Source organism: Desulfovibrio sp. (assembly GCF_009712225.1).
Classification (GTDB): Bacteria; Desulfobacterota; Desulfovibrionia; order Desulfovibrionales; family Desulfovibrionaceae; genus Desulfovibrio.
Genome location: NZ_WASP01000006.1, coordinates 350448 through 408118, shown reverse-complemented (window position 1 = coordinate 408118; position 57671 = coordinate 350448). Strand labels below are relative to the sequence as shown.

Here is a 57671-nt window from a genome sequence, read left to right as displayed (position 1 = left end):
AAAAGCGGCAACAAAAGTAATTGCCAACAACGATTACGACTACGCTTACGCTGCCTAAAAACAGCGAGGCAACGACCGCCTAGGCGGTCACGTCATTCAGGGCCATGTCTGATAACCCTAAATGGCGACACTTATCAGGCTGGCGGAAATCGGTTCTTACCGGGGTTTTCCGCGAGGAGTTTACCGGAAAGATTGCCGTGATGCGCCCGGTCAGGGGCTACCACCACGGTGAAATTAATTCCTGACATAAACCTGTAGATGCTTCGTGTGGACAGTTCTCGGACGGGGGTTCAACTCCCCCCGCCTCCACCACCCCCATAAATTAAAGTGGCTTATACGCTCTGGATAAGACGTATAAGCCACTTTTTTATTTAATACAGCAAACTTCTCTCTATATTTTTGATGTCACCAGAGATTATTGTGGATGTAGGACTACGTCTGTACGCTCTCGACGTTCGTGACAATGAGTGCTTCAATATAATACTTACAGACATGTGCCACACTGATAATTCAGAAAATATAATCAATATATCACAAAAACGAGTTTTATATACACTAAACAATTGCATCATAAATAGTACTTATAACAATTTCAGCACGTAATCTATTTGCATACTTTGTGATATAATAATGCGATGACTCCGGAATCTTTATTTCCATTAATGACGCGGCCAAGTTAATCCTCAGCACCATATTTCGTTGCTTAAAATCTCTGCTAAATATCTATCCTCTGCATTTGTGCTACCGTGAATGCGCATCTCTGCCCGCATTCTCATCAGTAATGCGCTGTCGAGTAAAATATGCGCAGCGGGTCTTCTTTTCGGGTAAAAATGATGCATCATCTTGCCCGCCTCGATGCTATTAAATACAACAATATGATTTAATTATAAAAAATATCTGGCATAATCCTTGCCTTACTACCAGTAATCCTAGTGAGGATACTGGGTTTGCAAATTTCTTTTCTAAAACACTACTGCAATCGAGAACACCATGAAAATGAACAAAGGAATTATCGCTGCGGCGCTGACCATAACTCTTTGTGGCGCAGCAAGCGCTGCCTACGCCTGGGGTGGAGAATACGGACACGACTCGCCAGCGGCGCATCAGAGTGGAGAGCACCGTCCTGGTTCAGCCGCAGCCGCACAAAAAGTGGTAGCCTACAGCGAGCATGGCGGTGGGCATGAGCAGGCAAATAACAATGCGACTGTCCACGCTGCCGAGCGCAGCACAGCCCCGCAGCAGGGCACAACGCAGGCGGTCTCTTTTGAAGCACACGGCGGGGGACATGAACAGGCCGCCAACAACGCCGCCATTCACAGCAGCGAAGCGAAAAACCCCAACCATGTAGATTAATACGCACAGACAACAGGAGCACAGCGAAGGGCTTTTAAAACGAACTTGCTGTGCTCCACTACATTTATTCATAAGGCGGCAACAATGCTCTCCCAGCTATTTCACAACCCCTTGCTCAAAAAGAATCGCAAGCAAGAGCTCCCCAGTGTACATGAATCGTGGACATTTATCAGTGAATTTATCCAATCGCCATCTTCGGTGGGGTCAATCTGCCCTAGCAGCAGATTTCTTGCCGGAGCTCTTATAGGTATGATCCCCGCTGGCGAAGGCCTGATTGTGGATCTGGGCGCGGGCTCGGGCATTGTAAGTGAGGCGCTTGTCAGTTCAGGCATAGCGCCCCATCGCATTATGCCGCTTGAGATATCAAACGGTTTTGGCGAGGCATTCACCAGGCGATGCCCCGATGTGCCACTGGTTGTGGGAGATGCCTGCGCACTTGAATCCATTATTTCCGCGCGCTATGGAAGCAGGCGTGTATGCGCCATTATATCTTCCCTACCCATGCGCGTGCTGCATGCCAGAGTGCAAAAAAAGGTTATGGCGCAAATACGTCAGGTGCTTGCGACTCGCGGCGGCATATACGTGCAGTATACATACGCATGGTGGCGCAAATATCCGCTCAGCACGTATGGTTTGCGCCCGCACGCGGCTTGTATTGTTATGAGAAACATTCCGCCAGCAAGAGTAGAAGCCTATACATTTCCGGTTAGCAATCACGCCCAGTCATGAACGCTGCATTTTTGAAGCAAGCGTTTTTCTGGTGATGCCCAGGCGGCGCGCCGCTTCACTCTTGTTACCCCCCACATTTTCAACAACTTCTGTAAGAATTACACGTTCAATTTCTTCCAGTGTCATGTCAGAAAAATCCCTTGATGGGGCAATTTCTTCTTCAGCCTGATCAAAAAGGGCTGGCGGCAGCTCGCGCTCGCTCGCATATTCTCCCATTAGCAGCACAACAGCGCGCTCAACAGTATTTTCCAGCTCGCGCACATTTCCTGGCCACGCATATTTTACAAGGACATCCATTGCGCCAGGGGTGAATCCTTTGACGTTCTTTTCATTTTTCTTGGCAAATTTTTTAAGAAAATGCATGGCAAGAGGCGGAATATCTTCCCTTCTCTCGCGCAATGCCGGCAAGCGGAGCGAAACAACATTGAGCCTGTAGTACAAATCCTGCCGAAAACGCCCAGCCGTCACTTCTTCTTTTAGAACCTTGTTGGTTGCAGCCAGAATGCGCACATCGACCTTAAGAACATGGTCCCCACCCACACGCTGAATTTCCCTCTCCTGAATGACACGCAGCAGCTTGGCCTGCATGGCCAGTGGGATTTCGCCAATTTCATCCAGAAAGATGGTTCCTTTATTGGCGGCCCAAAAACGCCCCTCCCTCTTTTTTTCCGCCCCGGTAAACGCACCACGCTCATGACCGAACAGCTCTGACTCCAGCAGGGTTTCCGTAAGCGCTGCGCAGTTTACAGCGATATATGGCCCGTTTTTTCGGTTACTGTTGGCGTGGATCATTTTAGCCACAACCTCCTTGCCCGTGCCGGATTCGCCTGTAATCAAAACCGTTGCCTCAGACGAGGCAATAGTGGAAACCATTTCAAAAAGCGCGTGCATCTGAGGGCTTTTGCCAATTACTTCGCCAGGGTTGAAGGTTTGGGCGAGCGCCATTTTTAGCGCGCTGTTTTCATCAATAAGTTTGAGATGCTCAGCCGCACGCTCCAGCGTAAGTTTAAGCTCCTCAAAATCCAGGGGTTTGGTCAAATAGTCATAAGCTCCGGCTTTAAGCGCCTCCACGGCATTGCTCACATCCGAATACGCCGTCATAATGATGATGGGTATTGCCGGGTTATGCACCCTGATTGCTTTCAGGGCGTCAATGCCGCTGATGCCGGTCATGCGAACATCCATGAGCACCAGATCAAAGGGAGAATTTTTGCACGCATCGATTGCTGACTCTCCGTCCACCACGGCAGTTACACGATGGCTCCAGTCTGAAAGCAGTGTGGCAAGGGTTGAGCGGTGTCCCTGATCATCGTCAACCACCAGTATCTGTGTTTTGTTTCTTGCCATGACTACTTCTCCTGCTCTTTGTGCAATGGCAGCAGCATGGTAAATACGCTACCCACCCCTGGCGTGCTTGCAACTGAAATTTTACCGGCATGGCCTTCAACGATTTGATGGACTATGGGCAAGCCAAGGCCCGTGCCCGCTCCCTTGGTGGTAAAATATGGCGTAAAAATTGCGGCGAGTGTTTTTTTATCCATGCCCTTGCCGGTATCTGTAACAATTATTGCAAACATGCCATCGTCTTTCTTTTCCACACGCACACCAAGAATGCCACCCTGCTCCATGGCCTGCACTGCGTTTAAAAACAGGTTGAGCAAGGCCTGCGTCATCCGCTCGGCATTGATGTTAACCGGCGTAAACTCAGTATCAGGCTTGAACCGCACGGTTATGCCCCTGGAACTGATATCTGACTCGGCCAGGCGCAAGGCCCGTGTGATAACTTCATTTATATCAGTGCTGGTCAGAGCTATGGCGTTGGGGCGGGCAAACTGAAGCAGTTCTGAAACTACCCTGTTCAGACGATTTACCTCAAAAGCCATAGTTTTTGCGGCATCTTCTTCCGCCCCGCCGGGCGCCATTTTGCTTGCCAGAAATGACGCAAGCCCTTTGATTGAGCTGAGGGGATTGCGTATTTCATGGGCAACACCAGCCGCCAGGTTGCCCAGAGCGGTCAGGCGTTCATTGCGCTGCACCTCGGCCTGCAAGCGTTTTACTTCTGCGATGTCCCTGAGGATATAAAGATGGCCCAAAAAAAGTCCGTCTTCGTCGCGGATTTCCGATGCGCTGACACTGATGGGCACAGCCTCTGAATCAGGCGAGACAAAATCCATTTCGCGTTCAAAAACCTTTCGCTTACCCGTCAGCGTTGACGCGATGGCCTGCCAATCCAGGCCTTGAATATCTGCCACCGCCATGTCGTCAATGCCTTGGTCCGCAATGCGAAGCATGTTGCGTGCCGTCTCGTTGATCATGCTGATTTTGCCGTCGGGGTCACTGGTAATAAGTCCGACCGGCAGGCTGGTTACTACGGCTTCGGCAAAGGCCTTGCTCCCTTTCAATTTGCGCCGCGAACGCTTGTAACTGTGCGCCCAGAATAGCGAAATAACCCCGGCAAGACCAAAGGCGGCCACAATGGACGCCGCCAGGATGTTGTTCCAGTAATCAACCGACAAGGCTTCGGCAAACGGTTTTCTGTCTATGCCAACAAATGCATAGCTTGTGGCCGTTGCTGGCGCCATCTGTGAGGCATCCTCAGGCTGCATGTCCCAGTGCATGGAGGCATGCCCCTCATGCTCATGGCTGCGGCCAGAGATATCCTGCAAGGGAGAAAACCCGCGGTAAACTTCAAACAGGTTTGCTTCAATGCTGCCTGTCAGCACGGGCTTAACGGCATCTTCGGGCGAAACGCCTGGCAACTCGCCTTGTGCAAGGCTGCTTCCTACCTTGTTGGGGTCGCTGTGGGCCAAAATTTTTGCGCTACGGTCAATGACTGCAATATAGATGACACCAGGTTGCTTTGCTGTTTCTACAATCAGCGATTGCAAAACCGACTGCCGCGTTTTGTCATTAATGCCGGTTCGCGCTCCGGCCTCCAGTGCCCAGATCAGAGAGTCGGCCCGGTCGAGCAAATTTTGCGTGATATGCATTTTTTCCCGACCGGAATTTCTGATGGCCAGCACCACAATAGCCAACCCCAAAATCAAAGAAACCCCGATCAACAACCATGGCGACAAACCAAAAAAGAGCCTCCCGGAAGATGGCTCTGAGCGCTCTGCTTTAGTAACATCCATAAAGATACCATTCCCGAATGGGTCGAGTATTTTTTACTCGCCGCCATATTGTTTCGTGAGCATTTTTTATGCATCACGCGAACACTGCCTTGTTCAATAAAATTTTATATTCAAATTTTTTATACAGTTATACAAACATAGCAAGATTGGCACACCCTTTGCCAATACCAGAATACCTTCATATGCCTGCATACTGCAAATACCAAACCAGCCAAGAGCGGTAATGAAGAGTCTTTATGGAGCGTGAAGATATGGGCTGCGAAATCGGAAATTTTGCGCATTGGAATTGGTGGGTCATGGGTGGCATGTTTATGCTAGCAGGCGCTGCCGTAACCTGGTTGGTAATGGTCTTTTGCAAAAAGAAAAACCGCATTAATGCCGACCGCCTTGACTCCATGGAGATAATAAAATCGCGGCTGGCAAAGGGAGAAATATCTATAGAAGAATTTAATGTCCTGAAAAAAATCCTTTAACCACACCAAGGAGCAATTCATGTCTACCACATCAACAAATATCTTTGGCTTTATGGCGGCATCTCTTTCGCTTTTAATACTATTTGCGCTCTTCTTGCCCACTAGTAGCCGTGCACAAACGCCCAACGAAACGAATATTGTTGCCCAACCCTGGCATGGTGGGCATGGCAGCCACGGTGGTTGCGGCTGGTAGGCTCATCGTGTGGCAAATAACAACCATCATGTCAAAATCAACAACTGTAACTACAACGCTACTGTGGGGCTTGATTGCCCTGGTGATACTCCAAAACACAGCACAGGCGTTGCCTCAAGAATTCGCCGACAATGCTATCACTCAGGAACAAGCGGTCATTGCGCAACATTTATATGCAGCACATAATCAAAATATTTATTCCATTGAGCAGAAGCTTGCCGAACTGCGAAGTGAATTGAATAACCAGGATGCAACTTCTGGAGCCAATCTTTCCACAGTGCGAAATATTTACAAGGAGATGGCAGAAGCAAAAACACAATTATTTACCATAAATGACGAGTTTAACTCTGCATTGGTAAAAAATGGCATTAACCCCGCAACATTTGCTCACCATGACGGATCTGTGCTGGAGAATAATTGCTGGTGACTATGTTCGTCAGCCGGTTATGCAGAAAATATATCGGCTGACGAACTTTGTATAAATGGTATTATAGTTAAATATTCATCTTTATTGTATTTTACTACCCTAAATATATTCATTCGCGGAGCATCACCCCATGACTGTAACTAACGAATATACCTCAATGACGCTGCACACAGGCTCGTCATCCACCGACGCGTCACGAAAACCGCGCTGCCCCCTTCCTTCTGGGTTGGTTCTTAATGGAAAATGGGAAATTATTGAGCACATTGCTTCAGGTGGAAAAGGAGATGTATACAGAGCGCATCAAAAAAACCTTGAACGCAATGTCGCATTAAAAGTTATCTCGCCTGACTTTTTGGATGACCAAGAGGGCGACCAGGCTCTGGAGGAAGAACGGTTCCGGCGCGAAGTTCAGGCGATGGCCCAGATCCGTCATCCCAATGTTTTGCAGGTTTTTGATTATGATATTGCGGACGTAGAAGGCAAAAAAATTGAATACATTGTTATGGAATACCTGCCGAACTCTACGTTGCGTTCAGTAATGCCCATTGAAGGAATTGGCTACAGCCGTCAGGCAGTTGCCAGATGGATTACAGACTATTTTTTGCCAGTCCTTGAAGGAATTGAGTCAGTACATAAATCAGGCATCGTGCATAGGGATATCAAACCTGAAAACATTCTTATGGACGGTGCTATCCCCAAGGTTGCAGATTTTGGATTGGCACAAATGCCGCAAAAACAGGGATTAACGCAGTCGTATGACGTCCTTGGAACAATTTTCTATATGCCCAAGGAGCAATTTGAAGATGGCGCTTCTGTTGACGCGCGGGCAGATGTGTATTCTTTGGGCAGGATACTGTATGAGGCCATTACTGGTAAAATAACCAACACCAAAAAGAATATCTTCAAGCAGGTTGGACTTGTCCCACCCCAAAGCACAGATGCAGCCGCCGTATTTTTTTCGCAACTTGATGTCATTATCCGGCAGGCCACAGCAGAAGAACCGCAAAAGCGTACCCCCAATGTGCACGAATTGCGTACCAGCCTGCACTCACTGGCAATCGCCGCGCTGGACGAAAAAGCTCAACAACGGTCAGAACGCTTTATTCGCATCAGAAAGCGTTTTTACATTACAGTCATCGCAATCCTTATCCCTGTTACACTGCTTACAATTTACCACTTTTATGGGCCGCCATCATCATTGAGCGGCAGACATCCGCACCCGAATGCTACCCCCGCACAGTCCTCTATTATCAGCGATGCTGAAAGCAAGGGCAGCATGCCCTATGTGGGTACAGCCAAAGACCAGAAGACGCATCTAGTGGCCAGCACCCTGACCGAAATTGACGGAGCCCGGTTGCAGATGGTTGCTGGCGGCGAGACGGAATGGCAGCCAGATCACACACGCCAGGAGCTTCGAAAAGAGACAATTCCTGCTTATTATATAGAGACAAATCCCGTTTCCAATATCCGTTATATTTCTTTTTTGAACGACATTGTCAGCCAGATTTCGGTCAGAGACAGCGCCGTATATTTTCAGGACACCGTGCTGGTACTCCTTGGGGAAGCCAGGGAAGGCTACACGCCCATACTCTACCAGCAGGGTAAATTTATAGTATCTGACCCGCAATATGGTGAGCGGCCAGTTGTCAGGGTTACCGCAGAGGGGGCACTGGCTTATGCTCACTATTACAATCGAGATTTACCAACTCCGGCACAATGGAGTTTGGCAATGAAAGCTGGGCAGATGGCTGGCCTTACGAATGGTTTTGCCGAATGGGGGTATGAACAGGGGCAACCCATGATGAAGTTTTTTTCCTTGGCTTCTCCGCAAGCCGGTGCGCCGATGTGCCCCATAGTCAGGCAAAAATGGGAATCATTGCCAGATCTGGGGTTTAGAACCGTGCGCCCCCTCGCCCAACTGGAAGTACGGCCATGAGCATGCAGATTGCAAGCGCTAGCCACACTGGAAATTTGCGCAAGCGAAATGAAGACAGGCTCTTTGTTTCCAGCCTGACGGATGGTGAACTTTTGCTGGCTGTTGCCGATGGCATGGGTGGAGCCCCGCAGGGAGAAAAAGCAGCAAGTATTGCCGTGGAATGTCTGCATGAAATGCAGAACCTGGCAGCCCCCCCTCAGCAAAAACTCAAAGCACTCATGCTTAAAGCGCATAATGCTATTCTTCGCTATGGACGATCACATTCGGGCAATGACGGCATGGGCACAACCATGACGCTTTGTCTTGTTCATAAGGGTGTCGTCAACTGGGCCCACGTGGGTGATAGCCGACTGTACCGCTATCATAAAAACAAACTCTATCTGCTGACAACAGATCACCGTTTTGTGGAAAGCATGGTGCGCGATGGCGATATGACAATTGCCGAAGCCAAACGCCATCCTTTCCGCAATATACTTGACCAGTCTTTGGGTTGTCCCGAAATTGACCCAGATTATGGAGCCGCAGCACTAGATCAGGGCGATATACTGCTGTTATGTACTGATGGCCTGTACGATGAGGTACCTTTTTCTACTATAGAAAAGATACTCCTTGAAGAATCTGACCTTCAGGAAAAAATCAATAAACTGCTCTACTCGGCCTTAAACTGTGGAGGAAAGGACAATATTACAATTATTGTTGCATCCTACACATAGTTGTTTTCACCTGATATATATAGAGATTTGTAGGATATCACACAAAAACACCGCGCAGGCAGCGCGGTGTTTTTGTTAGTAGCTGGTGCATAAAGCAGCGACAGAACAATCCTGCATTCGATTTATATACGCTTTTTTTAGAGGGCATCTCACCCTTGCCCTGAGTAAATAATATCCGCCGCTAGCATGCATGTGGATAAATTTTACTCATACAGCACCCCTCAGAGTTTAAAATACCCACACAATCAAATATTTATTTTTTAATTTTAGCAAGTTAGGCATTAAATTCAATTTGGCATGACGGTTGCTCTTACCGCAAACAGTATAAGTGTTAAGGGCACCGTTGCTCTAGCCCGCGCTGTTACAATTGGACCTACTGTAGATTGAGTATCATACGACCATAAAAACCGGATGCACCATGGAAACCGTAAATGGCTGGAGAATTAGCACCAAGATAATGTCTGTATTTTGTATTATGGCGGTTATCTTTATGCTTAACAGTCTTTTTGGAGTTATATTTCTTGCAAAAATAGACAAATCAGTCATGCATTTTGTTGACGAGTTGCTCCCAAATGCAATTAATGCAGACAAAATGGGAGACAATGTGCTTCGCGCTCAGTATTTGCTGTCAAATTCCCAATCGAGCACACAGGGCAATTCCACAAAAAGTGATGAGTTGCGCAAAGTTACTGAGAGCTTTTTTTCAAGCTCAGCCCAAATTGCCGAAATGTTCAGGCAAGAAAACAAGACATCTGCCCTTGGAGAACTGAAACGTATCGAAGATGACTACAGGGCGTTTGTAGCCGCAGCAAGCCAGGACATAGCAGTTAGCGAGCCGTCAAAGGAATCGCTCGAAAAGAGTATTGAAGCCCTCAAAACAACCCAGATGGGGCTTGCGCAGGCAACCGCCGAAACAGCAGACAACCTTGTGGACGTTATGCGCTGGACCATGGTGGCAACGTGCGCGCTCACACTGCTGTTGTGTGTTGCCATAGCCTATTTCATCCGGCGCTGTGTGACGCGCCCGATAACAGAGATATCTGCAATGGCCAGCAACATTGCCAACGGCGCTCTGCATCTGCGCATGAACAGAAAAGAAACCGACGAAATCGGCGATCTCTCGCGGGCCATTGACCACCTGCTTGATCGTATTGCCGGCAGCCTGGCTTTGAACGAAGCCGTGCTGAGCGCTGTTCCAGATCCCATATTTATGACTGACAAGGAAGACATAATCATTCTTTCAAACACAGCGGCGGAACAACTTGCTGGCATGCCAAAAGAGCAAATGATCGGCCAACGCTGCACCACAGTGATAAAACCAGCACTGTGCGGCACAGAACTGCGCCCCGCACAGCAATGGGGCAGGCAGATGGAGCTTATTGAATACCCAACGAAAACTGACTCGCTGTTTTTACAGCCAAATGCCATTGCCGTTGCCAACCCTGAAGGCAACCTCCTTGGATATCTTGAAGTGGCACGCGATATTACTGTGGTTGCCTGTAAAGAGCGCGAGACTGCGGCGCACCTTGCGCAAATCGAACGCGTAAATGCGTCCCTTGATAGCGCGGCCAGCAAAATTTCTGAAGCCACAGAGAGTATCGCCAGCCAGATGGAACAGGCCGCAAGCGGCTCGGCCATTCAAAGTCAGCGTGTAACAGAGGCTGCCAACTCCATTAGCTGCATTTCATCCAGCGTGGAAGAAGTGGCCGCCAATGCAACAAATGCTTCGCGTCTGGCTGGCGATGCCAAAGAAAAAGCCCGGCATGGCGCAACCATTGTACTCGATTCAGTGGCGGCAATCGGCGTTGTGCAACAGCAATCTGAAAATCTCAAGCAAAGCCTCTCTGGCCTTGGGGGGCAGGCCGAAGCCATCGGCCAGATAATGGGCGTGATAACCGATATTGCAGATCAGACGAATCTTCTTGCCCTCAATGCGGCCATAGAGGCCGCAAGGGCTGGCGATGCCGGACGAGGATTTGCCGTTGTTGCCGATGAAGTACGCAAACTCGCCGAAAAAACCATGCTGGCAACAAAGGAAGTGGGCGAGGCTGTTGACCGGATACAATCAGGCGTTTCAAGCAATATTGCAGACATGGAACAGGCTGCACAGGCGGTTTCCCATGCGGCAGACCTGGCCGCTCTCTCTGGCCAGGCATTGAACAGCATTGTCCCCCTTGTTGAAGAAACATCCCGCCAGATCGAACGCATTGCGGATGCCGCCAAGGAACAATTTGCCGCCAATGCCGCCATAGAAGTCAGCATAAATGAGGTAGATGCCATTTCTCGCGAAACAGCTGCTGGCGTTGAAGCATCCAAGGAATCATCAGCCGCGCTAGCCGCAATGGCCAGAGAACTCAAGGCGCTCGCAAAAACAGGAAACAGCGGCACACCCTAGCAGGCATTTCACCTTGCAGCTTAGGGCAAGGCGCATGCTCAAAAAGCATACTAAACGAATATGTTTATCACCACACCGCAGTGGAAAACTTGATCACACCAGAGCGCTGAGGCAGTGCAAATTACCAGCTGCCTGCAAACAATATACAGAGGTTACACATATGCAGTGGATGCAAAAGATACAATCGGTACTTGACGAGGTTAACAACAAAACAGGCATCAATGCTGGCGCCATAGCCCCCGCAGCCTTTGGCGGCATTGTTGGAGCGCTGCTGACAGGCAAGAGCGGCCAAAAGATGGTGGGCAATGTACTACTTGTTGGCGGTGGTGCTGCCTTGGCTAGCGTTTTATGGAACAAGTACAGCGCCCGCACCGTTCAGCCCCAGGATGCAACGGCGCAGCAAATTCCTGCTTTTCCCGACCCAAGAATGGCACGTCTTATAACGGCAATGGTTTTTGCCGCAAAAAGCGATGGAATTATTGATAAAAAAGAAGAAGCAGTGATCCGCGCACATGTTGAGCAACTGCAACTTGGCCCTGCCGCAGAGGAAATAATCAATACCGCTCTGGCGCAACCGCTCGATCCCAAGGTTATTGCTGCCGGTGTCACCTCGCAGGACGAAGCCGCAGAAATCTTTTTGCTCAGCTGCTCTGTAATTGAAATCGATCACTTCATGGAAAGCAGCTATCTCGACGCGCTTGCCACGCAGCTTGGCATCCCGGCTGATGTGGCCGCCGCAATCAAAGAGAAAACTGAAACAAATATTCCGCCTGCCGTAGCCCCCAGTGGATGGGGATTTTAAAAAAACTTTGACAGGCTAGAAGACAGAATAGGGTCAAGTAACTTCAGGAGGTGGCATGATTTTTACAGCGCATGGAGCACTGCTGCTGACATTGACAGCTTGTTTGGCAGGAGCCGCAATAGCCTGCTATGGGGCATGGAGTGGACGCAGTGATCGAATTGATATCTTGGAAAAATTACAATTTTGCTCATTTGGATTTATTGCAATAGCATTTGTAATTTTGCTTTATGCATTGCTAGCCCGCGATTATTCACTTTTATATGTAGCCAGATACACAGATAATTCTCTTCCTCTCTTCTACACAATTGCGGCAGTTTGGGCAGGACAGGAAGGTTCTTTGCTGTTTTGGGCAACCTTGGTGGTGTGTTTTGGGTGCATTGCCATAAAGTCACCCACCTACAAAAAAATATCTAGTCGGCATAAGCTCTATTTCTGGCTTTTCTACATGTTTATCCAGGCATTTTTTCTGCTTTTGCTGGCAAAAATGAGCAACCCTTTTGTCGGGCAGGGCATGATATTGTCTGACGGGCAAGGGCTCAACCCCCTGCTTCGCAATATAGGCATGGTGCTGCATCCCCCGCTGCTATTTCTGGGCTACGCAGGGTTTACAGTTCCGGTATGCCTGGCACTTGGAGCAGTAGCCGCTGGCGAATGCACTGCGTGGCATGCCCCCGCGCATAACTGGATTATTGCCTCGTGGGCAACATTGACAGCGGGCATACTGCTCGGTGGTTGGTGGGCGTACATGGAGCTTGGCTGGGGCGGCTATTGGGCATGGGACCCAGTTGAAAATGCCTCACTTATTCCTTGGTTCACAGCAACAGGCCTGCTCCATGCCCGCATAGTAGAACGGCGCTTTGGCTATTTGTCGCGCACGACAGTCTTTCTTGCGTGTATTACATTTGTTTTGTGCATTTTTGCCACATACCTTGTGCGTAGCGGCGTTGTGCAATCGCTGCATGCATTTGGCCAGGGTGCGGTTGGAGCACCGCTGCTGCTTGGCATAATAATTTTCTCGCTGCTAAGTGTTGTAGCTATTGTGGTCATGGCCCGCTCTGGCTCCGAGGAACTCCCCTCGCTGGCAAGTCGCACAGGCATGACAATAATGCTCATATGGCTACTGCTCGTTCTTGGACTGGTTGTTGTGCTTGGAACCATCTGGCCAGTCTTCAGCCAGTTTTGGGAAACAAAGCCCATGGTTGTTTCGCAGGGATTCTACAACGTGGTCTGCCTGCCTCTGTTCGTCATTATGGCTGTGTTGCTGGCCGTAGCTCCGTGGCTTGGATGGAAAGGCGGTGTGTGGAATCCCTACTTTGCCGCAGCAACAGTTCTGGCATGGGTTGGTGGCATCGCCATTGGCGTGGCAACAATAAAGGGACCAATGCTCAGCATTGTTGGCATAGCTTCCGCAGCTTCAATAGTAGTTACAACCACAAGCCTGATAGTTGTAAAAGGGCGGGCTGCGTGGAGCCCCTCATTTTTTGCGGCTCAGGGCGCACACTTGGCTTTTGCCCTTATGGTTCTGGGTGTGGCGGTATCCGGTCCATTTCAGCAAAGCTGGGAACGCCAGCTGGCCCTGAATGAAAGTTTCTCCGCCAGTGGATACACGTTTACTTACACGGGCTTGCGTAGTTTTAGCAATGAAATGATGACTGTTGCCGAAGCTGCCATTGATGTCAAAAAAGACGGTGCGCCTGTGGGTACACTGTATCCGCAACAGCGGATGTATAAGAACTTTAATCACCCGAACAGTGAGGTCTCCACACTGTTTAGCCTTGGTACAGAGGTGTACGCGACTATTCATGACATCGACAGCGGGCTGCTGCAACCGCTGCGAGTAAGTGTTCACCCACTTATCAACTGGGTTTGGATTGGCAGCATCCTCATCTGCATATTCCCCCTCTTGGCCTTGCGCAGAAGAAAAACAGCAGAGGAGGCAAACCATGTCCGCTAAAAAACGCATCCAGCCCTCGGAAGTGACTTCTCTGCAAAAGATGATTGTGACCATTGTGGCTTTTGGCCTCATGGCAATCTTCATGACCCTGCTTGTAAATGGTGCTGGCATTCCTGATGGCCGTCAGGAGGCAACGCGCACTACCGCTGGCGATTCACAATCTAACATCGCGGCACTTATGGCACGCCTGAAGGATAACCCCACAGACGTGGAAGCATTGCAGGAAATTGCAGAATCCTTCAGTCGTAACGAAGAATGGGATAAGGCTGTGCAATTCTGGTCAAAGGTTGTGGCGATTACCCCCACCGATGCCAATGCGCTTAACCATCGTGGTATGGCGCTGTTGCAGGCCGAACGATACCAGGATGCCATCACCGATTTTGAACAGATTGTGGCCCTAGATGCAGGAGCCTATCATGCCCTGTACTACCTTGGCATGATTTATAAGTATGAAATCAAGGATGCTGGCAAGGCCAAAACCTATTTTCAAAAAGCCCTCGACGCCAAACCCGAAGAAAAAGATGCAGTGAAGGCCATAAAAAAAGAAATAGATTCTATATAAATTTGTTTACAACACGCTGCATGGGATAATTACTCATGCAGCGTGTTGTATTACATTCACAATCATTCATAACTATTTGCCTGAAATCACATCATCACCATGCATAAAACATATCAGGAGTAAAATGCGATATTCACGTTTATTTTCCATTGCCATAATTGCATTGATTACTTCAGCTTGTGTTGGCAATACAAATCCCCACACTCCACGGCTTGACAATAATGCCGACATTCGCGCCGACAACTACACAGAAAAGCTTCGCAAACCTGTCGAAAACGGCAAGATCACAGATTCCAGCACCTCAGACCTGCATGTAATGCCAACAAAGGGCACACTTTCTTCTAATTATGGCAATCGCAAGCTGAGCAAAAAAAAGAAGGCACGAGAGCACAAAGGTGTCGATTTAAGCGCCAAACGTGGCGCGGCGGTTGTTTCTGCAGCCACGGGGCATGTAACATTTGCTGGCCGCAAGGGCGCATACGGCTACATGATAGAGATTGACCATGGCAACGGCCTAGTAACCCGCTATGCACATCTTGATAAGATAACAGTAAAGGGAGGTGTAAAAGTAAAGGCTGGCCAGACAATTGGAACTGTCGGCAGAACTGGCAGAACTACAGGTGTAAACCTGCATTTTGAAGTTCTTAAGTTCAATCAGCAGGTAGACCCTTTATCTGTTGTTTGCTGGGGATAAACAATGAAGACAGCCCAACCCTCTGCTTGTCTCAGCTACACCCCACTCCAACTCAAAACGGATCCGCAACAAGCCCATGCCCATTGACGTAAACCAGGCAGGCGATAAAGAAGAAGGCGGGCCGCTGGCCAGCCAGCGTTGATGTGGTCGATTATCTACCAATGTGGCCCATTGGTTATTGGCAGTAACCATGGAAGCCTGAACCACAGAACCATCCCAAACAAGGTTGGCAAAAAATTTTACAGTGATCTGTCATCACAATTATATTTTTTTAATCTTCTGTCCCTGCTTGCCTGAACCACCTTACCAGTCCATGGGCTTACCAAGCGGCCCTCGGGGAATATCCGGGCCAAAGGTATAGGCTCCGGGGCGCTGCACGTCGCTCAGCTCACGGCGTGCGTACTGAACCAGGGCCTTGTGCAGTGCCGGAACATCACAATTCGGCGCTGGCACAACAAAGGCTTTGAGCCTGTACCCCTCGTCCTGCCGCATTAGCCGCACCAGGCACTGTTTGACCCCTTCATGCCGCTCAATTACCGAAGCCACATACTGGGGAAACACATTGATGCCCCCCACCTGCACGGCCTTGTCGATGCGTGCGCCCGGGCGCAAATGCCGTTGGCCTGTCCAGGTTACGTTATCCATCAGGGGGTAGTGCTGCACCAGGCCGTCCGGCAGGCAGCGCACCAGTGCGTTGATATGCTCCCCTTCCCCACGCTCTACATGGGGCAGCAGCTCATAATCGGCCTCAGGCTCAAAGCGGCCACAAACCACGCCCATTTCGGACGACCCAAAAAACTCCATGACGCGAAATGCCTGCCGCTCCAGCGCATACATCACCTCTGGCGGCGTGGGCGAAGTTCCGGTTAGCAGGGTTATACCCTGTCCCGCTTCAGAGGAGGTGGTCTGCCACCCTCGCATATCCACAAAGCGCGACAGCAACAAGGGTATGCTGATAACAAGATCACCGGGGCACATCTGCGCTTCAACCGTTGTGGGCAATGGCGGCACGCTGCGAATGGGCACGCCCAGGCTCAGGGGTAACAGCAGCCCAAAGGTAAAGCCATACATGTGATGCATGGGAACCGTAACCAGAGCCGAGGTTCTGTCGGCCACAATGGGGGCCAGACTGGTCACTTCCTGCCGAATATGGCTTTCTTTATGCGTGCAGGGTTTGGGTTTTCCGGTTGAACCGGAAGTAAAAAACGTGAGCGAACGATCGCTGTTTTCCCACTGCTGCAAAACCTGTTGCGCCAAATCGCCGCACAGCGCCCCAACCCCGGGTGCTGTCGCAGTTGTGTGAAACATGGCGTTGCACCTCTGTGCCACATTTTCCAACACTGCCCCATCAAGGCCCAGCGCTTCCCATCGCATGGACGCGAACTCGTGTGGAGTCCGAGCCGCAAAGCTTAGTGGGCTGTACTGGCTCAATTCTGTTTGTGCTACAGATTGCACAATGGCCGTTATGGCCCTTAAATCAAGTTGTGGAATCCGATCAAGTGGCCAGGACTCCATTATGCACCCCGCACTTCAATTATGGCCTGCCTGCCGCTCACAGCAGCAGCGCAGACACAGTTAACAACTTTGGCCCTGGCGGTTTGCGCCATGTTCAAGGCCAGCATCACATCCAGAGCCTGCGCCAATGGACCATGCCCATACAGGTACTCATTATTTATCCAGTCTGGTCCAGATGCTGTCCCAGAAGCGGGCCCGGCGGCAGTTCCAGAGGCGAAAACAGGGGCACATACTTCAGGTTGCTGCTCCCAGCATACCCGCAATAATGAGGTACCCGCCATTTCTCTGGTCAGACACAGGGCAACAGCCCCTTCGGTCAGCGGGTGCTTGCCTTGCAGGTACTGAGGGCAGCAGTGAAGAAAACGGCTGTCGCATTCGTCTACGGCACACAGCAAAACCCTCTCTACACGTCCCGCGTTCAGCAAAGCTGTTGCAGTGCTTGCAGCCCCGGCAAAAGAAAGCTCAAACTGCGAAATGGTAAAACACGGCCCCTCAATACCAAGCAACAGGCTGAGCAGGCCAGCGCCCATATTATTAACAGCGTGTGAAAAGGCAGTTGGCGAGGACAGATGTGGCCCATTGTCCAGAATGGAATCCATGAAATCCATGCTCATTTGCGAGCTGCTGTAGGCAGTGCCAAAAACAAGCGCGGTATTGTGCAACACTTCTTTTTGCCGCCAGCCAGCCTCATCCAGAGCCTGCACTGCGGCCAAAAGCGCCATGCGCGCATAACGCGGAATGCGGCGCAGCGAAACACCCGGCAACAATGCCGCGAGCGATGAAACATCAGGAGTGGAAAAGACAGGGGTTTGCCCAAGCTGTACGGCTGCAAGGGCATCCTTGCCGCCCAGACTGTGCACTAGCCCGGCACCTGCCACAGAAAGCGCAGTACTCATGGTCTGGCCCTCCCCATCACCAGGGCGGCATTGCCGCCGCCAAAGCCCAGTGAGGTTGAAAGCGCACAAGGTAAGACAGCCGGAAGTGGGCTCTGCGTGGGCGCAAAACCGATTTCGGGATCAACAGAGCTGAATCCCGGTGAGGCCGGAACTGTGCCACAGCGCAGGGCTTCAAGAGTCAGCACCGCTTCCAGCGCGCCAGCAGCTCCAAGGGTATGTCCGGTGCCGCCCTTGCTGGCCCATACGGGTACACCCGGCAGCATGGTGCGTAAAAGCCGTCCTTCAACCCTGTCATTTTCAAGGGTAGACGTGCCATGGGCATTCACAAAGGCAATGTCTGCCGCCGCAAGGCCTGCCTGGCGCAAGGCCGAGCGTATGGCAGAAGCCAAACCCCGCCCTTCAGGATGCGGCGCGGTAAAGTGGTGCGCGTCAGATGCGTTGCCATAGCCCAGCACCAGCCCCAGCACATTGGCGTTACGCCTGCGCGCATGCTCGGCACTTTCCAGAACCAGCGCGGCAGCACCCTCACCAAGATTCAGGCCTTTGCGGTCGCGGTCAAAGGGACGGCAGGGCTGGTCGGAATATATCATCAGCCGCGCAAAGCCGGTATGCGGCACAAGGCTCAGAGCGTCAGCACCGCCGCACAGCACACACTGGCACTGCCCGGAGGTGATGAGATCCATTGCCAGCCCTATGGCGTCTGCGCCAGAAGTACAGGCATCGGTAACCGTAAGGCGCGGGCCACGGGCGTCCACGTCCATCTCCAGCGCCAGATTGGCGCTAAAGTAGTCGTCGCGGTCGGCACAGGGTGCGAGGCATGGGCAGCTGGCAGAATCTGCTGTGGATTGCCCTGCCGCATCTTCGCGGCTGGCGGCATAAGCCTCCAAAAAATGCGATGCACTCCCTGCTGTTGTGCCCAGCACAACGCCCGCCTCGCGCAACAGATGCTGCGGCAGCGCTGCCTCGGCAAGCGCGCTGCGGCATACGGCCCTGGCAAGCGTAAGGGTATCCTGCGCGGAATGCTTGCGCCCGCCGGGAAAATACTTTTCATCCAGCCCAAAAAACGGATACGGTAATGCGCGACTGTCCAGCACAGATGCCGCAACCAGCCCACGCCGCCCGTTTTGCAGGCCATCCAGCACCGCAGCTGGGGTATCGCCCGCCGCGCACAGGCAGGCCATGCCTGTTACAACAACACCAGAGCCGTGCTGCATTGTTATTCTCACGCCTGCGCTTTGCGGGTGATGATAAAGTCTGCAAGCCCGCTTACAGAGGTAAAGGCCTTGCGCGCTTCTTCGGCATCTGCAATGGCAACGCCAAAATGCTTTTCAACGACCACCACAAGCTCCACAGCGTCCAACGAATCCAGCATCAGGCCGGAATCGCCAAACAGCGGAGCCGAAGAATCAATATCTTCAACAGTAACATCTTCAAGGCGCAGACCGTCAATAATTGCCACTTTCAGGGCAGATTCCAATTCATTTTTTGTCATCATTGCGACCACATATCGTAAAAATTAAAGAACTGGTAAGGATGCCGTTCCACAACTGTCTCCATGGCTGCGGCAAACTGCTGTGCATACGGCTGAAAAACAAGAACATCGCGGCGCGGCAAACCAGCAGGAACGGCCAGCCGCTCTGCCTTGAAAACTCTGGTTACGCCATTTTCGCGCACGGTAAAAAGCATGAGCAGTTCTGCCCCGGTGATGGACGCAAGGGCGTATGCGCTGACCGGAACGCGAATACTGCCGCCCATAAAAGCCACATCCACCCCCTGCCCCGTTTGCCGTGTGCCATGCAGGCGGTCACCCATAAGGCAAACCACCTCGCCACGCTGCAACGCTGCAGCAGCCTCTACCATCGAACCCACAGGATCAGCAGAATCGATGATTCTGAAAGGCCGGCCCTTGCCGTGCTGAAAATAGTGTTTGCCCTGATCTGTCGGGTTATACAACTGTACCACATTCACCGGTCGGTCGAACTGGTCAAGCCCGGCAATGCCCACCTGCCAAGCGCCAATGTGCGCAGTCAGCACAATGCAGCCATGCGGGTTGTCCCCGGCCTCAACAAAACACTGCCGCACATGCTGGTCTGTTTCGCAAAAAGGAAAACGACCCGTTACTCCGGCAATCATCCGGTCCAACAGCACCTGCCCAAAGTTCAGGTACAGGAGGTAGGCGTGCGCAAACCTGCGCCACCCCCCTGCGTCGGGAAAACGACGTTCAATATAGGCCGCGCACCGCTGGCGCACATGGGGCAGCATGGCATAATACAATACAACAAAAGCCAACACCATACGCGCCACAAAGAGCATTCTGCAATGTACCAGAACTTCAAAAAAACCGTACTGAAGTCGGGAACCAAGCGTATCAACGGTTGGACGTTTGTTATGCATCGTCGCACCGTTGCGCCATTCCGTGCGCAGCTAGGCAGGCCAGTATCCATACTACGGCCCCAGCCAGCAGGCCAAGTACAGGAGCAAGCGCCAGCGCGCCCACCAGCCAGTCCAGTATGCGCTGAGGAGCTTCGTAGCCAAGGGTTTGCAAAGAAAATTCTGTCAGCCAGTTGCCATTGCGCAGCCTGTAACCCAGCAAAACCCCAAGTCCCGGCACAAAAGGCGGCCACGTGAGCGGAATCATGGCTAGTGCACAAAGCCTGCTCAAGCGCAGCCAGCCTATGCACAACAAAAGCAGAATGCTCTGCAAGCCCGGCAAAGGCAGTGTGGAAACCGCTATGGCCACCGCAGCCGAACGTCCGAGCTGCCACGGTGTTGCCCTGTCTGCAAGCAGACGACGCAGTGAATCCATGGGCCGCAACAAGGAGATACGGCCCTGCTCATCCACATTGTGCTGACGAAAGGGCACCGGCACCAGCGCACGTATGGTGAGCCGCGTATTCAACAGAGAAATGCGAACATTGTCCTTGAATGCCTTGAAGTGTGAAACACGTTCTTCCCGCGGTGGATAATACACCCGAATGTCTATTTCATGTACTTCAAATCCGGCCCAGACGGCGCGTACCAGCACCTCTACCTCAAAGGCGTAGCCAGGCTCGGTAAATTTCAGACAGTCCAGCAAGCGCAAAGGATAGGCGCGAAAACCGCTCTGCATGTCGCGCACCCGGGCACCGGTCTGCACACGCATCCAGAATGCAGAAAATGCCCTGCCAAAACGGGACGAACCCGGCACATGCGGCACACTAAAATCGCGGCATCCCACAATAATCGCGCCGGGGTTCTGCGCAATAGCCTGAAAAAACAGCGGGATGTCTTCCGGGTAGTGTTGCCCGTCTGCATCAAGCGTAATCATGTGGGCAGCACCCAGCCTTGTGGCCTCGGCTGCGCCAGCCAGCAAGGCGACCCCCTTGCCGCCATTACGCGGCAGGCGCACAAGGGTAACGGGCAAGCCTTCCAGGCTGTCAGCACTGCCGTCTGTGGAGCCATCGTCAACCACAATAACTGTGCTGCAATGGCCCAGGGCGCGCTGCACCACATTGCGCACGCCTTCCCGGTGGTTGTACACCGGAATGACCACGGCTGTTACAGGCGGCATATGGCCTTGCCCTGCCGCCACTGCGCGCAGAATTCACGGTAAAAGGCTGGTGGCTCCATGAGCAGGTTGCCGTTCAGATCCAGCATAAGCTGGGTTGTGCTGGCGGTGGTGGTCACAAGGCCTTGCGCGTCTTCAATGCGGTATTCAAAATCCAGCACGGCAGCTTCATTCCAGAACAATTCTGCATGGATGGTGTATGTCTGACCGTACAGCAGCGGATGATGGAAATCCAGATGAAAGAGCTTGAGAGGCACCACCACGCCACTTTCGCGAAAATCGAGATAACTGATGCCATAGGCTTGCCCCATTGCTTCGCGGCCATCTTCAAGCCAGCTGGCATAACGGCCGTGCCACATGAAGCGCACGGCGTCCACCTCTTCAAACCGCACGGTGCGCGGAACACTTACGCAAAGCGAGGGTACTTCCGGCGCGCCACGGCGGCGGGTGCGTGAGGCACGGTGCATGCTCATGGGGCTGGTACCTCAACCTGCATGCGGGCAGCAAGGATTTCACCACAGTGCAGGGTACACGCCCATCGATTGTTGCGCCGCCCCTTGCTCAGGGTCAGCAGAATATCCATAGCCGGCCCGACAGGTGCGAGAAATTTTGCCTGTGGTATGCACGCCAGATCGGCAGGTTGCCCGATTGCTTCAAGTATCACCTGAACCATGAGCACCTGTACAACAGCGGGCAACACGGGATGCCCCGGGAAATGTCCGGCAAAAACAGCACTGTCTGCCGCAAAGCAAAATCTCTGACGCCACACACCCTGATCGGGCAGGTGTTCCAGCTGGCTGGCCGCCTGCAGCACGGCACGACGCATCACGCTCATAAGTGAGAAATCTCCACAAAATACATGTCCATGGTCATTCCGTCCTGCTCTGTATAAATGCCGTTCAGGCTGTCAGCTACTGGGCTGAAATGCGCGTTCCACCCCTTGCCCTCAAGCTGAAACTGCGCAGGGTTCTGACCTAGGGCAGGCAATATTCTGTAAACGGCCACACCAGTACGGAACAGCAGGCCAGTGGCCTCCCCGCCCATGCCTTCCGCCGGGGTGCATTCCATTTTCACAGGTTGCACGCCTGCTGCACCCTTTGGCCCGCTTGCTGGTTTGGCATCTGCACTGTACGTGCAGACCCCCAGAGTTCTGCCATGCGGAAGAATAAGTGCCAGGCTGCCGCCAGATTCGCTCATCTGCACTTCACCCTGCACGGGTATGCTCTGCCCGCCAATGCCCAGACGCGCGCCAAACTGGGCCACAAACGAAATATGTTGCTGCCCTGCCTCATGCTGCGGCAACAGCACCACGCGTTTATGCGTGCCGCAACCGGCAAGCACGGCCAAAATCAGCAACAGGCCTGTGCAACGAATGGCGTTCATGCCTGTTTTCCTTCTACCCGGCAAAGCATCGGCAAAAGCCACAAAGCCACTGGAACTTCCACAATCAAGCCCCAGAAAATCACTTCGCCCATAGCTTTGAGAGCAGGATGCTGGGCGAGGGCCAGCAATCCCATACCTGTAAATGTAGTAAGTGAAGACACAACAACAGCCCGCTCTACCCCCATTTTTACCCCACTAACAAGGTCGTGGGTAACCACTATACCGTGGTCTGCCGCAAGACCCAGCACAAGCGGCATTGCCGCCATGCCCGCCAGCGTCAGCGGATGGCTGGTAATGGACATCCACGCAAGGATACAGGCAACGGAACATAACGGTGGCAAAGATGCAAGCAGGGTTCGTGGCACATCGCGAAAATACAGAAACAGAAGCGTCAGGCAGGCAAGCCAGGCCAGCGGCACAAGCCTTTTTTCCATATCAAGCTGCTGCAACAGAGTTGCTTCAAGTTCGCCTGGGGCCAGCGCCGTTGTTAGCTCGGCAAGGGCTGGTTCCAGGCGGCTCACATCCGCCTTGCTGGTGGTAAAGAGCAAAAGCCTCGCCACCGAATCATCGGCATTCGGCCCATGCAGAAACACGTCCATCATTTCGCCAAGGCCTGCGGCGCGCAACACAGACGGGTCAAATTCTGCCACAGGGCGTTCAATCAGCTGTATAAAGGGAACAAATGCTTCTACCGTAAATCCATGGCGTTGCGCGGCCGATATCAATTGAGCCCGCACACGCGGCCCCTCAGCTGCGGCAAAGGCTTCCCACCGCATTACGTTGGCCTGCGCCTGCTCTTTCGATGGCCACACATCAGTAAGCGTACCGAGCTTGTTCTCTGGTTCAAGGGCTCGTAGCGATGACACCACGGCGCGCCCGTGGGCCAGGGCTGCATCCGTATTTTTTCCTTCAACCACAAGAATATTGCTATCGCGCGATCCCCATACGGCCTTGAGTTTTTCGCCGTCCTGTTGCAACTGCGCCATGTCCGCCCCCATTGTGCGAGGCGAAACATCAACCTGCACAATGGAAAAAAGCGCATAACACAGCAGCAACAAGGCAGAAATACTCAAAAAAACGCGCAGCCCTGCAGGCCTGCGTGGATCAGTGTTCTGCTTGTGCACAGGAAGGGCTGGGGTGTTGAACCAAGGGCAAACAGGAAGCACAATTACAGCCAGCGCAAAGCCGGCACTCAATGTCAGCAGGGCAAACAAGGCCAGCTGGCGCACGGCCGGAATACCCGAAAGCAGCAATACGGCAAAGCCAGAGGCGTTGACCAGATACCCCTGAAACAGGGGCGGCGTGATATGCCCCAGCACACTTTCTGCCGAATCACCACTGCGCAGGGCAAAGTGCATATGCACGGCGTAGTCTTCTGCCACGCCAAGAACAGATGCGCCAAAGCCCAGCGCCAGACCGGACAGCGCGGGTGAAAGCAGGGTCATCCCCCCAAGGGCAAAACTGGCTGCAAATGCTGGCACCAGCATAAGCCAAAGCACGCCGCGTGAGCGCACCAGCAGTGCGTATACCAGTACGAACCCCAACATGGAAAAAAAGACAATATTGGTAATATCGCGCTGGATAACCTGCGCATTGACTGCACTGTGTCTGTGCCCACCCACCACAAGCCCCTGCATGTCTGATGCAAGGTTTTTCTGCATGGATGCATGAACAGCGTCCATCAATAGAGCCGCCGCGCTGACATCGTGCAGGGAATGGGCAGGTCGCAGTACCAGCAGCAGGTGCTTGCCATCCGCGCTCACTGGATAGCCCAGCACAGGGTCTGGCATGGCACCGGCATGTTCGGCTGGCAAACGCGAGAGTATACGCTGGCGCAACCCAAGAGGATCGGCTCGCAACCATTCCTGCGCCGGGCCGGCTGCAAGAAGGCTGTTCAGATTGTCGTGGGCCGCGCGTACAGACGTATCAATCTGTGAGGCGCTGGTTGCTGTTTGCAGCTGGGCAAGCGTGGCCTCGTCCGTAAAGTACGGCAGCAAAGCCATGAGCGCCTGTGCATCGGGCATGCCCATGACCCCAACCCTCTCAGCCAACTCCGGGGGCAAATCGCCCACCATGGCATCGGCAGTGCTGGCAAGCGCATACTTGCCACCGGGGCGCTCTGTAAAAAGATCAATAAAAAGCAGGCCTGAAGCCGGGGAAACATCCAGGGCCCTGGCCATGCGTCGCACCTGGGGCGCGTCGTCAGGGAAAAAGGCCAGGCTGCTGGAATCGGGCTGCATGCGGGCCGCAAGCAGGGCAAACACAGCCCAACAGACAAGAACCAGGCTGAAAGCCAAAATCTTGTGTGCACGCATCCAGCAGTGAAGCCTGACAATAAAAGGCTTGCCCATAGGCCTACTTACCATTGTTACCCGTTGTGCCCAGCGACGCGCAGGGCGCTGGCAAGGCCTCGTTGATCTGGGTGCGGTTAAAAACAATGCGCACCGAATCACCGTTGCGTTCTGTAAAGGTCAGCTGCCGCACACTCTTGAGGTCATCGGCAAACGTCACTTCAAGCCGGGCAAAAAAAGACTGGCGCAGAGGATAAAGCGTCAGTACGGGCTTGTCTGCCTGCGGGCGCTCAAGCCTGTAGGTGGCGCGCAGGGCCGCAGGATCAATGCTGATCCAGTCCAGAATATTCCGTATTATGGCTGTAATAACTGTGGATTCACGCTCGTTGGCAGGGCGCGTTGCTTCCGGCGTGCCCTCCCACAGTGCGCCCCGTCCATCCTTGTAGATAAATCCAGAAGCAAGAGGACGGGTATAAGCCCAAAGCAGGCTGTCGGTGGGTTGAAAACCGCTGGCGTCAGCAGGTCTACTCGCTTGTGTATTAGCTGCATGATCTCCACGGCGCAGGCAAAAATAGCCTTGCGAGGTCATGGGGCGGGCCAACACAGTCATGGATTTTTCCTGCATAAAATCGGCGCTCAAGCTGCCAATGCCAGCGCTTTGCCGTGCAGCTGCGTCAAGCAGAGCGTCAGCGCTGCCAACCGCCTGACTCTGCGCAGAAAAAGCTGATGCAGAAGCAAAAACCATCAAGAGGCTGGCCAGAAGCAACAGGGCCTTGGATGAGCGCATCAGGCCGATTCCTCCGGCATAAATATCTTGAACTGCCCTGTGGCCAGCAACTGCCCGTCTGCATGAACTTTGCCGTCAACCACGGCTATTTCGCCAAGCCGGGCAGAAACGCGCACCTGCACATCCAGATGCTGCCCCACCTGCGCGTCGGTGTGCACGGTCACATCGCGCAGGGCTGCAAGGTAGCCCCAGCCCGCACATGATCCGCCAGTGGCCAACAGACTGGCACCAGCACCGGCGGCAAAACACTGGGCCATTATTTCCGCATAGGCCACACGTTCAAGTTTGCCATCTGGCCGCAAAAAAGGATTGTCTTCCAGCACGGTCGCCGTTGCCCGCGCTTCTTCCGAGGTAAAGCTTTCAAGCCTGCTCAGAAGAAGCATGGGGGCACGGTGCGGCATCAGAGCCGTAAGAGACTGCTGAGAATCAGTATTCACTACTCGCCACATTCCGGCGGATGTTCTGGTCAAGAATGCCAACCCATTTGTTGTAGTTGGGGTGGATAACAGCACTGCCGTCACTCTTGGCCTTGTATTCCATATTGGTACTGGCCTTGTAGTTGATGCTGTAGTGGGAGGCCGTATAGGGAATGGACACCACCACAGTGTGCTTGTTGCGCACCATGATTGTGGCTTCAATGGTATTGACGGCAGGTTCAGAAACACGCCAGCCGCTGTCAGCGCAAGCTTTTACTATTGCATCATGCATCTTTTTTTCGGAAATATTCTTGCTGGCTTCGGCAGAGGGGAAGTCATAGGCAAAAGTACCTACAGGCTGACCAAACCGGCAGCCAATGGCCGCAAGAGTCAGAACCAGCACCGTAAGCAGAAGATATTTTTTCATTATCGTTATTCTCCTGTCGCATTCGTTAAATGTTTTACATAAAGGTTTCTGACATGCCGCATCATGGCCCGATGCGGTAAAAGTTCTTCAGAAAAGGTCTGTGGCCACACAGGATCAAGAAATTCCATATGGATGGTTGCAGGATAAAAACCTTTGCCACCAGGAGGAAACACCTGAAAGCTGTTGTGGATAAGTAATGGAAGCACTGGTCGCCCGGCCTTTACGGCAACATGAAAAGCGCCAGACCGAAACTTGCCCAACGCCCCGGTGCGGGTTCGGCTGCCCTCCGGAAACACAACCAGAGTAGCTCCATCACGCAGGCGCTCAAGGCACTGAGCTTCAACCTGCTCTGTGGGCAAACTCTCTGCATCAATATACTCTGCGCTGCGCATGGTGGGCGCAAAGAAAAAAAGCAGCCGGAAGGGCCAGCTTTTTGTTATCAGGCACACATTGGCCTGATCCTGCGCTGCAAGCAGATAAATATCTAAAAAAGATTGATGGTTGCATACTACAACCGAACCAGGATGCTCCACGGCCATTTGGGAGTTGCGCATACGAACCGGCAACCACGGCCGCAGCAAAAACAGCGTCGAGCGGCCATACAGCCAGATATACCGCCTGTTGGCCGAGCACATGGTTCTGGGAAAAACCGCATGTAACACTGCAATACACAGCGTCATGGGCAAAATAACGATTGTCCAGCAAATAAAAATTGCGCTTATGGCAATATTAGACACTATGTTACTGATCCGACTTAACGGTACCTTCATCGCGCAGGGCCTCGATGAATGCATAAATATCCCCTAGTGTCTGTATTTTCACCAAGGATTCTTTATTCTGCAATTTAAAGTTGAAGGCCTTTTCCAGCACAATGACCATATCCACGATATCCAGGCTATCCAGTCCAAGGTCTTCCTTGATATGCGCCGACGGAACAAGCTGTTCTGGGGACAATTCAAACTCTTCACTCAAGGCCGCGTCAATCGTCTCTCTAATTTTATTATCGTTCATTCTTTTCCACATTCATTGAATTTTCATGCAACCTATCAAAAATGATAGTGCAATTGCAACCACCAAGTGCAAAACTATTTTTTAATACCAATCCACTTGGTTTATACATCTGTTTATTCATGTGATTCAGATTTCCACATCTAACATCGGGTTTTTGTAATCCGCGTGTCGGAAAAAAGGTGGACGTCTGCAGCATTTCTATGCACAAAATACTTTCCAGCGCGCCGCTGGCCGCCATGGTATGCCCCAAGTGCCCCTTGAAACTGCTGACGGGCATTGAAGAGCCAAAAACGGCCTCGATGGCCTGCCCTTCCGCGATATCGCCGAATTCAGTAGCTGTAGCGTGGGCGTTTACATAGGCCACATCCTGCGGCTGGGCATCGGCATCTTCAAGAGTTCTGCGCATACAGTCGGCTATGGCGGCCGAGTCTGGCTGGGCAATGCTGCCGGGCGAGGAGGACATGGCCGCGCCGCGTATTTCGGCCAGTATGGGTGCATTGCGGGCTTGCGCGTTCTCCAGGCTTTCCAGCAGCAGAATGCCCGCACCCTCTCCACAAACAATGCCTGTGCGATCCATATCAAACGGACGCGAGGCACAGTCAGGGTCTTCCACATGCGAGGCAGCGCCCAGGCGGTCAAACGTGGCAGATGTCAAAAGATGGAATTCGTCCGCACCGCCGCAGAGCATCATTTCCTCACGTCCTGCCGCGATGGCCTCAAAACCGAGACACAGACTCATAAGGCCTGAAGCGCAGGCTGCTGCAGGTGCAAGGGTGCGCCCGGCGCATCCACAAGCCAGGGCCACATTGGCGGCAACCGTGTGGCTCATGACCTTGAAAAAAACGGTACTGCGCATGCTTTCAACGCTGTGCTCACGCAAAAACATTTCAAAAAATTCGTGCAGCATGGTGGGGCTGCCCACGGTTGAGCCAACCGCCACGCCCATACGCGGCTCGGGGCGCGTGCTCAGTCCGGCACTGGTCAAAGCCTCCCAGGCGGCCAGGCAGGCAAAAATGGACATGGGCGACATGGACCGCCGCAATTCACGGGGAATACGTTTTTCCTGCAACGGAGGCACCAGGCCGGCAACCCGGCACGACAAACCCTCAAGTTTGTACTCTGGCAGAGGGGAAAGCGCGCAACGGTTTTGGCTCACACCATCGTACATGGCAGGCACACCCTCGCCAAATGGCGAAACCGCCCCCATGCCAGTAACGACTACTCGTCTTCCGCGCATTCCCTGAACTCCTTGAGAACGTTATCGTGACCAAAGGAAAACCCCACGGCCAGCGCGGCGCTGACCATGCCGCCAAGCACACCGGGCAGCAGAATATTCTGCCCGGCCAGAAACAGCCCCGGTAAACGGGTGACAGGCAGCATGGGCATGGCGCCCATATGGTGCTGCACACCGTAGAGGCTGCCCGTTGCACCATGAACCCAGTGTCGCATGGTCAGCGGGCTTGCAGCATCCAAAACCCGCCAGTGCCCTGCCAGTTCCGGCAGGCGCTGTTCAATGTATGCCTGTAATCGGGCAGAGGCCTCACGCTTCCACCCCACATAGCAGACCGGTCGCGGATGGGGGTTGCCAACGGGCAGGTCGTTGTTTTCCATTAGAGCAACGGCCATCACGGCTTTCCTGCCATCTGCCTGCGGCCTGTCGCAAAAAAGATACACGCTGGGTTGCGCGCTCTCCACCCCGGGGAACAATTCTTGCGCCGAAGGATGAGGCAGAAGGTAGATGCTTTCGTTTTCATCCAGACAATCACGGGTTTCGGCAAACAGCAGCATTGCAGAACGTGTTTCGGGCAGTTCGCTTATGCGGTGCAGATAGGCCGGGCGCACAAGCCCCCGGGGAATCAGCTTTTCAAGCTGCGACGGGTGCCCGGTAAAAAAACAGCGCTCGCAGGCAAGGCTAGAGCCATCGCCCAGATGCACGCCGCGTACACCCTGCGCCTTGTCAGCATCAATACCTGTAACGGTGGCATTGCAACGAATGGTTACGCCCTGCTCATTGAGGCAGGCTAGAAGCGCCTCAACCAGCGCCAGCCCACCACCTTGCCACGAACCGCTGGACTGAAAATACGGCCCGGCCACAAGGGAATATTCTTCAAGTGAAGATTCTTCAGGACGCACACCATATAAAAGGCACCGTGTGCCAATCATGGCCTGCAAATGGGCAGGAAAGCCCGCGGATGCAGTATACTGGGCAATGCTGCCCGCGCTGTTGAGCGCAAACGCAGGCTCGGCCCGCACGGCAGGGTTGAGGTAGGGAGAATGGCCCAGCTCTGCATCCATAAGACGCAGGAATGTAGCCATGGCCGCGCCTGATCCCGGAAACTGCCACTCAACAGTCTCTTCTACGACACCGTGCCCAGCGGGAAGGCAATAAACCTGCCCATCAGCAAAGTGAAAAACCTCGGTGCGATGAGTCGTGACCTGCTGCAAATGCCTTTCTACACCCAGCGCCCGCAGCCAGCGGCGCAACACGCCCCCGGCATGCAACCCGCCGCCACAGTGAAAGCCCGTGTCAAAATACAGGCCCTCACGCCAGAAACCGCGTAACAGAGGGGCAACCCGCGCTCCCGCCTCCACAACCGTAACATCGTGCCCTTGGCGCGCCAGCAGCAGAGCGGCGGTCAACCCGGTAATGCCGCTGCCTGCAACCACGCAGCGCATCAGCCGAGCCTCAGGGCAATACTGGCGTTGCTGCCGCCAAAGCCTGCCGCATTGCTCAGCACCACACGCGGAGGTTGTTCCCGCCTGCGAACAAGTACGGGAATACCGGCGGTATCCTCGTCCGGCCCTTCATAATTTATGGTGGCAGCCGTAAAACCCGCCTGTGCCATAATAACGGCATAGGCCACCTGAGCCGCGCCAGACATCCACAGCTCATGCCCGGTGAGGCTTTTCAGCGCCATGACATCGGGGCAGCCAGAGCCGAACACAGCGCGCAGGTTGGCTGCCTCTGCGGCGTCACCTTGCGGGGTGGATGTGGCGTGCGCGTTGACAACATCCACATCAGCTGTGTTCAGCCCGCCCTCTGCCAGAGCCATGCGCATGGCCCGCGCAAGGCCTGTACGGCTGGGTACGGAAAGGGTTTCGCCATCCGCGCTGCAACCAAATCCCAGCACTTCCGCCAGAATGGGGGCATTACGCTTGCGGGCCGTGTCATAATCTTCGAGCAACAGGGCCGCAGCACCGCCACTGGGAACCAGTCCATCCCTGCTTTTGTCAAAGGGGCGTGAGGCCTCAACCGCCGGGGTGCGTACAGAAAAAGCCCCCAAACCGTCAAAGGAGCAGACTGACGGCCAGTTTAGTTCCTGTGCCGCCCCGCAGACCACGCTGTCGAGTCTCCCAAGGCGAATCTGGTCTGCCGCCTGGCCGATGGCATACGCACCGCTGGCGCAGGCAGCGCTTACCGTCCAGCTTGGGCCGGTGTTACCGAACAGCACATTAAGATTCATGGTGATGGTGGAATTCATGCAGCGAAAGACATGTCCGCTGCCCATACCAGAGGTACAGCCTGCTTCCAGCAGTGCGGCCTGCTGATCAACAACAGACTGCACGGTGGAGTCATTGCCAAAAACAAGACCGTATCGGTCTGATCGCAGATCCTCTGGCGCAAGCCCGGCCTGATTCAGGGCATCAAGAGTTGCCGCATGCGCCTGAATGGCAAAATCAGGCATGCTCTTGCGCTGCTTGCGGGTAAGATGGCGCGCGCCGTCAAACCCATCAATACGCCCGGTAAGCGGGCTGCGAAATCCCTGCTCCAGCCGCTGTGGCTCGGCCACAATGCCAGAAACTCCATTATACAGCGCATTGGCTACCTGATCGCGGCTCACGCCCAGAACAGATACCAACCCCACGCCAGTTATGACAACTCGCCGCATCGGGCCTCACATGTACAATCCGCCGTTGACGGACAGTACCTGCCCGGTCACGTACGATGACAGATTTGAACACAAAAAACGCACGCACCCTGCCACTTCTTCCGGCAAACCCGGCCTGCCGAGGGGCACGCTTTTCATATATTCGTCTACGGGCAGCCCGGCAGTCATCTCTGTGCTGATAAAACCAGGGGCCACGGCGTTAACAAGTACGTTGCGCCGCCCAAGCTCGCGGGCAAGGGCGCGGGTTGCGCCAATAAGACCGGCCTTGGCGGCAGAATAGTTAACCTGACCGGCCATGCCAGCCTGCCCCGAGGTGGAAACAATGTTTACCACACGCCCTGTGCGTGCCCGCTGCATACGAGGCACAACCTTGCGTGATACATGAAAAAACCCGTTAAGATGCACCCCAATAACAGAATCCCACTGTTCTTCGGACATAAGGCCAAAAACAGTATCGCGCGCAAAGCCCGCGTTGTTGATCAGGGCATAGGGTGTTTCTGCCGCCAGCAGAGGATCAAGGGCGGCTTCCACCGCATTTTTATCCGCCACGTCAAATGGCAACAAAACGCATCTGCGGCCCAGAGCCTCAATATCGTCGCGCACGGCCTCGGCCGCGTCGTGGTCGTTACGGTAATTAAGCCAGATATCAAAACCATCGGCTGCCAGACCAAGAGCAATGGTCTTGCCAATTCCTTTGCTTGCACCAGTTATCAGGGCAATGGGCGAATTTTGCATTTGCTCCCCTGCTTGCATGTTTGCATGCCTTTATTTATTAAAAAGGGCATCAGATAGGATATCAACAGCATATACAAGACAATCGGTTAAAACAACTCTCAATTTAGGATGGAATCCATCATGAGAATTCTTGCAGTAGCGCTAATCGCCACATTTTTCTTTTCTTTTGGCTGTAGCTGGGTTGGCAGAACAGCTGGCAAGGCTTCTGCTAAAATAGAAAGAAAGGTTGATTCTGTTCAGCAGGGCTATAAAGATGGCTATAAGGATGAGCAGACCAAGTAAACTGGCTTGAGCTGGCTTTGCAATGCGTAGCAACATACAACCAACATCCGCATATTGCTGCAACCTCAGGCGTCAAAGCTGTCTCAGTCAAGGCTCCATCCTTATTTATGGCAGCCACACATATGTTTACTTCCCCCATTGACCGAATATCTAGCATATGCCAGTTTTTATGAAAGCATAAACAGGCCCGCCGCCTCTGCCAGCGGCTGTGGCCGTGCGCACCACGCTGATGCATGAGCCCGCGCAGGCTCCCACAAATCAAGGAGTTCGTATGAGCACCGGTATTTTGATTGGCATTGGGGCTGCCGTGGTTGTATTTGCGGTCGTTGTGGGGCTTTACAATGCGCTGGTGCGCGGCAAAAACATGGTGGAAGAAGCCTGGAGCAGCATAGATGTGCAGCTCAAACGCCGGCACGATCTGGTGCCCAACCTTGTCAGTGCCGTCAGACAGTACGCCAGCCACGAAAAAGGCCTGTTTGAAGAAATAAGCGCCGCGCGCGCCCGCAGCCTTTCTGTACAGGGTGATGTTGCGGCGCAGGCCAAGGCGGAGAGCATGCTCTCCGGGGCTTTGAGCAGGCTGTTTGCCATTGCGGAATCCTACCCCGAGTTGAGAGCCAGCGAAAACTATCAGCAGTTGCAGCAAAGCCTCGCTACTCTTGAAGACGAAATCCAGATGGCCCGGCGCTATTACAACGGCGCTGCAAGGGAACAGAACGACCGCGTTCGGCAGTTTCCCGGCAATCTGGTGGCCGGATTTTTCCACTTTGCCCCGGTGACATATTTTGAGCTTGATTCACCAGCAGAGCGGGCAGTTCCCGATGTTGGTGCGCAATAGCCCCAAAGAAAGTTTGGTCCGCAGCCTGTGGCGGCAGATTCTGTATCTGGTTGCTGTCTTTCTGGTGGCTGGGTTACAGCTCTGGTTTTCTGGCGTGCTGCTTATGGTACGACGCACAGATGCCCTGATTGGCGGCAATGCTGCTGCGGGTTTGATCTGGCTGTGGTACGCCTGGCTGTGTTACAGGCGCGACAACTTTGCGCGGATGGCCCTGTCGTTCATGGGCCTGCTTGGCTCTATGGCGCTGGCGGCTCTGGGCCTGGCAGACATACTTTTCTAAACACCCGCCTGTTTGCCACGGCGCAACCCCACTGCAAAACCAATGGCTTGCCGCAAGGATGAATCCATGCACATGCCCCACACCAGCCGTAGATTCCCACGCCCAATGATACGCATCGCCTGTGCACTGTTGCTCTGCATCACGGTCCTATGCCTTGATGCTTACGCCCAGGAGCACATTGAAAGCTTCGCATCCACCGTTACAATCAACAAAGACGGCAGCATGCACGTGCGCGAAGTGATTACCGTGCAGGCAGAAGGCAACCAGATCAAAAAAGGTATCTACAGAGAGCTGCCCCTGCTCTATTCCGGCCCTGCAAGCTACCGCGGCACAGTCCCGTTCACCGTCATCTCTGCAAGCATCGACGGTACGTCCCTGAACCCGATCGAAACAGAAACCCGTGGTGATTACATACGGGTGCTCATGCGTGGCAAGCAGCCCCTTTCCACAGGCGTGCACCGCTTTGTGCTTGAATACGACACATCACTGCATCTGCGCTTTTACGAAGCCAACGGCGAGCTCAACTGGAACGCCACGGGCGTCTGGGGTTTTCCCATCAAGCAAGCAGCCTGCCGCATCATCCTGCCCAAGGGTGTGGCCGTGCAGCAAACCGCCGCATGGGCGGGACTGGCTGGCTCCAGGGAGAGCGGCAATATTAGCGTTACAAGGCCGCAAGCCAACGAGGCCGCATTTACCCTTACCAGCCCGCTTGAGCCAGATTCGCAGCTGACGGTGGCTGTGGCCTTTGACAAGGCGAGCATAACAGACCCAGTGATTGCTCTTGCCCAGCAACAACAACGCGAGGACGAAGCCTTTGAAAAAGCCCGGCAGGAAGAAGAACGAGCCATCAGGTCGCGGGGCCTGCTCTTTGAGGTGCTGTACGAGAGCCCCAGTCTGCCAGCGATGGGTCTGTCATTCTGCGCAGTATTTCTTTATTACTTTCTGCTTTGGCACCGGCTTGGCATAGACCCGGCCAAGGGGGCCATCTTTCCCCGCTATTACCCGCCCAAAACGGCCCTGTGGGGGGAAAAAATGGATTCCGGGGCCACGCCACAATCCCTCTCACCACTGGCTGTGGAGTATCTGTACAAATCTGCCCGCATCACAGGACGGGGGCTTGCCGCCACATTTCTGGGGCTGGCTTTCAAGGGTTTGTGCCGCATCAGCAAGGCAGATGCAAAGACCTACACGCTGGAACTGGCCGAAGGAACAGCCGGACGCAAAGGTGAGCTGAGCGCGGAAGAACAGACCGTGTACCGGGAGCTCGCGCGCACCACGGGCAAGGCCAAAAAATTTTTGCTGCGACCCAAGGATGAAGATATCCGCACCATTTTCAACGCCGCCACGTCAAGTTTGAAGCAAAACTTCAAGGGCGCATGGCAGCTGAACACCTGGGTTGCTGTGCTCGGCTGCTTTCTGGTGCTTCCGCTGGCCTTTGTTGCCAGCTCATGGGAGGTTGATCCGGCACTGCTCACCCCAGATAGCTCGCAACTGCCATTAACCCTGTTGTTGCTGGCCGTGTGCGTGGCTTTTTTCTCAGCTCTGGTACTCCCCCTGCTGCTCATGCGACAGCAGTCAAGACCCCTGCTGGCAACTCTGGGAGTTGAAGCTTTTCCTCTGGCCGGAATAACTGCGCTTGTGCTTCAGTTTTACTTTTATGATCTGGAGTGGCTACTGTTTCTGCTCATGATAATCACGTCCCTGGTGTTCACAGCCATCATCAAGGCGCCAAGCCCCGCAGCTCGCGCCGTGCTTGATGAAATTGAAGGCCTTGCCATGTACATGCGTACGGCGGAACTGCCGCGCATGGAACAAGTTGGCGCGCAAGACGAAAGGCCGGAAGACACACCTGAGGTGTTTCGCCGTTTGCTGCCCTATGCGCTTGTGCTGGGGCTGGAAAAAACATGGTGCAACAGGTTTGCCGACCAGCTACAGGCAGCAGCGCTGGAAGACAGCGGCGTTGATGTGGCACTGGTGCACGGGCATGACGGCTGGAGCGATTTTTCCAATGGTTTTGGTAGCGCCGTTAGTGCTTCATCTGCGGCCGCCAGCACCTCATCCGCCAGTGGTTTCAGCTCTGGCGGGGGCGGCGCGGGTAGCGGCTCTGGTGGCGGCGGGGGCGGCGGTCTGTAAAACCTGCACGCAACAGCTACAGTGGCTTATACCGTCTCCATGACGTATAAGCCACTTTTTTGCATTTACTGGGTGACGCACAAATAACGCATTCAAATCTCCTGTCGCGCAGATGATCGCCCAGAGTCACCGTAACAGGGGTGCATCTTCAATGATCAGTATTTTGGCAAACACTCTATTACCCATCTTGACCACCGTGCAATTCGGTTTTGTGTATACGTGCCCTGCTGTCGTACATATCTGGGCCCGCTGCTTGGTACCGCTTGTTACTACGAACAATTATTCAAAAAAAATATGAAAGATAAAGTGTTTCAGAATTTTTTATTAAAGAGTAGCTTCAATTATTATTCACACAAAAACACTACAATATTCTCATGCAACTACCTGAAATAAAAAGCAGATGCACATAAATGAAATGTGCATCTGCAATCATCACAAGCAAATAAATTACCCCAAAAATGGCTGTTTCACCTATTGCTTTGCCGTCACGACTGGTGCTTGCGCAAGGGTTATTTCAGCCAGCGCCGTATCGAGGTTCAGATTTATTGCAAGGGTCAGCCCCTCGCGGGCCAGCACGAGCCGCACGGGTTTGTCTGTACTTTCGGTGCTGCTCACAAACTGTGTTTCAAAAGCCTGCCACAGTGCGTCGCTGGTTTGTGGGCAATCAGCGCCTGTTTCCTGGGGAGCCATGGCAGCGCCCTCGGGGTTGAATACGCTGGTCTGGCCGTTGGCTTCAAGCGTCAGGGGCAGCCAGCCGTTCTTTTTCAGGTCATCAAATGCGGCTCCCAAGGTTGTATTGGCAAATGGCGCCGACATGGAAACTGTTTCCAGGGTTCCACCCTTGCCGCTAAACTTAAGGCCGCCTTGCCCAATATTCCACGACTGGTCCGCAAAACACACTGCATACGTGCCGGGTTCCTTTAGTGACTCATAGCCGGGAAGGGCAAATTCCTTCCAGCGTGTCTGATCCATGCCCTTGCTCATCAGTTGCGTAAAAATAAACATGGGCACGCCCGCAGGGGCTACGTATGCATCGTTGCCAGGTAAGGTAATCAACATAGAGGGATATTTGCGGGTATCGTGCTGACCTGCGGAATCCAGTGAAAATTCGATCTCTCTGGCCGAACCCGGCTCAGGTTCGTGATAATACTGCCACCCTGCCCCGTTTTGCATGGTCACACCAATGCGTGTGCACGAATGTTCGGGGAATTTTGCTGCGGCAACGGTTTTGGACGACTTTTTGGGTAGCCCCTCGACAACAGAAAGCCTCTCGCCATTATTGCCCACACAAAAAACCGACTTTATGTCAGCGTTCATGCTGTTCTTTAGAACAATGCCTGCGGCTTGCCCCATAGATGGCGCAAAGGCCAACAGGGCCGTCAGGCATACCGCACACGGTTTGAGCATTCGCATTTATGGCTCCTCAAAATATATGCTGAAAAATCAGGAAGTACGTGCTCAGCATGCGCACGCATCAATGCAGCGCATCTCGCAATTCGGAAAGGCCGTCATTCTCTTCAGGAAAGTACAATTCAACAATCACATTGGCATCGGTGGTTTGCATTGAACCCAAGGCCCCTTCGCGCGTCATAAAATCAACCATACCCTCACCGGGAGAGATATTGATGCCGCCAAGCTTGCGCGCAAGCTCTATGAGGGATGCTACCCACTTGCCCTCGGGGTCTTTTTTAAGAGGGTACGTGCCTACGGCAACCCAAACATTTTCTTCGGGCTTGTCATAGATTGCCCACACGCCGGTGTGCGTTGTGCGCCAGCCAGTGGGAATGGTTTTTTCCTGCGCTTCGGCTGCGGGCTGGCCGTCGCTCAGGGCGGCAAAGTTGGGCTTTTCACCCGTGGGGTCTGACGGTTCAACAGCCTTGGCATCGTCGGCACGATCACCTGTTGCGAGCCACTTGGCGTTTTCAGCGCTGTGGACCAGAGCCAGCAGCTTATCGAGTGCGGCGGCATCCTTGGCCTTGGGCGCAAGTTTAAGACTTTTGATGATCGGCCCCGCCCCACGACATTTGTGTTCAACCGATACTTCCATATATTTGTCGTCCAGCAGCCCCACCCAGTAGCGGGCGTGCCTGTCAGCAAATACCACGCCCTTGCCTTCACCCAGGGTGCGCAGGTCATTACCACTGGTAATACTGGCAGAGGCCTTGGCCAGCAGATCCAGCTCACCATTGTAGCAGTCTTTCTGCATCACTGAGATACTGCAGTCATCCTTGGGCGAGGTGAATAACAGGCCGGCCCCTTCTTCGATCGTTTTCCAGCCTGCAGGCAAATCTACGGTAAATTCTCCCACAGTGCGGGATGCGGCAAAGACCGAAGTGCCCGGGCACAGCATCAGGCAGCACAGGCCAAGCACGGCAACCGCACTAGACCGACGCCCGCAAGCGGCCTCAGATGTAGAAAGATGGCGCTTGTTGCCGTTCAAAAAGCGAAACATGCTCATAATGCTCCCCTGTTTAAGGATTGTTGCCTGTTTTGAAATGGGGACAATGTTGTGCAAGACCAGTGCGCTTGGCACTGATTTGACAGACAAGAGCGGGCGCAACCGCTCAGGGCTGATACCGTTCATCTGTGCTGTCAGTTCATTGGATTTATAGCATATCTGACAAAAAATGTCTTTGGGAGTTTAATTCGGAGAATGAATATTCTTATAAGAGGTGTACTCTTGTATAAGCTCATGCCAAAAAAAATACACGCAACACATAATATATAAAAAATAAGCAAATATTTATTATGAATATTTGTTTTAGAAAATTTGAATATGCAGCTGCATCATTTTCATTGCTGGTAATAATTCAAGAGCTGTTACACATTTTTACACCTATTATATAATCATGTTCATTTCACTATTAGCCAGCATAATACACATAATACGTATGTATTCTTTTTTTTGTTTTAAAAAATTGTCTCTGACTGACTTAAAAATATTTCTCACACAAGCGCGGAAAAATCAGATACTCACGGCTCCGCCTTCCAAGGCAAAAGAGACATAGATCTTTGGCGCATTGACCCAGCAGAAAATGACGACGCGGCATGAGTCAATACAGGAATAGAATCATCGCGATGCCTCACATCACCATTGGTCATATCCGGAGAATTTGAAACTGCTCAAACGCGCTCATTGCGCCTTTAAGCAAAACTGCCAAGGTAATACAAAAAAAAATTAAATCACACGATATAATCATTGCACCATGCCAGCGTAACAAATGAATTTTTTAACAAATATTTTTACAATTTAACAACTGTAAATCCATAATGTTAGGTGAATATAGCAATATTCTAAACAGTTCATGACAAACCACAAAAACAGTTTGTACATATTATCTAGATGTACAGCACCCCTCCATCCCAATAAAAATCTTTTTATTTCAGATTATTACAATTATTTACAATGCAAACATTATGTTAGCCATAATCATATTTATAAGGTGGTTGTTATTTGTTTTTTTTATGATACCTATAACAATAATCCATCTCACTAGGATGGAAAGTTTAAAAAGCAATCATCCACAGAAGCTTGCCAGCATAGTTTGAACTTGAGTCAGAAATATTCCTCAGGAGGGTCGCCATGCTTGCAGACCTGAACATTGCCCGCAAACTCAGCCTATTGCTCATTTTGCCGATGGCAACATTTCTGTTTCTTGTCACTGTTGAAAGCATTCAACGCTGGAAGGACATAGACGAGCTCAAGTTTGTCGAGCGCGCCCTGGTTGTGAGCCTTTCTGCGGGTGAACTGATACACGAACTTCAAAAGGAACGAGGGTACACAGCAGGTTATCTGGGCAGTCATGGCAAAAAATTTGCCGTTGAACTTCCTGAGCAGATCAAAAAATCCGATGCGGCTTACAAGCTGTTTACCGCCAAACTTGCCGAAGCAGATACAAAAGAAAACGGCACACTTGCGCCTGTTTTTTCTTCTGCAACCAGCACGTTTGCAGCGCTTGCAAATACCCGTTCTGCTGCCAGAGATATTAAAATAGACGCACTCCAGGCCATCTCCGCTTATGGCAACAGCATAAACGAATTCATAAACGCTTTTTCAGGGCTTAACGAACTCAGCCACAAGGCTCTCACATCCATACTGCAACTTGTGCATGGCAAGGAAATCGCCGGACAGGAACGTGCCACGCTCAACGCGGCTTTTTCTGCGGGCACGTTCAGCAAACAGCTGTACCGCGACTGGCTGTATAGGGTCAGCGCGCAAAATACCTATCTGCATTCCTTTGCAGAACTAGGCGGGGCTCAGGCCCAAAACATGCTGCAAGGCAAGCTGAAGGCCATGGACGACGAGGTAAACCGTTTTCGTGATACGGCTTACGCCAACCTTGAGAAATCAAGCCTTGATGTGGAACCGCAAGAATGGTTTGCGGCCTCTACCCGTCGCATTGACAGTCTTATGGATGTAGAAAACTCGTGGGGCGCTCACCAGCTTGAAATTGCCAGAGCCGATGTGCGGTCTGCCAGACAGGAGCTTGTGGTTTCATGCGCTGGCGCACTACTTGTTGCCTGTTTTACCATTTTGCTGGGGTGGAGAATCTGCGTCACCATTGGCAGACCTGTGCGCAGAACCCTGCGCTATGCTCAGGGCGTTACACAGGGCGATTTTGACGCGGCGCTGGCCGTAGACCAGCGCGATGAAATTGGCGGTCTTGCCAACGTGCTGCGAGAAATGGTCAGGAGGCTCAAGGAACAAATTCAGGCAGCCCAACATCTGCAGAATATGGCCGAAGAAAAAGGCAAAGTAGCTGACCAGTGCCGCGAGGCAGCAGAAAAGGCCGAGCAGGCCACCAGCGCCAGGGCAAAGACCCTTATGACCGCTGTAGACAAGATCCAGGGGGTTGTTGAATCGCTCAATATTGCCCTCAATGCTCTTTCGGAGCAGGTGCAAACGTCTACCGAAGGTGCAACAACCCAGTCGCACCGGCTGGAAAACACCACTGCCGCAATGCAGGAAATGAGCATTACGGTTGTGGAAGTAGCCAAAAACGCCGCCGATGCCGCCCAGACGGCAGACAATTCTCACCAGCAGGCAACAAAGGGTTCGTCTGTGGTTGAAAACGTCATTACCGCCATAGCGCAGGTGCAAAAACAGTCTGACGACATGAAGGTTGACATGGGTGTTCTTGGTCAGCAGGCCGAGGGCATAGGCCAGATATTGAATGTCATCAGTGATATTGCAGATCAAACCAACCTACTTGCCCTTAACGCCGCCATTGAAGCGGCACGGGCAGGCGACGCCGGTCGTGGTTTTGCCGTGGTGGCCGACGAGGTTCGCAAACTGGCCGAAAAAACCATGACAGCCACAAAGGAGGTAGGTGAGGCAATTCATGCAATCCAGAGCGGCACACGCAAGCACATTGGTCATGTAGGGCAGACAGCAGAAACCATAGGGTCTGTCACGCTGCTTGCCCGGCAGTCGGGCGATGCCCTGTTGGAACTGGTAAAGCTTGCCAGAGAATCCACTTCCCAGGCCCAATCGATTGCAACGGCCTCTGAGGAGCAATCGGCCTCAAGTGAAACCATCCACAGAAGTCTTGAAGACATCAACCGTCTTGCCCTTATGACCGCAACCGCCATGGATCAGGCAACGGCTGTTCTGGGCGAATTGCGCAACCAGACCGACATTCTTGTTGACGTTATGAATGATTTGAACAATACCAACGTAAAGAAGAGTATCTTGTAACCATTTATAGGCTATAGTGCAGCAAACAGCCTGCACATGCTATACGCTGAACTAAAAGGAGCGCTTTAAGTATTTGGATATTGTGCATCCAAACCCTGCAACCATGTTCTTCTCGAGGTACTTATGGCTCATCTCGAAACTACCGAACAAGCCTTGCGTAATCGTGGTGTCAGCCGCCGAGATTTCATGAAATTCTGTGCACTTACCGCAGTAGCTCTGGGCCTTGGCCCCGGCGCAGATCTGGCAATAGCACAGGCACTGTCAACAAAACCCCGGCTTCCGGTGCTCTGGATAAACGGGCTTTCCTGCTCATGCTGCACTGAATCATTTTTGCGCACAGCCCACCCGCTGGCGACCGACATTGTGCTCTCAATGATCACGATGGATTATCAGGATACCATCATGGCGGCCGCTGGCGATCAGGCCAACGCTGCGTATGAAGAGGCCATTCATAAATACAAGGGCCAGTATATTCTGGCGGTGGAAGGCAACGTGCCCCTCAACGGCCAGGGCATGTACTGCATTGACGCGGGCAAGCCCTTTTACGAAAAGCTCAAGGACGGCGTGGAGAATGCCAAGGCCCTGGTGGCTTGGGGAACATGCGCCTCGTGGGGCTGTGTACAGGCTGCCCACCCCAACCCAACGGGTGCCACGCCACTGCACAAGCTCTTTCCCAACAAGCCTCAAATCAAGGTTCCCGGCTGTCCGGCCATTCCTGAGGTCATGAGCTCTATCCTGACCTACATCATCACCTACGACAGGCTGCCCACTCTCGATTCACAGGGCAGGCCCGAAATGTTCTACGGCAAACGCGTGCACGACCACTGCTACCGCAGGGCGCACTTTGACGCTGGCGAGTACGTGGAATCATGGGACGATGCTGGCGCGCGCGCTGGCCTGTGCCTGTACAAGATGGGCTGCAAAGGCCCCACCACATACAATGCCTGCCCCTCCACACGCTGGAACAACGGCGTTTCCTTCCCCATTCAGTCTGGTCACGGCTGCATCGGCTGTTCGGAACAGAATTTCTGGGATCAGGGATCGTTTTATGACCGCATAACCACCATCCCGCACATGGGCACCAATGCAACGGCTGAAACCGTTGGCGTTGCCGCTGTGGCGGGCGTGGCTGCGGGCGTGGCAGCGCACGGCGTCGCCAGCATGGTGCGCCATGCCGCCTGCAAAAACAGCAAGGGAACCTCTGACACCGACTCCAACAGCTGAGGAAATACCCCATGGCCTACGAATATACGACTTCACAGGGTTATGCCGTTAAGGATTCTGGCCGCCGCGTTGTTGTTGATCCGGTTACCCGCATCGAGGGGCACCTACGTTGCGAGGTTAACCTCGACGACAGCAACGTCATCACCAACGCTGTTTCGTGCGGCACCATTTTCAGAGGTATTGAAATCATCCTCAAAGGCCGCGACCCACGCGACGCATGGGCTTTTGTGGAACGTATCTGCGGCGTTTGCACGGGCACGCACGCCCTTGCCTCGGTGCATGCGGTAGAAGACGCGCTTGGCATCGAAATTCCCGACAATGCCAATATTATCCGCAATATCATGCACCTATGCCTCATGTACCATGACCATCTGGTGCATCTGTACCATCTGGCCGGTCTTGACTGGGTGGATGTGGTTTCTGCCGCCAAGGCCGACCCCAAGGCAACCTCAGAGCTTTCGCAGAAACTCACTCCCTGGCCCAATTCATCGCCGGGTTACTTCAAGTCCATCAAAGACCGCCTTACCCGCGTTATCGAATCGGGACAGCTGGGCATTTTTACCAATGGTTACTGGGGCCACCCGGCCTACAAGCTGCCGCCCGAAGCAAACCTACTGGTGGTTGCCCACTATCTGGAAGCGCTCGATTTCCAGAAAGACATGGTGCAGATACACACCATCTTTGGCGGCAAAAATCCCCACCCCAACTGGCTGGTAGGCGGTGTGCCCTGCTCGCTCAATCTTGACGCACACGGCGCAGCTGACGTGATCAATCAGGAAAGGCTGGAGCTTGTGTTGCAGCTCATCGAACGCTGCCGCACCTTTGCCCAGCAGGTGGTCATACCCGACACGCTGGCGCTTGCCGCGTTTTACGGCGACTGGCTGAAAATCGGCGGCGGGCTTTCCAAGCTTTCCGTACTTTCTTACGGTGCTATCCCCAACATCGCCAACGACTACTCGGACAAAAGCCTGCTGCTGCCGCGTGGCGCCATCATCAACGGCAACTTCAATGAAGTACTGCCCGTTGACCTACGCAATCCAGAAGAAATTCAGGAGTCCGTGGCCCACTCGTGGTACAAGCCCTACCCAGGCGGCAAAACCGGCCTGCATCCCTTTGACGGTGTGACAGAGCCCAACTATGCCCCAGGCCCCAACATCAAGGGAACGCCTACGGATCTCAAGCAGGTGGACGAACGTGACAGGTATTCGTGGATCAAAACACCGCTCTGGCGCGGCCATCAGATGGAAGTGGGCCCCCTGGCCCGCCTGCTGGTGGGCTACGCCAAAAAAGATCCCGAAATCAAGGGTCTCATTGATGACTTTCTCGGCCAGGCCAAGGCCCCGGTTGCAGCCCTTCAATCAACCCTTGGCCGCATAGCCGCCCGCTCGCTCGAACTGGCATGGTCGGCAGACAAGATGCGGTATTTTTACGACAAGCTTGTGGCCAACCTTAAAAATGGCAACCGCACCACGGCCAATACCAAGATGTGGAAACCCGAAAGCTGGCCTACCACTGCCCTTCGCGGCGTGGGCTTTACCGAGGCCCCTCGTGGTGCCCTGGGGCACTGGGTTACCATCAAGGACAGAAAAATACAGAATTACCAGTGTGTTGTTCCCACCACATGGAATGGTGCGCCCCGCAGCCCCGACGGACAGCTCAGCGCCTACGAAGCATCGCTCATGGGTACGAAGATGGCGGTTCCCAACCAGCCTCTTGAAATCCTGCGTACCCTGCACAGCTTTGACCCCTGCCTGGCCTGCTCCACGCACATTATCGGGCCGGATGGATCAGAGCTGTTATCAGTGAGAACAGACAACTGCTTCTAGCGTTCGGGCAATCCGAGCCGCGGAATACAAGCCTTCCGCCGGGAGAACGTCATGAGCGAACAACATTTGCTGCCGCAAATGCCCATGGGCAAAAGCATTTACGTATACCAGCTGCCCATCCGCATATGGCATTGGGTTATGGTGGCCTGCGTATGCGTGCTTATTGTTACGGGCTACATCATTGGCAAACCCTGGCTTTCTGTCACGGGCGAGCCTTACAACACTTTTTACATGGGCTACACCCGCATGGCGCACTTTATTGCGGGTTTTGTGCTGATCATTTCAACCGTACTGCGCTATATTTACGGTCTGGTGTGGGGCAACCGCTATTCGCGTGAGCTCATCATCATGCCTGTGTGGAGCAAGGACTGGTGGAACGACCTGTGGCAGGACGTACGCTGGTATCTCTTCCTGAACAAGGAATGTGGCGCGCATGTCGGCCACAATCCGCTGGCGCAGATCGGCATGGGCACGGGCATGATTTTTATGCTCGTTATCATGCTGACGGGCCTTGGCATGTACGCTCAGGATAGCCACGTACCGTTTATCCACTTTTTTACCTTTGTGCAGGACTGGATAAACAACTGGTTTGGCGGCAACGGCCAGATGACCCGCAGCCTGCACCGCCTGGGCATGCTGCTGCTTATCACCTTTGTGACAGTGCACCTGTACATGGTCATACGCGAAGAAATCATGGGCAAAACCACCCTTGTTTCGTCCATGTTCAGCGGCTATCGCGAACGTCGCAAGCCGTAGCGCAACGGCATAATTCCAGGGCGGCCCACCGCGGTCGCCCCCCTTTAACAAGGGAACCTGCATGGAACAGATCATCATTCTTGGTCTTGGCAACATATTGTACGGCGACGAGGGTTTTGGCGTGCTTTTGGCGCAAAGGCTCTACGCCCACTGGGATTTTCCAGAAAATGTGGAAGTGGTGGACGGCGGTACGCAGGGGCAAACCCTGCTGACATTTGTGGAACGCGCCGACAGGCTGCTGGTGCTGGATGCGGTGGATTTTGGCCTTGAACCAGGAGAACTGCTGCAGCGCGACAACGTGCCTGCCTACCTCACGGCACAAAAGATAGGCCCACACCAGAACAGTTTTTCGGAGGTAATGGGGCTTGCCGCCCTGCGCGGCACTGCGCCCGAGCAATGTACTCTTATTGGCGTGCAGCCCGCGGCCATGACACTGGCAGCACCTCTCTCCACGCCGGTGAGCGAAAGTTTTGAAGCCGCACAGAACATGGCCCTGAACGTATTGCAGCAATGGGGAATTTCCCCAAGTCTGAGAGCCCACCCACGACACCTTTCTGCGGCGGTGCTTGATACCCTGGCCCAAAGCTATGCATAGAACCATTCAGCTGTAGCCCAAAAACATTCCACGCCGGTAAAGCGGCATTCCGTAAAGCAAAAGACACGCGGGCAATGTATGCAAGCCCGCGTGTCTTTTATTTTTTGCATTCAGGGCGTATGTTCTGCGCCATCACGCTTCCGGAGGACATATGGCTCAAATCAACATATATACGCAGCAGATTGTCATAGGGCAGGACGACATAGACATGCAGCGGCGCGTCAGCAACCTGCGCTACGTGGCCTGGATGCAGGACGTGGCAGTGGCCCACTCTGCGGTATGCGGCTGGCCCATGGAACGCTATGAAAGCATCAGCCAGGGCTGGGTTGTGCGCCAGCACACCATCACCTACAAGCGCCCCGCCTTTCTGGGGGATGTGGTCACTGCCGCCACATGGATAGCCTCATACGCATCGCGACGCAGCTTACGCCGTTACGTATTCTGGAATACGGAAGAAAAAAACCTGCTGGCCGAAGCTGAAACCCAGTGGGTTTTCATTGATATGGTCAGCGGCAAACCTGTGAGCGTACCAGAAGAACTGCAAACTTCCTTTCCCGTTGTGGACAAGGACGCCACTGCCATTTTCAAAATGCTCTGCGCCTGAAAACGGCCTCCCACAAATAAAAAAGGCCTTGGTACTAACACCAAGGCCTTTTTTGCGTAACCGTGCAAATCTATTTGAAGAGTTCCCGTTCCTGCACCTTGCGATCAATACGGTCTTCCACTTCCACACCCTTGGGCGCGGTAAAGGTAAAGTCAGAGGCCTTGAGCGAGGTGTCGGGCTTGAACTGCGTAAAGCGCACATCGTTAGAATTGCCGTAAAAGTCGATAATGCTGGCCCTGCGGATGTAGCCGGTGGCAGGCTCGACCCACAACAGAGCTTCAACCATCTGCGGCGCGGCTTCCTTGGGGTACAGATGCAGCTTGGCAAGACCGTTTTCCTGCCCGTCTTCTTTCACGTCAAAATCCTTGGTCAGTGCGGCCTGGCCGGTAATCACCTGAATAATACTGCGCGAATCACGCACAAGTTCAAGGGGATAACGGTAGGCAATTTCTTCGTCAGCAAGGTAATCCCAAATTTCCTTGCTGGTCACCACCAGGGTTTCTTCGTGGGGCTTGTCTGTCTGCCAGCGAATGAGCAGGGGCTTCTGAAACAGCAGGTTACCCTGCCGCTTTTCTACCGAACCGCTTTCCTTGTGGGTAAGGGTCTGCTCAAAGGTGGCGGAAAAAGTGCGCAGTTTGTCATACCGCGCCTGAATGGTATTGGCTATATCTGAAGCCTGGGCAGCGGTTGCCACACAAAGTACCAGCCCGACTGCCAGGGCCAACATGCCGTTTATACGCATAACACCTCCACGGCATACGCCGCCAGTTGTGCCGAATGTTGCTATTACTTGACCACGGCGCGCGGTTTGCTGCCGTCTGCCGGGCCGATGATGCCATCGTGTTCAAGCTGCTCAACCAGACGGGCGGCCCGGTTAAAGCCGATTTTAAAGCGACGTTGCACCAGCGAAATGGACGCGCGGCCCTGCTCGCTCACAAAGGCCTGTACTTCACCATACAAGGGGTCCTGCGCCGCATCGCCCCCACCGCCAGAGCCGCCGCCGTTGCCAGAGTCGAGCCCCCACTGGGCAAAATCGACCTTGTATGAGGGGCTGAGCTGGCGTTTCCAGTAGCTTACAACGCTGGCGACTTCTTCATCACTCAGGAAGGGGCCGTGCAGACGCTGCAAACGGCCACCGCTGGGCTTGAAGAGCATGTCGCCCCTGCCAAGCAGATGTTCAGCGCCCACCTGGTCAAGAATGGTGCGCGAATCGTGCTTTGAGGTGACCTGAAACGATATGCGGCACGGAAAGTTTGCCTTGATCAGCCCTGTCACCACGTCCACACTGGGGCGCTGTGTGGCAAGAATCATGTGAATGCCAGCGGCGCGGGCCAGCTGTGCCAGGCGCACGATGCTGGTTTCCACTTCGCGGGCGGCGGTCATCATGAGGTCTGCCAGCTCGTCAATTACTATAACGAGATAGGGCAAGGGTTCAAGGTCGGCAAAGTCCGGCGGCAGATCATTTTTGCAGGCGGCAAGCTTCTGGTTAAAGCCAGCCACATTGCGCACGCCAAGGCGAGCCATGGCCTCGTAGCGCCGGTCCATTTCGTGAACGGCCCAGTCAAGTGCGTTCTTGGCCTCGTTCATTTCCGTGACCACAGGGTGCACCAGATGCGGCTCGTCTGCGTACACGGCCATTTCAATGCGCTTGGGGTCAATGAGCAGCAGCTGCATGTCCTTGGGCTGCGTGTGGTACAGCAGACTTATGAGAATGCCGTTGAGGCACACGCTTTTGCCCGCGCCTGTAGCGCCCGCCACAAGCAGATGCGGCATGCGGGTAAGGTCGGCCATGATGGGCTTGCCCGATATGTCCTTGCCCAGAATCATGGTCAGAGGGCCGCAACCCTTGCGGAAGGGCTCGCTGGCTGCCAGTTCCCTGAAGTTGACGGTTTCACGGTTGTCGTTGGGTATTTCAATACCCACGGTATCTGTACCGGGAATGGGTGCCTGAATGCGCACAGCCACGGCCTTGAGCGCGAGCGCCAGATCATCGCTCAGGTTGGCGATACGGCTCACGCGGATACCGGGGGCGGGGCGCACCTCATACATGGTTACCACGGGCCCCGGGGTGACATGCACAAGCTCGCTCTGAATGTCAAAATCGCGCAGGCAGGCAATCAGAGCCTTACCCCTGGCCTCGCGGTCTTCCTTGCTGGAATTGCCAGCCACCTTGGCAGGGGGCGCAAGAAGATCAAGGCCAGGCAGAGGGATGGCGGCCTTGCGGCCAGTCATGCCCGCAAGCAACCCCGTAAGGCCACCCTGCTTTTTGGGAGCCTCGGCAGAAGCCGCAGGCGCGGCAACACGTGGCTTATCGGCAGGGGCTTGCGCAGAGGCAGGCGCTGCGGATGCTGGCGCTTCCTCGTAATTTGCCTGTTCAGCGGGGCCTTCGCCGTTCTGGTTGTAGCTTTCCGCCGCATCCAGAACCGGTGAGATGGTCACGCCGTTAAAATCCTGCGCCACAGCAAAGGGATCATCGTCCACATCTGTCTGATGCGTACGTTTTCCTTCCGCCTGTGCCTGAGTTTGAGCAGAGCGTGATTTTTTTTCTTCAAACACTTCGGGCAGAGAATCCGCAGTGGGCTGAATATTGCCCAGACGGTCGCGCCAGCGTGTCCAGAATTCCATGGAAGGCAAACGCAGGTTGCGCAACGCCCAGCCACGCTTGCCGTCGCCTTCTTCGGGCTGCCTTTCATTAACAGGGGCAGACGGGGCAGATTCGCCCCTGCGCGCGGCAATACGCTCCTGCACCCATTGCAACACACGTGCTGCAACATTGAACCATGAAATGTTACCGGCAAGCTGCGTACCCACAAGGGCGACAAACAGCCACACAAGGGCCGAGCCGCCAGGGCTCAGAAAACGGCTGGCGTTGATGTGCAGGGCGTTGCCCACCATGCCGCCGCCCCACATGTCACCCACGGTGACATCTGCGGCAGCGCCAATGACAAGCAGACATATGGTGAGCAGAAAAAAGCCAAGCCAGCGCGACCAGTGCAGACTGTACGAAGGAGAAACGTAGGCCGCCCCCAGCGCACCGAAAATCAGTGGGCAGAGATAGGCGGCCACGCCAAACACGTCGTTCAGAAAACCCGCAGTGTACGCGCCGAATAGACCAGCCTTGTTCTTTACCTTGACAACGCCGCTAACCACATGGTTAAGGCTGGGGTCGTTGGCGTCAAAACTGAGCAGGCTGAGCAAAAGCAGCAGCGCCCAGAAGATAAGAAAAAGGCCAAGAAGCTCGCGGCTGAATTTATGGGCGTCCGTAGGGCTACCCTCCCGAACCGGTCATCATTCCCGGCCCAGGTATTCCTTGGTGCGGGTGTCAACCTTGATGCGATCGCCTTCGTTGACGAAAATCGGCACCTGAACCGAAATACCGGTTTCAAGCTTGGCAGCCTTGGTGACGTTGCTGACAGTGTCGCCCTTGGCGCCGGGCTCGGTTTCAACAACAGTCAGAACCAGGCTCAGAGGAATATCAATATCAAGGGGGCTACCCTTGTACAGCAGCACGCGGCATTCCTGACCGTCTTTAAGGAAGCCTTCCTTGCCGTCGGTGGTGGTGATGTGCATTTGCAGCTGTTCGTACGTGGTCATATCCATAAAGATAAGGTCGTCTTCCTGGCGATACAGAAACTGCATGTCGCGGGTTTCAAGATCGGGCTTGCCGACTTTTTCACCGGAACGGAAGGTTATATCCTGCATGCGGCCCGTAAGGATATTGCGCAGCTTGGTGCGCACCATGGCGCCACCCTTGCCGGGCTTGAAGTGCTGAAAATCAACGATTTCGTAAGGGGTTCCTTCAACTTCAATCTTGAGACCCTTGCGAAAGTCTGTGGTAGAAAACATCTGTCCTCCTACATGTCGCCGCAAACCGGCGCAGGCTGGCTGTAAGGCCGGTCATTTGCCAAGTGCGGCAAGAGCGGCTACCTTATACGGAAGTTGGCTGAAAGCTTCAGCCCTGAATTGAAAATATTTGCTGAAACAAGCTTGCTTGTCAAGGCTCAAAGTTAAAGTATTACATGAGGTTTTATTATGAATCCCATTCTTACCCTTGAAACTACAGCCTATACGCTTGAGCAGCTTATCTCGCTGGCAGAACCGCAGATTGCCCTCGCCGGGCGTTCAAACGTAGGTAAATCCTCGCTTATCAATGCTCTGGCTGGCCGCAAAAAACTGGCCAAGGTCAGCGCCACCCCGGGCAAAACCCGCTCGGTAAATTATTACAAGGTCACGCCCTACAACTTCTATCTGGTTGATCTGCCGGGTTACGGGTATGCCCGCGCCAGCCACTCTGAGCGCGAAAAATGGGCGCACCTGCTTGAGCGGTATCTCGTGGAATGCAGCAGCCTCAAGGCCTTGGCCCTGCTGCTGGACAGCCGTCTGGAACCCCAGATGCTCGACAAAAATCTTGCTTCTTTTGCCCGCACCAATGGATTGAACATTGTTCCCGTACTTACCAAGGCTGACAAATGCACCCAGCGCGAACGCGCCAACCGGCAGAACGAATGGCAGGAACTGCTGGGCACTCGCCCCGTGGTCACCTCGTCCAGCAATCGCTTTGGCATTGATAACCTGTGGCGTATACTGGTTGAAACTGCCGTTCCGCAGCGAGTGGCTTCCGGCGCTGCTGAAAACGCCGAGGCGGAAAACGAGCAGGAAATCCGGCAGAAATCTGAAAACAACGACTAGCCGAGATCAGAATAACCACACCGTTGCAGCCCGTTACAAGGCGTGCTGCAACGGCATAAAACGGCCTTCGCTCGCAATGACGGCTGTGGGAAAAGTGCCCACCACGCATGGCGGTAATAACATGCGTCAGAATTCTGGGATACAGACGACTGCCGCAGTCTCGCTCACCGAACATCACCCCATTACTGACAAGCCATGCGAGGCACGCTTCTGCGCGCCTGCGGCAAGCTTACATAACAGGTTGGCCCGGACAGCGAATATGCGCGGCCTAGGCCTTGCTACCGCTGTCTGAAACAACGGCGGGCTCCATATGAATGCTCAGACGCCCAAGCTGGGGCACAGCCTCCCGTATGCGCTTTTCAAGCCGGGTGCAGACATTATGCGCCTCTTCCACCGACAGGCCCACACTCACATTGCAGTGAAACGAAATGCAAATGCCCTGCTCTGGCAGCACGTAGGTTGAAAATTTATGGGGCTTGCCAGCAAGGGGTTCTTTTTCCACTGCTGCCTGAATCTCACGCCAGGCCATTTCAGAAAATGGCACTGAAACCGAAGCACCGGGCTCAAGGGCCGCACTGGGCGCCTTGGGCTCAAGATGGCTCACAATTTCAACACCCGGCAGGGCTTCACGCAGGGCGTCTTCAAAGGCCTTGACCCGCGCATAGCCACGGTCAAAGGGCATCTGGCCAGGCAGCTCTACATGCAGTTCGATGTGGCAGGCGGTATCAGCGCTTAAAACATGCACATCGTGCACGGCCAGGCCGTGTTCCGAGGCCACAAGCTGCACAAGTGCAAAGGGATTATTTTCGTCAATGCGGCACGACTTACGGGGCTCCACGTGCACGGTGACATCCGCACCCGGCAAAATCGCTGCCACGGCTTCTTCGGCCTCGTGCGCCAACCGGTGACCGTCACTCACCTTGAGGCCCGGCGCAACGCCCACGGTGAGGTCTACAAAATTCTGGGGGCCACTGGTGCGCACGCGCACCCGCCTTACTTCAGAAATACCCGCTATGCCCTTAACCGCGCCGACAATGGCTTCGCTTGCATGCGAAGACCCAGAATCCATAAGCATATCAACGGCATCAGAAGCCATGTGCATGCTGGCCCGAAAAATTATGGCCGCAACGATCAAGGCAGCCACCGTATCTGCCTGTGAAAGCACCCTGCTCAAGGGTTCGGGCAGATTCATGGCCTGCGCAAGCCATACAGCCAGCACACCCACAAGAACTACAGCGGAAGAAAGAATATCAGTGGAAAAATGCAGCGCGTCCGCTTCCAGAGCCTGACTGTTGAAAGTTTTGGCCACGCGGCGCAAAACGCGCACCCGGTTGATATCAATGGCCATGGAAAAAGCCATGACGCCAACGCCCCAAAGAGAAGGCACGACCGTGCTACCGCCAGAAGTCAGACGGTGCACGCCTTCATAGACAACCCAGGCGCACGTGCCAAACAAAAGCAGGGTCTGCGCAAGGGCAGAAAGGTTCTCTGCCTTGCCATGGCCGTAAGGATGACGGGAATCGGCAGGTTTGGACGAAATTTTGACCGCAGCCAGAGTAAGGGCCGCAGCCAGTAGGTCAAGCCCGCTGTGCAGAGCCTCAGACAAGACACCAAGGCTGTTGGTATAAAGCCCCACGGCAAGCTTGACGCTGGTCAGCGCCAGTGCCGCCAGCAACGAAAACATGGCGGCGCGGCTTTTTTCGTATGTACCGTGAGCATGCATATCCATAACGCATCCTGTGTCGTGCAAAAGTATTGTGTTTAAAAAGACTGGGGACAGTAGCTTTTGGGGTATTCATGCAATCCTGCACAGGCTGGTGCCAAATTGCTGGAGTATTGCATTATTGGAGCACCACAACCATGGGTACGCCTGCCGCAGTGTACCGCCCAATGCGACACAAACCGGCTGTTTTTTACAAAACAGCCGGTTTGTTATTTCTAGATCTACTTCAGTAAGGCCAGTTGGATCGGTTTACAGCCAAGTAAACCACTTCTTCCAGCTGCCTTCACGATTCTCGCGAACTTCCTGTGACTGAATTTCGCGGTAGTTGTGGTACGCAGCAAGACTCTTTTCCTTGGCATGCTCGGCAACCTCAGGCACATCCTTGAAGTTTGCCATGACATATTCGTAGCGATGCCAAGCGGGGCCGTATTTCTTCATGTGCCAGAACACGTCGGCAATATACAGCTCGTGCTCGGCCATCAACTGACGGCATATGCGCATGTGCTCTTCCGCGCTCTTGGAGTAGGGCGAATCGGGGAAGGTCTGGCGCAGGCGGTCAAAATAGTCGTAAGCTTCCTTAAGTTCTGTAGTAGCCCGGTCGATGGTCCGGAACTGCTTCATGAGCGACATGCCAGTCTGGTACAGAACGTAGGGGATAGCTTCATGACGGGGATGCAGCGATTCGAAATCCTTGTAGGTTTCGGCTGCGAGTTCATATTCCTCGTCAAGGTAATAAGCATCGGCCAGCGACAGTTCCGCATCAACCGTGTACGGGCTGAATGGATATGTATCGCGAAGTTTGTTGTACAGCTCCACGGCGCGCACGTAGTTTTTCTCACTCATGGCGTCGTTGGCGGCTTCAAAAACCTCCTGGGCGGTATCTTCCGCCGGCGGCAGGTATATCATATCGATGATGCCGCAACCGGATACCGCAAACATGCTTATAACAAGCAAAAGGGAGCGAAGCAGTTTTTTATGCATGGAGCTGTTCCAAGAATACAAACGCCGCCTGCGCGGCAGTTGCGCCGTCACCGGCGGCAGTGATTACCTGACGGCAAAGCTTGGAGCGAATATCACCAGCAGCAAAAATGCCCGAAACATTCGTGCGCATTTCAGTATCGGTGATAATGAAGCCTTGTTCGTCACGGACGACCTCTGCGGGCAAAAAGCCGGTGGAAGGCTCATAACCTACGTAGACGAAAAGTCCGTCTACAGGCAGATGCCGTTCCTGACCGGTCTTCAGTTCCTTAACCGTAAGACCTGTGAGCTCGTTTTCGCCGTGTAACTGGCTTACAACGCTGCTGCGCAGAATCTCGATCTTGTCGCCATGGGCGTCAAGCTTATCCTGATAAATCTTATGCCCGCGGAATTCGTCGCGGCGATGGATAAGATAGAGCTTTCCTACGATCTTTGCAAGGTAAAGCGACTCTTCCAACGCCGAATTTCCGCCACCAACTACCGCGACGGTCTGGTTACGAAAAAAATTGCCGTCGCAGATGGCGCAATACGATACGCCGTGCCCGCGCAACCTGTCTTCGTTTTCCAGCCCCAGAGGCTTGTGATGCGCACCAGAGCAAACGATAACCGTCTTGGCCGCGTAATCCACACCACCAGCGCGAACCACAAAATGCCCTGCAGAACCGGTTACCGATTCAACTGATGCGGCAGGCCGGTCTACCTCTAGACCGGCCAGATGCGCATCAAAAAGATCCGCCAGTTCATAGCCCTTGATGCCCTTGGGAAAACCAGGATAGTTTTCCATGGCTTCAGTCTGCAAAATCTGGCCGCCAGCCGCCAGTTGCTCAGGCATGAGCACCGAGCAGCCAGAACGGGCCAGATACATTGAGGCCGTAATACCAGCGGGGCCGCTGCCTATGACAACGGCATCATATTCCTTCATGCCAGAGCCTTTGCATCAATAAGGTCTTTCAGGGCAGCCTTGGTGACGGCCCCGGTGATCTGCTCAACCGTTTCGCCCTTTTTGAAAAGGACAAGAGTCGGGATAGCGCGAATGCCAAACTTGGTGGGCGTGGCCGGATTTTCGTCCACGTTCATTTTAACAACGCGTACCTTTCCGTCATACTCGGTAGCCAGTTCGTCGATGATGGGACCAACCGCACGACAAGGGCCGCACCAGGGAGCCCAGAAATCAAGAAGAACCGGAAGATCAGACTTGAGCACAACGCTTTCAAAGGTGGCGTCAGTGACCTGTTCAGCCATAACTATCTCCTTACGTTGCTTTGTGTCGCGCCACAGCCACTATAACCAATGACGCGAACAGAAGCGCTTTAATGTGTATGCTTCTGTATTGAGTAAGAGTAGATACCAATGTGCCCTCTGTCAAGACAATCTCTTGTTTTGCATGGTTTCTTGACCATTTCAGCACAAGCTGGACAGCATATCGTTTGGTATGGCCTTGCCACGGGGTATGGTTTCCATACTCAGTCTATGACTGTAGCCACTCTTGCCTAAAAGCCATGCAGCATGGGCAATCATGGCCGCATTGTCAGTGCATAACTTACCACTGGGAATAAAGGCCTCGCCTCCCCTACCCTGCATCAGCTGGCTGATACGGTCGCGCAGCAGTGAATTGCAGGCCACACCGCCAGCCATTATCAATGTTTTAAGATCAGGGTTGCGGTCAAGTGCACGTTTTGTTTTGGCGCAAAGGGTCTCAACCACAGCGAGGTTAAACGAAGCGCAGTAGTCCTTCAAAGCCTGCGGCGCATAGGCTAAATCTGTCAGTGGGCGGGGCCATTCCTGCCCTGCCAGCAAATGAGCGGCCTGCCCGGTTGCGGCGGTTTTCAAACCACTGAAGCTGAAATCAAGATTATCATTATCAAGATAAGGCCGGGGAAACAACGTGGGCTGGGCAGTGCCAGCACGCGCCAGAGCATCCATAAGTTTGCCGCCGGGATAGGCAAGACCAAGAAATTTGCCTACCTTGTCAAAAGCTTCACCAGCCGCGTCGTCCAAAGTGCGGCCAAGCAGGCTGCATTCCCACGGCGATTCCATGCGGTACAGGTGGGTATGCCCACCAGAAACCAGCAGACCAAGCGCCGGAAAACGCAGCTCGTGCTCAAGGCCCACAGCCAGAAGATGTGCGTGCAGGTGGTTGACCCCAAGAAAAGGTTTGCCAAGCCCAAGGGCCAGCCCCTTGGCAAAAGCAACCCCCACAAGCAGGCTGCCAAGCAGGCCCGGCCCGCGCGCAGCCGCTATAAGGTCGATCTCGGCATTGGCCCTGCCGCTGCGCCGCATCAGTTCGTCAAAAAGCGCGCCAACAAAGCGGTAATGCTCGCGTGAGGCAAGCTCTGGCACTACCCCGCCAAACAGGGCATGCACGTCTGCCTGACTTGCCAGTACTGCTTCAACCAGTCTGCCGTCTTCAACCAGAGCCAAGGCAGTTTCGTCGCAAGAACTTTCAATTCCAAGACACAGCATGCATTTCGCCATTTACGGCACAAGGCCGGTACAAGAAGGCAGCCGCCGCACTCGTGCGAGGGCTGCCAGAAACATTATCTGCCCGCATGCCGCGCGTATATTTTTTCCACGGCCTCTACATCAAGCGACGAGCCAATGTAGAGCGGTGTACGCGCGTGCAGTTTGTCCGGCACACGCTCAAGTATGCGGCCATGCCCGTCGCTTGCCTTGCCGCCAGCCTGTTCCGCAAGGAAAGCCAGGGGGTTGGCCTCGCACATGAGGCGCAGCTTGCCGTTGGGCTTGTTGGCGTCAGGCGGATACATGTAGATACCACCATTGATAAGCGTACGGTGAAAGTCAGCCACAAGCGCGCCCACGTAGCGAGAGGAATAAGGCTTGCCGTCAGAAGTTTCGCAACCATGAAACCACGTTACGGCCTCACGCGCGGGGGCGTCCCAGTTTTTCCAGTTGCCCTCGTTGACGGAATAGATATGCCCCTGCTCGGGAATGCGCATGTCGGGGTGGGAAAGCAGAAATTCGCCCACGCCGGGGTCTAGAGTAAAGCCGTGCACGCCCTGCCCGGTGCTGAGCACCAGCATGGTGGAAGGACCATACAGAATATACCCTGCGGCAACCTGCTTTACGCCGGGCTGCAGCACTTCATCAATGCTGACCTCGCCGGTGTGGCCCTCGGGCCTGCGCAAAATGGAAAAAATGGTGCCGACGTTGATGTTCACGTCGATATTGCTCGACCCGTCAAGCGGGTCAAAAATCAGAATGTAATCGCCACGCGGAAATTCCTTGCTCACGCGGATAAGATCGGCTTCTTCTTCCGAACTCATGGCGCAAAGAGCGCCACACCGTTCCATGCGGTACAGCATGACGCGGTTGGCGATGGAATCCATTTTCTGTACGTTCTCGCCCTGAACATTCACTTCGCCGGTACCGCCGAGGATATCAAGCAGGCCAGCCTTGGCAATGCGGCGCGAAATGCTTTTGCCCGAAAGAATCAGGTCGTACAGAAGGCCGGTGAACTGGCCCGTTGCCTGGGGGGTACGCTTCTGGTGCAGCAGCAGGTGTTCAGTAACCGTGATGTCAGCCATTTGGGGGCTCCTTACAACATCCAGAAAATTGAGAGGAACATTTGAACAATTAACCCTGAAAACGAGCATCAGCCATTGTGGGGCAGCCTGATGGATCGCACCGCAATCTGCTTACCCGGCAAAACGCTTTGCCAGAGCAGTGCGTTTCAGGGAGAACACATTTCAAAAGACTTGCGCCGCCCCCGGGCGGCGCCAGGCGTTAGGGTGGGTGGGTGGGGTGCGTGGGGGCGGGGGGGTGTG

53 protein-coding genes, 1 other RNA gene and 1 pseudogene (1 of these 55 only partly in view) are annotated in these 57671 nt (G+C 53.7%); 23 read left to right on the top strand and 32 right to left on the bottom strand.

Annotated features, from left to right (window positions below; genetic code table 11):
* Window positions 1-312: a transfer-messenger RNA gene (gene ssrA / locus F8N36_RS07210) on the top strand; it begins 68 nt to the left of the window's first position.
* Between the two features lie 678 nt (window positions 313-990).
* Window positions 991-1353, top strand: coding sequence for a hypothetical protein (locus F8N36_RS07205; protein ID WP_291332122.1), 363 nt, complete (start codon window positions 991-993; stop codon window positions 1351-1353).
* Window positions 1354-2076: 723 nt separating this feature from the next.
* Here F8N36_RS07205 and F8N36_RS07200 read toward each other — a convergent pair.
* Together F8N36_RS07200 and F8N36_RS07195 are read right to left on the bottom strand one after the other, a co-directional pair.
* On the bottom strand, window positions 2077-3429 hold the full coding sequence (locus tag F8N36_RS07200) for a sigma-54 dependent transcriptional regulator (RefSeq protein WP_291332121.1): 1353 nt from the start codon (window positions 3427-3429) through the stop codon (window positions 2077-2079).
* Window positions 3430-3431: 2 nt separating this feature from the next.
* A complete protein-coding gene (locus F8N36_RS07195; RefSeq protein WP_291332120.1) occupies window positions 3432-5072 on the bottom strand; it encodes an ATP-binding protein in 1641 nt (546 codons plus the stop codon).
* 380 nt (window positions 5073-5452) lie between these two features.
* On the opposite strand from F8N36_RS07195, the gene F8N36_RS07190 reads away from it, so the two are divergent.
* The 10 genes from F8N36_RS07190 (at window position 5453) to F8N36_RS07145 (ending at window position 15365) form a co-directional block, all read left to right on the top strand.
* A complete protein-coding gene (locus F8N36_RS07190) occupies window positions 5453-5689 on the top strand; it encodes an SHOCT domain-containing protein (RefSeq protein ID WP_291332119.1) in 237 nt (78 codons plus the stop codon).
* A gap of 19 nt (window positions 5690-5708) precedes the next feature.
* The gene (locus F8N36_RS07185; RefSeq protein WP_291332118.1) at window positions 5709-5882 is read left to right on the top strand and encodes a hypothetical protein; all 174 of its coding nucleotides are present in this window, start codon (window positions 5709-5711) and stop codon (window positions 5880-5882) included.
* On the top strand, window positions 5854-6309 hold the full coding sequence (locus F8N36_RS07180; RefSeq protein ID WP_291332117.1) for a hypothetical protein: 456 nt from the start codon (window positions 5854-5856) through the stop codon (window positions 6307-6309). The genes F8N36_RS07185 and F8N36_RS07180 overlap by 29 nt, the downstream gene beginning before the upstream one ends.
* 130 nt (window positions 6310-6439) lie before the next feature.
* Window positions 6440-8245: a bifunctional serine/threonine-protein kinase/formylglycine-generating enzyme family protein gene (locus tag F8N36_RS07175; protein WP_291332116.1), complete on the top strand. Its 1806-nt coding sequence runs from the start codon at window positions 6440-6442 to the stop codon at window positions 8243-8245.
* Window positions 8242-8958 carry a protein phosphatase 2C domain-containing protein gene (locus tag F8N36_RS07170; RefSeq protein ID WP_291332115.1) on the top strand — a complete coding sequence of 239 codons (717 nt, stop codon included), beginning with the start codon at window positions 8242-8244 and terminating at the stop codon, window positions 8956-8958. Before F8N36_RS07175 ends, F8N36_RS07170 begins: the two co-directional genes overlap by 4 nt.
* Before the next feature lie 727 nt (window positions 8959-9685).
* Window positions 9686-11353: a methyl-accepting chemotaxis protein gene (locus tag F8N36_RS07165; protein WP_291332114.1), complete on the top strand. Its 1668-nt coding sequence runs from the start codon at window positions 9686-9688 to the stop codon at window positions 11351-11353.
* A 34-nt stretch (window positions 11354-11387) separates the two neighbouring features.
* Window positions 11388-12155 (top strand): tellurite resistance TerB family protein, encoded by a 768-nt coding sequence (locus F8N36_RS07160; protein WP_291332113.1) that lies wholly within the window; start codon window positions 11388-11390, stop codon window positions 12153-12155.
* Between the two features lie 55 nt (window positions 12156-12210).
* The gene (locus tag F8N36_RS07155) at window positions 12211-14109 is read left to right on the top strand and encodes a cytochrome c-type biogenesis CcmF C-terminal domain-containing protein (RefSeq protein WP_291332112.1); all 1899 of its coding nucleotides are present in this window, start codon (window positions 12211-12213) and stop codon (window positions 14107-14109) included.
* On the top strand, window positions 14099-14671 hold the full coding sequence (locus F8N36_RS07150; RefSeq protein WP_291332111.1) for a tetratricopeptide repeat protein: 573 nt from the start codon (window positions 14099-14101) through the stop codon (window positions 14669-14671). Before F8N36_RS07155 ends, F8N36_RS07150 begins: the two co-directional genes overlap by 11 nt.
* Before the next feature lie 124 nt (window positions 14672-14795).
* The gene (locus F8N36_RS07145; RefSeq protein ID WP_291332110.1) at window positions 14796-15365 is read left to right on the top strand and encodes a M23 family metallopeptidase; all 570 of its coding nucleotides are present in this window, start codon (window positions 14796-14798) and stop codon (window positions 15363-15365) included.
* Between the two features lie 303 nt (window positions 15366-15668).
* Here the strand turns inward: F8N36_RS07145 and F8N36_RS07140 are convergent, their stop codons facing one another.
* The 19 genes from F8N36_RS07140 to fabG form a co-directional block, all read right to left on the bottom strand.
* Window positions 15669-16673 (bottom strand): AMP-binding protein, encoded by a 1005-nt coding sequence (locus F8N36_RS07140; RefSeq protein ID WP_291332109.1) that lies wholly within the window; start codon window positions 16671-16673, stop codon window positions 15669-15671.
* A 206-nt stretch (window positions 16674-16879) separates the two neighbouring features.
* Window positions 16880-17776, bottom strand: a complete 897-nt coding sequence (locus tag F8N36_RS07135) for a beta-ketoacyl synthase chain length factor (RefSeq protein ID WP_291332108.1) — start codon at window positions 17774-17776, stop codon at window positions 16880-16882.
* Window positions 17773-19002, bottom strand: a complete 1230-nt coding sequence (locus F8N36_RS07130; protein ID WP_291332107.1) for a beta-ketoacyl-[acyl-carrier-protein] synthase family protein — start codon at window positions 19000-19002, stop codon at window positions 17773-17775. The genes F8N36_RS07135 and F8N36_RS07130 overlap by 4 nt, the downstream gene beginning before the upstream one ends.
* Window positions 18999-19271: a phosphopantetheine-binding protein gene (locus tag F8N36_RS07125; RefSeq protein ID WP_291332106.1), complete on the bottom strand. Its 273-nt coding sequence runs from the start codon at window positions 19269-19271 to the stop codon at window positions 18999-19001. The genes F8N36_RS07130 and F8N36_RS07125 overlap by 4 nt, the downstream gene beginning before the upstream one ends.
* A complete protein-coding gene (locus tag F8N36_RS07120; RefSeq protein ID WP_291332105.1) occupies window positions 19268-20089 on the bottom strand; it encodes a lysophospholipid acyltransferase family protein in 822 nt (273 codons plus the stop codon). Before F8N36_RS07120 ends, F8N36_RS07125 begins: the two co-directional genes overlap by 4 nt.
* A 73-nt stretch (window positions 20090-20162) precedes the next feature.
* Window positions 20163-21326 carry a DUF2062 domain-containing protein gene (locus F8N36_RS07115; RefSeq protein ID WP_291332104.1) on the bottom strand — a complete coding sequence of 388 codons (1164 nt, stop codon included), beginning with the start codon at window positions 21324-21326 and terminating at the stop codon, window positions 20163-20165.
* Window positions 21314-21796: an acyl-CoA thioesterase gene (locus tag F8N36_RS07110; protein ID WP_291332103.1), complete on the bottom strand. Its 483-nt coding sequence runs from the start codon at window positions 21794-21796 to the stop codon at window positions 21314-21316. The genes F8N36_RS07115 and F8N36_RS07110 overlap by 13 nt, the downstream gene beginning before the upstream one ends.
* On the bottom strand, window positions 21793-22158 hold the full coding sequence (locus F8N36_RS07105) for a hypothetical protein (protein WP_291332102.1): 366 nt from the start codon (window positions 22156-22158) through the stop codon (window positions 21793-21795). The genes F8N36_RS07110 and F8N36_RS07105 overlap by 4 nt, the downstream gene beginning before the upstream one ends.
* Entirely contained in the window at window positions 22155-22706 is a 552-nt protein-coding gene (locus F8N36_RS07100) for a hypothetical protein (protein WP_291332101.1), read from the bottom strand. Before F8N36_RS07100 ends, F8N36_RS07105 begins: the two co-directional genes overlap by 4 nt.
* Window positions 22703-25021, bottom strand: a complete 2319-nt coding sequence (locus tag F8N36_RS07095; RefSeq protein ID WP_291332100.1) for a hypothetical protein — start codon at window positions 25019-25021, stop codon at window positions 22703-22705. Before F8N36_RS07095 ends, F8N36_RS07100 begins: the two co-directional genes overlap by 4 nt.
* 40 nt (window positions 25022-25061) lie before the next feature.
* Window positions 25062-25784: an outer membrane lipoprotein carrier protein LolA gene (locus F8N36_RS07090; RefSeq protein WP_291332099.1), complete on the bottom strand. Its 723-nt coding sequence runs from the start codon at window positions 25782-25784 to the stop codon at window positions 25062-25064.
* Window positions 25784-26167 carry a hypothetical protein gene (locus F8N36_RS07085; RefSeq protein ID WP_291332098.1) on the bottom strand — a complete coding sequence of 128 codons (384 nt, stop codon included), beginning with the start codon at window positions 26165-26167 and terminating at the stop codon, window positions 25784-25786. The genes F8N36_RS07090 and F8N36_RS07085 overlap by 1 nt, the downstream gene beginning before the upstream one ends.
* Before the next feature lie 43 nt (window positions 26168-26210).
* A complete protein-coding gene (locus F8N36_RS07080) occupies window positions 26211-26627 on the bottom strand; it encodes a hypothetical protein (protein WP_291332097.1) in 417 nt (138 codons plus the stop codon).
* Between the two features lie 5 nt (window positions 26628-26632).
* Complete coding sequence (locus F8N36_RS07075; RefSeq protein WP_291332096.1) at window positions 26633-27307, bottom strand: lysophospholipid acyltransferase family protein; 675 nt, start codon at window positions 27305-27307, stop codon at window positions 26633-26635.
* Window positions 27308-27368: 61 nt separating this feature from the next.
* Complete coding sequence (locus F8N36_RS07070) at window positions 27369-27638, bottom strand: phosphopantetheine-binding protein (protein ID WP_291332095.1); 270 nt, start codon at window positions 27636-27638, stop codon at window positions 27369-27371.
* The gene (locus F8N36_RS07065) at window positions 27628-28875 is read right to left on the bottom strand and encodes a beta-ketoacyl-[acyl-carrier-protein] synthase family protein (protein WP_291332094.1); all 1248 of its coding nucleotides are present in this window, start codon (window positions 28873-28875) and stop codon (window positions 27628-27630) included. Before F8N36_RS07065 ends, F8N36_RS07070 begins: the two co-directional genes overlap by 11 nt.
* Complete coding sequence (locus tag F8N36_RS07060; RefSeq protein WP_291332093.1) at window positions 28857-30314, bottom strand: FAD-dependent oxidoreductase; 1458 nt, start codon at window positions 30312-30314, stop codon at window positions 28857-28859. Before F8N36_RS07060 ends, F8N36_RS07065 begins: the two co-directional genes overlap by 19 nt.
* The gene (locus F8N36_RS07055) at window positions 30314-31528 is read right to left on the bottom strand and encodes a beta-ketoacyl-[acyl-carrier-protein] synthase family protein (protein WP_291332092.1); all 1215 of its coding nucleotides are present in this window, start codon (window positions 31526-31528) and stop codon (window positions 30314-30316) included. Before F8N36_RS07055 ends, F8N36_RS07060 begins: the two co-directional genes overlap by 1 nt.
* A 6-nt stretch (window positions 31529-31534) precedes the next feature.
* Window positions 31535-32263, bottom strand: a complete 729-nt coding sequence (gene fabG, locus F8N36_RS07050; RefSeq protein WP_291332091.1) for a 3-oxoacyl-ACP reductase FabG — start codon at window positions 32261-32263, stop codon at window positions 31535-31537.
* A gap of 120 nt (window positions 32264-32383) precedes the next feature.
* Between fabG and F8N36_RS07045 the strand changes: the two genes are divergently transcribed.
* The 4 genes from F8N36_RS07045 to F8N36_RS07030 all read left to right on the top strand — a co-directional run bounded on the left by F8N36_RS07045 (window position 32384) and on the right by F8N36_RS07030 (window position 35793).
* Entirely contained in the window at window positions 32384-32545 is a 162-nt protein-coding gene (locus F8N36_RS07045) for a hypothetical protein (protein ID WP_291332090.1), read from the top strand.
* A 271-nt stretch (window positions 32546-32816) separates the two neighbouring features.
* Window positions 32817-33380 (top strand): LemA family protein, encoded by a 564-nt coding sequence (locus F8N36_RS07040; RefSeq protein ID WP_291332089.1) that lies wholly within the window; start codon window positions 32817-32819, stop codon window positions 33378-33380.
* Complete coding sequence (locus F8N36_RS07035) at window positions 33364-33660, top strand: hypothetical protein (RefSeq protein WP_291332088.1); 297 nt, start codon at window positions 33364-33366, stop codon at window positions 33658-33660. Before F8N36_RS07040 ends, F8N36_RS07035 begins: the two co-directional genes overlap by 17 nt.
* Window positions 33661-33702: 42 nt before the next feature.
* A complete protein-coding gene (locus F8N36_RS07030; RefSeq protein ID WP_291332087.1) occupies window positions 33703-35793 on the top strand; it encodes a DUF2207 domain-containing protein in 2091 nt (696 codons plus the stop codon).
* A gap of 471 nt (window positions 35794-36264) precedes the next feature.
* On the opposite strand, the gene F8N36_RS07025 is transcribed toward F8N36_RS07030, so the two are convergent.
* Both F8N36_RS07025 and F8N36_RS07020 read right to left on the bottom strand, forming a co-directional pair.
* Entirely contained in the window at window positions 36265-37206 is a 942-nt protein-coding gene (locus tag F8N36_RS07025; RefSeq protein WP_291332086.1) for a hypothetical protein, read from the bottom strand.
* Between the two features lie 61 nt (window positions 37207-37267).
* Complete coding sequence (locus F8N36_RS07020; RefSeq protein WP_291332085.1) at window positions 37268-38251, bottom strand: hypothetical protein; 984 nt, start codon at window positions 38249-38251, stop codon at window positions 37268-37270.
* 1125 nt (window positions 38252-39376) lie between these two features.
* Here F8N36_RS07020 and F8N36_RS07015 point away from each other — a divergent pair.
* The 6 genes from F8N36_RS07015 to F8N36_RS06990 all read left to right on the top strand — a co-directional run bounded on the left by F8N36_RS07015 (window position 39377) and on the right by F8N36_RS06990 (window position 46496).
* Entirely contained in the window at window positions 39377-41491 is a 2115-nt protein-coding gene (locus F8N36_RS07015) for a methyl-accepting chemotaxis protein (protein WP_291332084.1), read from the top strand.
* Between the two features lie 123 nt (window positions 41492-41614).
* On the top strand, window positions 41615-42715 hold the full coding sequence (locus F8N36_RS07010) for a hydrogenase small subunit (RefSeq protein ID WP_291332083.1): 1101 nt from the start codon (window positions 41615-41617) through the stop codon (window positions 42713-42715).
* A gap of 11 nt (window positions 42716-42726) precedes the next feature.
* A complete protein-coding gene (locus F8N36_RS07005) occupies window positions 42727-44541 on the top strand; it encodes a nickel-dependent hydrogenase large subunit (protein WP_291332082.1) in 1815 nt (604 codons plus the stop codon).
* Window positions 44542-44592: 51 nt separating this feature from the next.
* A complete protein-coding gene (cybH, locus tag F8N36_RS07000) occupies window positions 44593-45297 on the top strand; it encodes a Ni/Fe-hydrogenase, b-type cytochrome subunit (protein ID WP_291332081.1) in 705 nt (234 codons plus the stop codon).
* Window positions 45298-45358: 61 nt separating this feature from the next.
* Window positions 45359-45892 (top strand): HyaD/HybD family hydrogenase maturation endopeptidase, encoded by a 534-nt coding sequence (locus tag F8N36_RS06995; protein ID WP_291332080.1) that lies wholly within the window; start codon window positions 45359-45361, stop codon window positions 45890-45892.
* 151 nt (window positions 45893-46043) lie between these two features.
* Window positions 46044-46496, top strand: a complete 453-nt coding sequence (locus tag F8N36_RS06990) for an acyl-CoA thioesterase (RefSeq protein ID WP_291332079.1) — start codon at window positions 46044-46046, stop codon at window positions 46494-46496.
* Between the two features lie 70 nt (window positions 46497-46566).
* Here F8N36_RS06990 and lolA read toward each other — a convergent pair whose 3' ends face one another.
* The 3 genes and pseudogenes from lolA to efp form a co-directional block, all read right to left on the bottom strand.
* The gene (gene lolA, locus F8N36_RS06985; protein WP_291332078.1) at window positions 46567-47238 is read right to left on the bottom strand and encodes an outer membrane lipoprotein chaperone LolA; all 672 of its coding nucleotides are present in this window, start codon (window positions 47236-47238) and stop codon (window positions 46567-46569) included.
* 44 nt (window positions 47239-47282) lie between these two features.
* A pseudogene (locus F8N36_RS06980) lies at window positions 47283-49778 on the bottom strand (DNA translocase FtsK); the annotation flags it as partial.
* 6 nt (window positions 49779-49784) lie between these two features.
* Window positions 49785-50342 (bottom strand): elongation factor P, encoded by a 558-nt coding sequence (gene efp, locus F8N36_RS06975; protein ID WP_291332077.1) that lies wholly within the window; start codon window positions 50340-50342, stop codon window positions 49785-49787.
* Between the two features lie 186 nt (window positions 50343-50528).
* Here efp and yihA point away from each other — a divergent pair, with 186 nt between their 5' ends.
* The gene (gene yihA, locus F8N36_RS06970; RefSeq protein WP_291332076.1) at window positions 50529-51185 is read left to right on the top strand and encodes a ribosome biogenesis GTP-binding protein YihA/YsxC; all 657 of its coding nucleotides are present in this window, start codon (window positions 50529-50531) and stop codon (window positions 51183-51185) included.
* 268 nt (window positions 51186-51453) lie between these two features.
* Here the strand turns inward: yihA and F8N36_RS06965 are convergent, their stop codons facing one another.
* The 6 genes from F8N36_RS06965 to fbp all read right to left on the bottom strand — a co-directional run bounded on the left by F8N36_RS06965 (window position 51454) and on the right by fbp (window position 57431).
* Window positions 51454-52914 (bottom strand): cation diffusion facilitator family transporter, encoded by a 1461-nt coding sequence (locus F8N36_RS06965; protein ID WP_291332075.1) that lies wholly within the window; start codon window positions 52912-52914, stop codon window positions 51454-51456.
* 243 nt (window positions 52915-53157) lie between these two features.
* Window positions 53158-53889 (bottom strand): outer membrane protein assembly factor BamD, encoded by a 732-nt coding sequence (locus F8N36_RS06960; protein ID WP_291332074.1) that lies wholly within the window; start codon window positions 53887-53889, stop codon window positions 53158-53160.
* Window positions 53882-54808: a thioredoxin-disulfide reductase gene (trxB, locus tag F8N36_RS06955; RefSeq protein WP_291332073.1), complete on the bottom strand. Its 927-nt coding sequence runs from the start codon at window positions 54806-54808 to the stop codon at window positions 53882-53884. Before trxB ends, F8N36_RS06960 begins: the two co-directional genes overlap by 8 nt.
* Window positions 54805-55128 carry a thioredoxin gene (gene trxA, locus F8N36_RS06950; protein WP_291332072.1) on the bottom strand — a complete coding sequence of 108 codons (324 nt, stop codon included), beginning with the start codon at window positions 55126-55128 and terminating at the stop codon, window positions 54805-54807. The genes trxB and trxA overlap by 4 nt, the downstream gene beginning before the upstream one ends.
* A 159-nt stretch (window positions 55129-55287) precedes the next feature.
* Window positions 55288-56349 carry a tRNA (adenosine(37)-N6)-threonylcarbamoyltransferase complex transferase subunit TsaD gene (gene tsaD, locus F8N36_RS06945; RefSeq protein ID WP_291332071.1) on the bottom strand — a complete coding sequence of 354 codons (1062 nt, stop codon included), beginning with the start codon at window positions 56347-56349 and terminating at the stop codon, window positions 55288-55290.
* Between the two features lie 74 nt (window positions 56350-56423).
* On the bottom strand, window positions 56424-57431 hold the full coding sequence (gene fbp / locus F8N36_RS06940; protein ID WP_291332070.1) for a class 1 fructose-bisphosphatase: 1008 nt from the start codon (window positions 57429-57431) through the stop codon (window positions 56424-56426).
* Window positions 57432-57671 lie beyond the last annotated feature (240 nt).

Bases quoted from the DNA above. Each gene is read 5' to 3' on its own strand.
- F8N36_RS07205 (WP_291332122.1), top strand. From the start codon at position 991: ATGAAAATGAACAAAGGAATTATCGCTGCGGCGCTGACCATAACTCTT.
- F8N36_RS07200 (WP_291332121.1), bottom strand. From the start codon at position 3,429: ATGGCAAGAAACAAAACACAGATACTGGTGGTTGACGATGATCAGGGA.
- F8N36_RS07195 (WP_291332120.1), bottom strand. From the start codon at position 5,072: ATGCATATCACGCAAAATTTGCTCGACCGGGCCGACTCTCTGATCTGG.
- F8N36_RS07190 (WP_291332119.1), top strand. From the start codon at position 5,453: ATGGAGCGTGAAGATATGGGCTGCGAAATCGGAAATTTTGCGCATTGG.
- F8N36_RS07185 (WP_291332118.1), top strand. From the start codon at position 5,709: ATGTCTACCACATCAACAAATATCTTTGGCTTTATGGCGGCATCTCTT.
- F8N36_RS07180 (WP_291332117.1), top strand. From the start codon at position 5,854: ATGGCAGCCACGGTGGTTGCGGCTGGTAGGCTCATCGTGTGGCAAATA.
- F8N36_RS07175 (WP_291332116.1), top strand. From the start codon at position 6,440: ATGACTGTAACTAACGAATATACCTCAATGACGCTGCACACAGGCTCG.
- F8N36_RS07170 (WP_291332115.1), top strand. From the start codon at position 8,242: ATGAGCATGCAGATTGCAAGCGCTAGCCACACTGGAAATTTGCGCAAG.
- F8N36_RS07165 (WP_291332114.1), top strand. From the start codon at position 9,686: ATGTTCAGGCAAGAAAACAAGACATCTGCCCTTGGAGAACTGAAACGT.
- F8N36_RS07160 (WP_291332113.1), top strand. From the start codon at position 11,388: ATGCTCAAAAAGCATACTAAACGAATATGTTTATCACCACACCGCAGT.
- F8N36_RS07155 (WP_291332112.1), top strand. From the start codon at position 12,211: ATGATTTTTACAGCGCATGGAGCACTGCTGCTGACATTGACAGCTTGT.
- F8N36_RS07150 (WP_291332111.1), top strand. From the start codon at position 14,099: ATGTCCGCTAAAAAACGCATCCAGCCCTCGGAAGTGACTTCTCTGCAA.
- F8N36_RS07145 (WP_291332110.1), top strand. From the start codon at position 14,796: ATGCGATATTCACGTTTATTTTCCATTGCCATAATTGCATTGATTACT.
- F8N36_RS07140 (WP_291332109.1), bottom strand. From the start codon at position 16,673: ATGTTTCACACAACTGCGACAGCACCCGGGGTTGGGGCGCTGTGCGGC.
- F8N36_RS07135 (WP_291332108.1), bottom strand. From the start codon at position 17,776: ATGAGTACTGCGCTTTCTGTGGCAGGTGCCGGGCTAGTGCACAGTCTG.
- F8N36_RS07125 (WP_291332106.1), bottom strand. From the start codon at position 19,271: ATGATGACAAAAAATGAATTGGAATCTGCCCTGAAAGTGGCAATTATT.
- F8N36_RS07120 (WP_291332105.1), bottom strand. From the start codon at position 20,089: ATGCTCTTTGTGGCGCGTATGGTGTTGGCTTTTGTTGTATTGTATTAT.
- F8N36_RS07115 (WP_291332104.1), bottom strand. From the start codon at position 21,326: ATGCCGCCTGTAACAGCCGTGGTCATTCCGGTGTACAACCACCGGGAA.
- F8N36_RS07110 (WP_291332103.1), bottom strand. From the start codon at position 21,796: ATGAGCATGCACCGTGCCTCACGCACCCGCCGCCGTGGCGCGCCGGAA.
- F8N36_RS07105 (WP_291332102.1), bottom strand. From the start codon at position 22,158: ATGAGCGTGATGCGTCGTGCCGTGCTGCAGGCGGCCAGCCAGCTGGAA.
- F8N36_RS07100 (WP_291332101.1), bottom strand. From the start codon at position 22,706: ATGAACGCCATTCGTTGCACAGGCCTGTTGCTGATTTTGGCCGTGCTT.
- F8N36_RS07095 (WP_291332100.1), bottom strand. From the start codon at position 25,021: ATGCGTGCACACAAGATTTTGGCTTTCAGCCTGGTTCTTGTCTGTTGG.
- F8N36_RS07090 (WP_291332099.1), bottom strand. From the start codon at position 25,784: ATGCGCTCATCCAAGGCCCTGTTGCTTCTGGCCAGCCTCTTGATGGTT.
- F8N36_RS07085 (WP_291332098.1), bottom strand. From the start codon at position 26,167: ATGCTTCTTCTGAGCAGGCTTGAAAGCTTTACCTCGGAAGAAGCGCGG.
- F8N36_RS07080 (WP_291332097.1), bottom strand. From the start codon at position 26,627: ATGAAAAAATATCTTCTGCTTACGGTGCTGGTTCTGACTCTTGCGGCC.
- F8N36_RS07075 (WP_291332096.1), bottom strand. From the start codon at position 27,307: ATGACGCTGTGTATTGCAGTGTTACATGCGGTTTTTCCCAGAACCATG.
- F8N36_RS07070 (WP_291332095.1), bottom strand. From the start codon at position 27,638: ATGAACGATAATAAAATTAGAGAGACGATTGACGCGGCCTTGAGTGAA.
- F8N36_RS07065 (WP_291332094.1), bottom strand. From the start codon at position 28,875: ATGCGCGGAAGACGAGTAGTCGTTACTGGCATGGGGGCGGTTTCGCCA.
- F8N36_RS07060 (WP_291332093.1), bottom strand. From the start codon at position 30,314: ATGCGCTGCGTGGTTGCAGGCAGCGGCATTACCGGGTTGACCGCCGCT.
- F8N36_RS07055 (WP_291332092.1), bottom strand. From the start codon at position 31,528: ATGCGGCGAGTTGTCATAACTGGCGTGGGGTTGGTATCTGTTCTGGGC.
- fabG (WP_291332091.1), bottom strand. From the start codon at position 32,263: ATGCAAAATTCGCCCATTGCCCTGATAACTGGTGCAAGCAAAGGAATT.
- F8N36_RS07045 (WP_291332090.1), top strand. From the start codon at position 32,384: ATGAGAATTCTTGCAGTAGCGCTAATCGCCACATTTTTCTTTTCTTTT.
- F8N36_RS07040 (WP_291332089.1), top strand. From the start codon at position 32,817: ATGAGCACCGGTATTTTGATTGGCATTGGGGCTGCCGTGGTTGTATTT.
- F8N36_RS07035 (WP_291332088.1), top strand. From the start codon at position 33,364: ATGTTGGTGCGCAATAGCCCCAAAGAAAGTTTGGTCCGCAGCCTGTGG.
- F8N36_RS07030 (WP_291332087.1), top strand. From the start codon at position 33,703: ATGGCTTGCCGCAAGGATGAATCCATGCACATGCCCCACACCAGCCGT.
- F8N36_RS07025 (WP_291332086.1), bottom strand. From the start codon at position 37,206: ATGCGAATGCTCAAACCGTGTGCGGTATGCCTGACGGCCCTGTTGGCC.
- F8N36_RS07020 (WP_291332085.1), bottom strand. From the start codon at position 38,251: ATGAGCATGTTTCGCTTTTTGAACGGCAACAAGCGCCATCTTTCTACA.
- F8N36_RS07015 (WP_291332084.1), top strand. From the start codon at position 39,377: ATGCTTGCAGACCTGAACATTGCCCGCAAACTCAGCCTATTGCTCATT.
- F8N36_RS07010 (WP_291332083.1), top strand. From the start codon at position 41,615: ATGGCTCATCTCGAAACTACCGAACAAGCCTTGCGTAATCGTGGTGTC.
- F8N36_RS07005 (WP_291332082.1), top strand. From the start codon at position 42,727: ATGGCCTACGAATATACGACTTCACAGGGTTATGCCGTTAAGGATTCT.
- cybH (WP_291332081.1), top strand. From the start codon at position 44,593: ATGAGCGAACAACATTTGCTGCCGCAAATGCCCATGGGCAAAAGCATT.
- F8N36_RS06995 (WP_291332080.1), top strand. From the start codon at position 45,359: ATGGAACAGATCATCATTCTTGGTCTTGGCAACATATTGTACGGCGAC.
- F8N36_RS06990 (WP_291332079.1), top strand. From the start codon at position 46,044: ATGGCTCAAATCAACATATATACGCAGCAGATTGTCATAGGGCAGGAC.
- lolA (WP_291332078.1), bottom strand. From the start codon at position 47,238: ATGCGTATAAACGGCATGTTGGCCCTGGCAGTCGGGCTGGTACTTTGT.
- efp (WP_291332077.1), bottom strand. From the start codon at position 50,342: ATGTTTTCTACCACAGACTTTCGCAAGGGTCTCAAGATTGAAGTTGAA.
- yihA (WP_291332076.1), top strand. From the start codon at position 50,529: ATGAATCCCATTCTTACCCTTGAAACTACAGCCTATACGCTTGAGCAG.
- F8N36_RS06965 (WP_291332075.1), bottom strand. From the start codon at position 52,914: ATGGATATGCATGCTCACGGTACATACGAAAAAAGCCGCGCCGCCATG.
- F8N36_RS06960 (WP_291332074.1), bottom strand. From the start codon at position 53,889: ATGCATAAAAAACTGCTTCGCTCCCTTTTGCTTGTTATAAGCATGTTT.
- trxB (WP_291332073.1), bottom strand. From the start codon at position 54,808: ATGAAGGAATATGATGCCGTTGTCATAGGCAGCGGCCCCGCTGGTATT.
- trxA (WP_291332072.1), bottom strand. From the start codon at position 55,128: ATGGCTGAACAGGTCACTGACGCCACCTTTGAAAGCGTTGTGCTCAAG.
- tsaD (WP_291332071.1), bottom strand. From the start codon at position 56,349: ATGCTGTGTCTTGGAATTGAAAGTTCTTGCGACGAAACTGCCTTGGCT.
- fbp (WP_291332070.1), bottom strand. From the start codon at position 57,431: ATGGCTGACATCACGGTTACTGAACACCTGCTGCTGCACCAGAAGCGT.